This is a genomic window from Paenibacillus glacialis (assembly GCF_001637205.1).
GTDB lineage: Bacteria > Bacillota > Bacilli > Paenibacillales > Paenibacillaceae > Paenibacillus_AQ > Paenibacillus_AQ glacialis.
The window spans coordinates 1-57,671 of sequence record NZ_LVJH01000002.1; the positions used below are offsets into that span (position 1 = coordinate 1).

Below are 57,671 nucleotides of genomic sequence, written 5' to 3' on the forward strand. Positions count from 1 at the left end.
CTTCAAGATATCACTGTCTACTACACCGCTTTGAAAGTGGGAGGCAGCTAGTGAAGCGGCTTGCAATTTATTCCCATCTATACTGCCTTCAGGAAGCCATTGTCCAGATTTCAACTCATCGCTCAGATGCGAAAGGGTGACCGAATTATCTTCAATATGTTCAGAGGATACAGAATCAGGCTGAAGGTGATTCGCATGAATCGTATGGGACTTAATATGCTTAGCTGTAACTACTCCGCTACCGATGTGCCCACTCTGCACAATCTCTTTCGATAAATGTTCTGATTGAATCGCTCCCGGCTGAATTTTATCCGAGCTTACGGCCTGTTCCTTCAAGATATCACTGTCTACTACACCACTTTGAAAGTGGGAGGTAGCTAGTGAAGCGGCTTGCAATTTATTCCCATCAATACTGCCTTCAGGAAGCCATTGTCCAGATTTCAACTCAGCGCTCAGATGCGAAAGGGTGACCGAATTATCTTCAATATGTCCTGAGGACACAGAACCAGGCTGAAGATGCCGCCCACTAATGAGTTGCTCTTGAATATGATGAGGTAGAATTACACCTTCCTGAAGATGTTTAGAATGGATTGACCCTGCTTGTAAATGAGATTCAGATATCAAGTCTAGCTGAAGGTGATGCGTATGAATCGTATGGGACTTAATATGCTCAGCTGTAACTACTTCGCTACCGATGTGCTCACTCTGTACAATGTCTTTCGATAGATGCTCTGATTGAATCGCTCCCGGCTGAATTTTATCCGAGCTTACGGCCTGTTCCTTCAAGATATCACTGTCTACTACTCCGCTTTGAAAGTGGGAGGTAGCTAGTGAAGCGGCTTGCAATTTATTCCCATCAATACTGCCTTCAGGAAGCCATTGTCCAGATTTCAACTCATCGCTCAGATGCGAAAGGGTGACCGAATTATCTTCAATATGTTCAGAGGACACAGAACCAGGCTGAAGATGCCGCCCACTAATGAGTTGCTCATGAATATGATGAGGTAGAATTACACCTTCCTGAAGATGTTTAGAATGGATTGACCCTGCTTGTAGATGAGATTCAGATATCAAGTCTGGCTGAAGGTGATTCGTATGAATCGTATGGGACTTAATATGCTTAGCTGTAACTACTCCGTTACCGATGTGCTCACTCTGTACAATCTCTTTCGATAGATGCTCTGATTGAATCGCTCCCGGCTGAATTTTATCCGAGCTTACGGCCTGTTCCTTCAAGATATCACTGTCTACGACACCGCTTTGAAAGTGGGAGGTAGCTAGTGAAGCAGATTGCAATTTATCCCCATCAATACTACCTTTAGGAAGCCATCGTCCAGATTTCAACTCATCGCTCAGATGTGAAAGGGTGACCGAACTATCTTCAATATGTCCTGAGGACACAGAACCAGGCTGAAGATGCCGCCCACTAATGAGTTGCTCATGAATATGATGAGGTAGAATGACACCTTCCTGAAGATGTTTAGAATGGATCAATCCCACTCGCAGATGAGATTCCGTTATCAGCTCTGGTTGAAGATGATGCGCATGAATCGTATGGGACTTAATATGCTTAGCTGTAACTACTCCGCTACCGATGTGCCCACTCTGCACAATCTCTTTCGATAAATGTTCTGATTGAATCGCTCCCGGCTGAATTTTATCCGAGCTTACGGCCTGTTCCTTCAAGATATCACTGTCTACTACACCACTTTGAAAATGGGAGGTAGCTAATGAAGCAGATTGCAATTTACTCCCATCAATACTATTCTCAGGAATCCATTGTCCGGATTTAATCTCATCTGTCAGATGAGAAAGCGTGACAGAATTATTCTCAATATGTCCTGAGGAAACAGAACCAGGCTGAAGATGCCGCCCGCTAATGAGTTGTTCTTGAATATGATGAGGTAGAATTACACCTTCCTGAAGATGTTTAGAATGGATCAATCCTGCTTGCAGATGAGATTCCGTTATCAGCTTGGGTTGAAGATGATGCGCATGAATCGCTTGAGTCTGAAGATGATCTGCTGTAACTGATCCATTACTGAGATGCTCACTTTGTACAATGTCTTTCGATAAATGCTCTGATTGAATCGCTCCCGGCTGAATTTTATCCGAGCTTACGGCCTGTTCCTTCAAGATATCACTGTCTACGATACCTCTTTGAAAGTGGGAGGTAGCTAATGAAGCAGATTGCAATTTACTCCCATCAATACTGCTTTCAGGAATCCACTGTCCAGATTTAAGCTCATCTGCAAGATGCGAATATGTGACAATTCCTTTTCTCACATGATAGCCATGAATTGATTCCTGTTCGAGATGTTTTCCAGTAATACTCTCAAGTCCAATTTGTCGTCCACTAACCGTACCAGAGGCTATCTTTTCACCTGTCACCGAACCATTTTGAATACTATCTGTACCCACCGATGATGTTCCTAAATGTTCAGCCAGAATAGCTGCGGTCTGAATGTGATCCGATTCTACAGCCTTTAGACTAATATGCTGAGACGATACCGAGCGTTCTGATAGAATATCAGATCGTACCGCGTTGGGACTCAACTGTTCGTATCCCACAGATTGTTGTTCCAGCTTTTCTGTTGTCACACTTCCATCGGCCAACTTAGAAGTTGTTATAGCCATTTCACTTAGTTTATCCGTAGATACACTTTCTGGAGATAACTTAAGTGAAGTTACAATATGATCCCCTAAATGGTGGGAAAGAACTGAGTTTGGTGAAATATGCTCATCTTTAACCGCTCCTGGAGCGATCTTTATGGATGTGATGGCTTGATTCTGCAGTAACGTTTGCCCAATACTCTTCTCTTGAATATGACGTGAGGATACAACGCCATCTGTCAGATGAAAGGCCTGAATAGAGTCTTCTTGTAAAGCACGCCCACTGACACTGTCATCAGCTAGGTGTAATGTTTGTATTGCTCCTTGTGCAATGTTGTGGGAACGAACACCCTCGCCCGCTATTTTCTCAGAAGTGACCGCAGCGTCTGCTAACTTGTCACTAGTGACACTACCTCGATCTAACTTCCCTGCTGTTACACTCTTAGAACCCAAGGCTCGCTCTGACACGGCTTCATGCCCTAAATGAAATTCCTGAATCGAATCTGCCCTGATTTTGTCTGACGTCACTGCCGCAGCCTGGATATGTTGCTCCGTAATGGAGTGTTGTGCTATGTGCTCAGATAGTACCACATCAGAATTGAGATGATTGGGAGTGATCGCATGGGGAGCAATCTGAGAACCCATTATAGAGGATTTAGCAATATGACGCGTATGAATCGCTTCATCGATGATTTTAGTTGAGATAATACTCTGATCAGCAATTTTCGAAGTTGTCACAGCCTGCTCGATGAGTTGCGTAGTCCCTATAGATTGATCCACTATTTTCTTCGAGCTTATACTATGATCCGCGATATGATAAGCATCCACAACACCTTCAGCAATGTGCTTACCGACTACAGCCTCACTCTGTATATGCTTGCTTCGGATACAATTTTGAGACAACTGAAGTGATTCTACAGCTCCTTCAGCAATGTGTCCAGATTGAACAACCCCATGAGCCAATTGCTCGGAACCTATACTACGACGTAGAAGTTGATCCCCACCGATAGACTCTAGTGCCAAATGACTTGCTGTAATCACGTTATCCTGTAAGTGCTTTCCTTCAATACTGGCATCCGCAATCTTGCTTCCTGTAACCGCACTGTCACGAATTTTGGATGCAGTGACAGATAAATCAGCAATTTTAGAGTTATCAACGACATCATTTGCTAAATGTACAGTTTGAATTGCACTGTTCTGAACCTTATCTGCGGTTATAGAATGATCCTCTAACAATGCATTTGAAATAATCATATTGCTCAAATGTCTACTTAAGATAGAAGCGTCTGCAATTTTGCGAGCATCTATGGTACGATCACTTAGCTTATCGGAGCTGATGCTCCCATCCTTCAATTTCTCACCACCAATGGATTTATCCCCAATTTTATCAAATCCAATGGAGCCATCAATTACGTGTTCTGAATGGATCGAGCCTAATGCAATTTTGGAAGAAATAACGGCTCCATCTGCGATATGGATACTCCCAACCACATAATCGTCCAATTGCTCACTCTGTATGCTACCTTTTTTCATTTTGGATGCATCAATAGCTCTAGGAGCTATTTTGTCTGCTGTAACAGCACCTTCTGTTAGATCATCTTCATAAATAAAAGCCGCTTTTCGGTTGGGATGTTGTTTGTCTGTGAGTAACTCTTCTACCTCATTAAGTGTAAGTCCCTCTTCTTCTGGAGAGGAAGTTTCAGCATCCACAGAATGATGAACATCTAGAGAATGTTCTTCTTCCGTCTGATCAACTGAACTAACTTCAATTTCAATCTTTGGAAGTTCCTCAATACTTTTAACAATATTGGTTTCTAGCTCTTCAATGCTCTGATCTAGAGGCGGAGCAGCTACAGAAAGAATGATTACCTCCGATTTGTTATGGGGCTGACTTAATTTGGGCTTGTCGAGAAAACTCAGTTCCTGCTTATTCGGATCATCTACATAATAAAGTGGTGGTGACTTTTTACTTTTACTCAATTTATTCTTCGTGTGTTTATTCAAAGCAGTTCTCTCCTTCCTGCTGTCTTTCGTCATAGGCATCATATGCAAGATCATTGCCCATTGTCACAGTAACCTAAACTTTATTATTAATAGATGTAAAATAGGCTCTCTCGTTAAGCATATTCGTCCATACCATTTCCTCTAGTAGAAAGTACACTGGTGAGAACACATAATGACCTGTACTGAACATCAGACAAGGAGGAACGGTCATGCAGCAATTGGTTGGTATACTGCTTAATGCAAGCATGCACCGAGGCATACCTCGCTGCGAAACAGGTCAGGAATCACTAGAAAATTATGAAGAAAGTGCTCAGAGCTATGGCTTGATCCCTTGTTTCTTGAAGCTTGAAGATATCAATTTGGAGACAGGTAGGTGTATTGCCTATATTAAGAATGAACACGATTATTCGCTAATCGATATCCCCATTCCGAAGGTCATTCATAATCGTGCGATTTATTTCAACAATAGTTCCCATCTACGAATGAATAGGTTACTCAATAAAGGAATTATTGTCTTCAATTTCTGTAATCGTTATGGTAAGGATGAAATTCACCGTCGATTAGCATCCAACCCTTCATTGAAGAAATTTCTCCCTGATACGTTTACAGCTACACCTACCGTCATTCGTCGTATGATGAAGCAACATAACGACCTTATTCTAAAGCCATGCCGTGGCAGCATAGGCCAAGGAATTATGCGGCTTCGCAATGTCAGTTCTAAGTGGGCGCTCACCTACTCTAACTCTCCTACTATTGGAGGGTGGGAAACGATAACATTAAACAAAGTACAATTACCTCCTATTGTGCTGCGTCGAATATCTCGTCATCCTTTCCTCGTACAAGAGCGTATTCAACTCGCTGAATATCAAGGTAACCCATATGATATGCGCGTAACTGTACAACGAGGCTTACAAGGACTATGGCAGATGACAGGTATGTATGCGAAGATAGCCCCATCTAGTACATTTGTATCCAACATTGCACAAGGAGCGACCGCACTCCCAGTTGAATCCCTCCTTGCAACCAGCGTTCCTACCCAATCTCCCGAATCCATAATCCATTGTATTGAACAGATCGCACTAGAGATTGCCTGGAGTTTGAGCACACAACTGCCATGGATAGCTGACTTCGGTATGGATATTGGGATCACCTACGACGGCAAACCCTATTTCATTGAATGTAATGGTCGAGATCAACGTTATGGCTTCCGTAAAGCCAACATGATGTCCATATGGAAAAAGACATATGAGCAGCCTATGGCTTACGCTCTTCACTTGTTAGAACGTAATGTCTACAGTAGAAACCTTCCATCTTATCATCACCATTAGAAAATAAAGAATGGATAGAGACATCAGACCTACCTACATCTGATTCTCTATCCATTTTTTATTATTTTTAGTGATAACTGAATTTACTTAGTACAAGCTGCTTTATCCAAAATGCAGTATAATGACAAGAATGAATTGATTTAAAATCTAATCTATGTCAATATATTTCAGAGCGCTTACGTAACCTCTGAAGGGAGAAAAACCATGGCAAAAAAAATAATGCGATTGATGACCGAGCTCTCCTCAAGAAAATCGATATCCAAAATAATGGGTCGTTTTTCTCACAGTAGTGTAAGCCGCTACGTCATCCCAACATTTATTCGCAACTATCAAATACCCGTGTCTGAAGCGGAGAAAGACATACGCGAGTATCGTTCGCTTAACGCGTTCTTTACACGAAAGCTCAAACCTGGAATGAGACCTATCGATGCCAATGAGCATTCTTTAACAAGTCCAGTTGACGCTGTGATTACAGCAATGGGTAAGATCTCATCAGGAACGATTCTGAATGTAAAGGGTCAAGATTACTCAGTGCAGGATATCCTTCATCATTCTCCGCATCTGGAGCTTTACAAGAATGGTTATGTATTCGTACTTTACTTGAGTCCAACCGACTATCATCGTATCCATTCCCCAGTAACGGGAGTTCAGACAGAAAGTGAACATATTAAGGGTCGGGTATATCCTGTAAATGATTTTGCAATGACTCATATGCGTTCTGTACTGTGTCGTAACGAAAGACTCATCACATATATTGCTCATTCATTTGGAGAAGTAGCTGTTGTAAAAGTTGGTGCAATGAATGTCAGTAGCATTCAATACACAGACGCATCTGTGAACAAATGGAACAAAGGTGATGATCTTGCCTATTTCGAATTTGGATCGACCGTCGTTCTACTTATGGAGAACGATACTTTTACACCACGGGAAGATATCAAACTCGGGGATGCTGTGCGTATGGGGCAACGTTTAGGTGATCTTCATGCTTCAGCACAACGTCCGAACCATTAGGACTTCCGATTTAACAGATTAAGAATGATGCGTTGAAACCAACGATCTGGTAACCATTGTTTAGCAATCATCGTTAATGATGTTCCACGAGGGAGAGCATAACGAAATGCCGGAGAATGAACGGTGGCTATCTTTGCTATTAATTTAGCTACATCCAGTGGATCACCACTTCCTGCCGCACTTCGTTGTGAATACTGTAGAATCCGATCAAGTAAACCTTTATACGGAGAATGGGATACCGTACTCATCTGAGAGATGCTTTTTTCCCAGATAGGTGTCCCATAAGCTCCTGGCTCAACAAGCACAACATCAATCCCGAATGACTTCACTTCCATGGCAAGACACTCACTAAATCCTTCTAACGCGAATTTAGAAGAAGCATAAGGTCCATACCCCGGAAAGCCAACATTGCCACTAATGCTACTCATCTGAATAATACGTCCCCCTCTACCCTCTCTCATTAAAGGAAGAACAGCTTGCGTAACACAGACCATCCCTATGAAATTGATCTCCATTTGCTCTTTCCACATCGATAACGGAATTTCTTCAATCACCCCCCCAACAGCAATACCCGCATTATTGACCAGAATATCTAGACGACCGTAGCCATTTCGAATCTGCTCCACTACATACCGTACTTGATCTTCATTGCGAACATCCAATTCTACCACTTGAATAGACGACTCCACACCCGCTATCCGTGAAGCTTCCATTAACGCTTCTTTGTCCTCTGGTTTACGCATGCCTGACACGACGGTGAATCCTTGTTTTGCCAACTCCACACTGGTAAGTAGACCGAATCCACTAGAACAGCCTGTTACGAGTGCAATTTTACCTTTATTGTTCTGGATCATAATGTTGAATCACTCCCTTACGTATACCTACCTTCATCATACAAGTAGAAACGACTAACAAAAAACAACTTCAGATCAATCACATCCCCAAAGTTGTTTTTATTCGTATTCACGTATGCCTTATCCCAGCTCGATTTAACGAATTTCTGACGGATTCTGACCTGTATATTGTTTAAATTGCCTACTGAAAAAAAAGATATCCCGGTACCCTAAAGTGTCTGCCACTTCTGTCACATTCATGCCTGCATACAGTAGCAAGTGTTGAGCTCTTTCGATACGCATTTTGATAATATAAGACTGAACAGGTGAACCTATTAAATCTTTGAATTTAATAGAGAAATAGCGCGGTGATAGGCCAGCACGTGCTGCCAAATCCTCCACGCGATGCGGAATCCCTGGATGTTGGCGTATATAGTTGGCTATTTCATGGATGACCTCTGTCAATTGATTGCTAACTATTTTGAGAACAGGCTGATTATTGTCATTATTGTCCTCACGCAACAAATGAATCATCAGCTGCTTAAGAATGAGCTGACCTTCTTCCTTAGCCGCATAGGTATTCACAAGAAATAAACGAACGTAACGAGCTAACATATATTCAAAATCAACCGTCTCTCGTATCATTCGATAAGGATGAGGAATCTCCGTTACGGGCTCCAGCACATCAAAGTGAATATAACTCAGCACTAAGGGTTTCTGAGGATTGTGAATAGCACTTGTGTGATCTCCAGGTCTAAATAGAAAGCAGCTTCCTTTACCTATTTCATAAGATTCATCATTCCTAATGAGTGTGCCCTCACCACTCCAGACATAGAATAGATCATAATTGGGCAATGCCTTGTCTCTCTTTTGCCATTTCCAACTAGGTTCACATACAATTTTGGCTAATGAAGGTTTGATCTCAAAAGAGGACGGCGAAGCATGTAGCATAACGTAATCCCCCCCTTTGTTAAGTAATCGACTACACTGTATCAAGTGAAACTTATATTTTCTTATATTTTAAAATGATTGTTGCACATCCTGCCATGCTAGCGCAAGCCGGTTCACGCCTTCAACCAACTGATCATCATGAAGATGAGCAAATCCAAAGCAAGCAGCTATTGGACCGGGTAAGATTCTATATCCTTTGGCATCCCTAAACTCCACACCTCTTCGCTTCGCAGCCGATTTAAAAGCTTCATATTCCTCTGCTGAGCGCTGCCATAGGGCATACAAGTGAAGTCCTGCATCCCCAGGTATAAACCTGAAAATTTCATTGATCTGATCAGAGATTAAACCACAGAATCGATCGTGTCGCGCACTATATATTCGAGTCATTCGTCGTAGATGGCGTTTATAATGTCCATGGACCATGAAATGTGCCAGTGCCCTCTGTTCTAATAACCCCGGCGAAATTGGATCATAGAATGCTTTAGATCGCACCACAGGCTCAAGAAGCGCGTTCGGAATTAATGCGTAACCTAATCGTAATCCAGCGAACATCGTCTTTGAGAAAGAACCTAAGTAGATGACTCTGCCTTCACGATCCAATGCCTTTAGTGGCTCAATGGGTCGACCTCCAAATCTAAATTCACTATCATAGTCATCTTCTATTATTATTCCCTCTTGCTCCTGTGCCCACACCAGGATCCTCCTACGTCTTTCCAAAGAAAGTACAGCACCCGTAGGATAATGACGACTAGGCGTTACAAAGAGTACCCTTGCATTCCAATCCTCGGGTATTAACCCTTCCTCATCGACAGCTCCTCGTACAATCGTGCCACCACATGCTAGGACAGCTTTATGAATACCGAAATAACCGGGATCTTCCACTACAACACGTTCACCTTCGTTTACTAGGAGCTGTGAAAGAATTGCAATTCCCTGCATCGATCCGCTAAATAGAACAACGTTCGCGGCGTCTACTGCAATACCTCGAGTTATCCGGAGATAGCCTGCAATAGCCTCGCGTAACTGCATGTCTCCCTCAGGGAGAGTAGGAACCTCTAAATCTCCTCCTCCTTTGCCACCCGCATAAGCCAAGGCACTTCGCCATTCATCATAAGGGAAATATTCCATAGGTATCGATTCAGGTAAAAAGCTGATGACTCCCTCACCTTTCTGATGATCGTAGGAAACTGGCTGTTGACTCATCAATCGCATTCCCCATGAAGAGAGCGTAATTTGAGCACTGGGTGTCTGCTCATTAGATACTGGAGAAGGACCTGCATGAGTCACAAACGTTCCCCTCCCCACTTCCATTCGAACGTATCCTTCAGCAAGTAGCATATCGTAACTCTGGGCAACTGAACCACGAGAGATATCATAAAGATTCGCTAAATAACGCGTAGACGGAAGTTTAGAACCTCCCGCAAGTCTCCCCTCTAGAATAGCGTCACGTAATGCATAATAAATCGCTAAATACTTATACCGATATTCCTCTAAATAGGAGTCCAGTCGTAGAGCGAGTTCCATTACTTCACCTTCTTCTATGTAAAATGATCAAGTGGACTATAAAATATAATCTAAATTGGATCTTTTTACTTGTCAATCAATATCATACGATAATTCTATAAAGTTAAATGATTTTACTATACAGCGTATAGATTAGGAGATTGAATAACTATGAGAAGACAAGAATTTAGTGTACAAGAAGAGAACGAACTGATCCAATTTTTATCAGAGATAACCTTTGGCTTTCTTGGTACAGTCGATGATCAAGGTTGCCCACGAGTGACTCCGATTAATTTCGTGTATGATCAGGGTTCCTTCTATTTCCATGGAAGTCGTGTTGGCGAAAAAATGAATCATATGCGTATTCATGAACAGGTCAGTTTTACAGTCGCCGATGAATATGCATTAATTCCTTCCTACTTCAGCGACCCTGCATTAGCTTGTCCTGCTACATCTTACTTCAAAAGTGTCATGGTTAGCGGTACTGTTGAGGTCATAAACGACCTATCCGAAAAAGGGAGAATATTCACTTTGTTTATGAGAAAGCTACAACCTGAGGGCGGTTACGATCCCATTGATCCAACTGATCCTCGATATGCTTCACGACTCAAGGGCGTTGCAGTCATGAAAATACGGTCCAAACACTTGTCTGCAAAATTCAAGTTCGGACAAAATTTATCTGAAGCTGCAAGAGACCAAGTTGTCAGCGGACTAGAACGTCGGGGACATGAACGTGATCAAGAGACCATTGAACAAATGAAGAAATACTGTCCGCATATGCAATAATATAGTATTTGTCAGTGACTGTTCCAAGGCTAGGTGGTATAATATGATCCAGTTAAAGCGGTAGTATCAACCATTAAACAGACTCGGAAGGATGGAAAGCATGAACCCACTTGCTGGACAATTGAATGAGAGCATTAAAGCTGGAAATACACACGTATATGACATGTTATCAACGCTTGGAAAAGAGATTTTTTTCCCTAAAGAGGGGATTCTAAGCCAGTCAGCAGAAGCTACGGCCCATGCTAAGAAATACAATGCTACGATTGGAATTGCCACAGAGAATGGAATTCCTATGCATTTAAGTGTGATTCAAGACAAGTTGTCAGCATTCCAACCCAAAGATCTATACAGTTATGCTCCCCCTGCTGGTAAACCAGAACTTCGGACCGTGTGGAGAAGCAAAATGTTGCAAGAGAATCCATCTCTACAAGATAAGTCCTTTGGTAATCCGGTTGTAACAAATGCACTAACACATGGCCTCAGTATCATTGCAGATTTATTTGTAGATGAGGGCGATGCTGTTATTTATCCTGATAAGAACTGGGAGAATTATGAGCTTACATTTGGCATACGTCGCCATGGTGAGACCGTTAACTATCCACTCTTCACGCAAGAGATGACATTCAATAGCGCTGGACTTCGCGAAGCCTTATTAGCACAGCAAGGTAAAGGTAAAGCCATCGTTGTTCTTAATTTCCCTAACAATCCTACAGGATACACTCCGGGTCTTAAGGAAGGCGAAGAGATTGTCGCAGTCATTAAAGAAGCGGCGGAAGCAGGAATTAATGTAGTTGTCGTAACGGACGATGCCTACTTTGGTCTATTCTTTGAAGATTCACTTAAGGAATCTTTATTTGGTAAGCTAGCGGGACTTCATCCTCGTGTACTTGCAGTTAAAGTAGATGGTGCTACCAAAGAAGAATTTGTATGGGGATTCCGCGTCGGATTCATTACCTTTGCTTCTGAAAATTCAGATGTACTTGCTGCTCTGGAAAATAAGGCAATCGGTATTATCCGTGCAACGATTTCTAGCGGGTCACATCCTTCACAAACATTTGTACTCGATGCACTCAAAGCACCTGAATTCACTGCCCAAAAAGAAGAGAAGTTCCAAATTATGAAAGGTCGCGCCAATCGTGTAAAGGCGCTACTTAACGACGACAAATACAATGAAGTATGGGATTACTATCCATTCAACTCTGGATATTTCATGTGTTTGAAATTGAAGACGGTATCTGCGGAAGCGCTTCGTACCCATTTGATTCATGAATATGGTGTAGGAACCATTGCTTTAGGAGAACATGATTTGAGAATCGCCTTCTCATGTATTGAAGAAGAATATCTTGAAGATTTGTTCCGTTTGATCTATCAAGGAATTCAGGATTTACAATCCGTCTAATTACCATGAGTGGAGTAGAAGAAGTTAGGGGCGGTTGTGGCGTCGGTGGCAGAATGTTTACTAACACTGGAGCTATCTTAGTCCTTTTCATCTTATTGGTTATTATCACACGCGCTTTGTAGGTATAATGAATTGAGATCTCTTATAATTAGCATAAGAGGCCTGGGGAACATCCCCCGGCCTCTTATTTAATATATATATCATCTACTCATCATCGTTGTCTTTATTGCCATTACGTGCCAGAATGACACGAATGATACACGACATCACAATTCCTAGCGCAAGTGTACTGAATGTCAGACTTATATGTGCCCATCCATTGCGCAGTAAAGGCAACCATAGAATCACCGTTACTAACATATGCACCTGAAATACAAATGTCGTAACGTTATGCTGTCTACTATTCGCTGGAATAGGATAAATACTGAGCCAGAATGACTCCTTATGGTATCGTTGAAGAGCAGACAATTGTACACCTATTAGGAACAAAAAGAACAAATAAATGCCACTTCCCAATATACTCCCACGTGTCCACCATACAAGTAAGAATCCCAACACCCCCGCACGTAGCATAATCCCTAATATATCGCTACGCACAAAACTTTTCGTAAGGAGATACTTATATGCAGCGACTGGTTTCCATACCACTCGATTTCCTGCTTTGGAGAGTATACGACGTGGATATACCTGTTGCTGTTGCTCTGGGACATTAACAAACCATCCCAATACCAACATGACTCGACCTATCTGAGATTCTTCTTTAGCAATCAATCGTTCCCACGCTACTAAATGCTTCACGGGATAGGATAAAGCAAAAATGTAGGTTGCAAGCACAAGAAGTACATAAATAAGACTTTTCCCAACAGGCTCCCACAACCATGCACTCATTGCCAGCGCCATAACTGCCCAACGAAGCAAGTGATACCCCTTAGAAGCTCGCAATGACACCATAGACAGCTCTTTCCATCCACCGTAGCTAGAGATGATTTTCAAAATACAAAGTAGGATGAGAAAGGTCCAAAATGACTTGGGTGCAGCATCACTGCGAACATATAACGGCCATGCCGTCAAGAATACCAGTGCTAGCCCTACTAGTTTATACAAGACACCATTAACCCAACTACCTGACAAATAATCCTTCATCTTCGATTCCTGCGGCAGCAAGAATACAATATCAGGCGATCGAAGATAAGTTCGAATACTGCTACGAACAATCAACGGGAGCAGTAACACCAACATAATCCACCGAATCGGCAATCCTTCAGGAACGTGTTGAATAAGGGATGTATACCACGCAGAAAAGGCGATAAACATGAACAGCATTAATACGGCCACGCCACTTTGCATGACATATCCTAGATACGGGACAATTTCTCCCCAAAATTGACGGCGGCGTTGAATACGAAGACCCTTCAAGTCCATATTCAAACCCTACCCTGTACAAGTGTGTAGAAAAGTTCCTCCAGCGGAGCACCTGGTTTACCTGCTTGTTCAGCAATTTGTTGAAGCGTACCATGAGCAATAATGATTCCCTGATGCATAACGATAAACCGATCACAATAATTCTCGATGGTAGATAAAATATGAGAACTCAACAAAATTGAGGCTCCTCCAGCCTTTAACTCCACCATGAAATCGAGCAGTGATCGAATCCCGAGAGGATCTAACCCAAGAAAAGGTTCATCAATAATATAAAGAGACGGACGAGCCACAAAGGCACACATAATCATGACCTTTTGTTTCATCCCTTTAGACAAATGTATCGATAAACTATCCATCTTATCTTCCATTCGGAATAATGCAGATAATTTCCCGGAACGTTCATCGAAATCTTCTTTGGATACACCATACGCTCTTGCTGTAAATTCTAAATGCTCTCTGACGGTCATTTCCTCATAAAGTAACGGAGACTCCGGTACGAAAGCAAGTGCGCTGTGGTACGTTTCTGAATCTTCTTCCCGCTTCTTGCCTTTGACGCGAATATCTCCTTTCTGAGGTGTCATCAATCCCAAAATATGCTTCATCGTTGTACTTTTCCCTGCACCATTCAGTCCAATTAAACCGATCATTTCCCCAGTACCTACTTGAAAGTTAACATCGTGAAGAACAGGACGATTGAGACTGTAACCCCCAGTAAGTCCTTGAATTTCTAATACAGGCGTATCACTCATTATTCTCACCTCGATTGGCTCATTTTAAGAACGGGGTGGTTTATTCTTCAACCACTTCGGTGCACCTTTATTTTTACGTATGCGTTCTCTCTCGCTCTTGCTCGCTCCAGTAGAAGGTCTATTTGATTTACGAGAAACTTCAACTGATTGACTTGGTGTAGCAGAGGACGGTTGCGTTACTTCCGTTGTTTGCGTTGGTTCAGCGCGTTTAGCAATTACTGGGCTATCAACAGACCGACGATTCCGTTCACTTGTTACTTCTTTACGCTGTGTTCCCTTGTCCACATCAAGCCGTTTACGACTTTCGTCACCTTTACGGTACGAGGTGGCTTCTTCCCTAGGTGAAACATAAGGTGCTCTTGAGGTTAATATCTCGTCTCCTGGTTCAATGACCTTTCCTCCAAACATTGTACGAAGCCCAATTGGAGTTCTCAACTCTTGCGTAAATTTCTTCATGATGAACGTTTGTCGATCTGTCACAATGGAGAGTACGATCCCCGTACGTCCCATTCTTCCTGTTCGACCTGCACGATGCACATAATGCTCAGAATCTATCGGTGGATCGTAGTTTACGACCATCGTTAAACCTTCAATATCCAACCCGCGCGCAGCCAGGTCACTAGCCACTAGCACTTTAAATTTACCATTACGGAAACGTTCGAGAACACCACTACGTGCCATCTTGTCTGCATCTCCATAAAGAGCCTGAGTGCTAAGGCCTAGATGGTTCATCTTAGCTTCCACTTCTGCAATATCTTTTGTAGCGTTCACAAATACGATCACTTTTTGCGGATTGTAATGTCGAATGAGACGGCGGAGTGTATCCGGCTTATCACGTTCTTGAGATACGAAATAGAGATGTTCTAACCCTTTTGCAGTCATTTGCTCTGGTTCAATCCCTACCTCAATCGGCTGCTTCATCTCTTTCTTCACAAGCGCTGCCGTTTGTTTGCTAACGGTAGCAGAGAGAAAGACAAGTTGGCGATCGCGTGCCGCACTCCGAATAATACGTTCCACGTCGCCTCCAGAACCAAGATCAAACACTTGATCTACCTCATCGACTACAATTGTCGTGACCGTATGCATCTTGATCTTGCGCATTTCAACGAGTTCTTTTATTCTCCCGGGAGTTCCAACAACTAATTGAGGATGAAGTTTTAGCTTCTCAACTTGACGTTTCATAGCTGCTCCACCAATGAGACCTAACACACGAATGCCTTTATGTAGTCCATAACGTTCACTTTCACGTACAATTTGCATGGCCAGCTCTTGTGTAGGAGCTAGAATCATCTTTTGTATAGTCTTAAGTTCAGGGTTAATCCCCTGCAAAATTGGAAGCAAATAAGCAAGCGTCTTTCCTGTTCCCGTCTGAGAATGTGCAAGGACATCACTACCTTGTAACACAGCAGGAATCACCTCTGCCTGTACAGGCGAAGGTTCGTTTATTTCAAATTCAGATAGCTTATTTACCATATCGATTGGTAAACCTAGTTGTTCAAAAGAAGTTATATTCATGTAAGTCCATCCTTTATGTTCGAATCATTCTTATTCATTATATGCTAAAACAGATTTCCCACCAAATTCTTGTCCAATTTAATGTAGGATCTTCTAGTAACGCATGGATGTCCACCAAAAAACCGGCTCAAGTGAGCCGGTCCACCATTATTTCTTATTCATCATTTTGTACGTTAACTTGTCCGCCAATCGTGGAAATAGTTGATAGAACCGCATACCAATCGCTGCCAATCGCGGAAGATTAATTTCTTCTTGTTTACGCTCAATGAGTCTGACCATCTTACGTGCAACAAGTTCAGGTTTCATGATAAACCAGCTTATATTGGAGACATATTTCCCAGAAGGGTCAGCTAATTCAAAGAATGGCGTGTCTATGGGACCTGGGTTGACCGTAGATACCGTTATTCCGCTCCCTCGTAATTCTTGACGCAGACTATTACTAAATCCATAGACAGCATGTTTAGTCGCCGTGTACGAGGTGGATTGAGCTGTTCCGATTTTAGCCGCCATGGAGGCGACGTTTACAATATGTCCTTCTCCCCGTTCTAGCATATAAGGAAGTACTACCTTCGTACATCGTACTGTTCCCATATAATTGACATTCATCATTTCGCTGAATTCATCCACAGGCATATCGAGGATAGATTCAAATTTCCCATATCCCGCATTATTCAAAAGAACATCTATTCTTCCGTATTGTTCAATCACTTGATCCATCGCTTGTTCCACTTGTTGCGTTTGCGTCACATCCATCACAATCAGCTTATGCGGACCAGAAATTTGCGTGCTAATCGAATGTAGACGTTCCTCAGAACGTGCCATTAATACAGGAATAGCACCCTGCTCAGATAGGAACCTTGCAGCTAATGCGCCAATTCCACTTGAAGCCCCTGTTATGACAACCACTTTGTCTTTCAGCATGATTTCTTACACCTCCTAACTCAAACTTCGCGTACATCCAGATTTCAAGATGCGAAGTTTGAACTCCTAAGAATGAGCATACCCTCTTTATTCTAAGAAATCATCACTTGAATATCCAGTTCACCAATTCCATCCATTAATAACGGAATGCTGAGTGCTTTTTCAGAGAAAAACTGAGGATCATCTTGTGGACTTACAATTTTAGGCGGTGTAATATCAACGTTAACTCCTTGATTATAAAGAATCGTACTGGCATTTCCACTGATCATGTTACTCAGCTCAGATATCGCACTTTTACCCATTTCATCCATTTCGGTTAAAACAAATCCGCCCATCATCGCGGATACAATTTTTAATGCAACCGTCTCTTTCAGCCCGAACACAACATTTCCTGATAACTGCCCTGTCATACCCACTTGAATCCATATATCATCTTTAACAACTTCGATATTTTTAATCCCTAAATCACCTGTAGAAGGTGATACGCTAATAACTTGTTCAATAACGATCCTTGCGGACTCTAGAAAAGGATTAATTATTTCCGCTTTCATATCAAAATGCCCCTTTGCACTAGTCTGTTGGTAATGCACCAAAAGTCCCGATTATCGTTAGAATAATTATACTTAAAACCTAGCAATAATACATCAAATATTATATATAAATCTCACTTCATGGTCCTAACAACCTATTTCATATAAGATAATGGTATCTCCATGTATTCATTTATACGCTTTAACTTATTGAAATCAGAAATCCACTTCTTATTTATCGGTCTCTAAGCCCATTTTTTGAAGGTTAGTAGACATATTATATAAAGAATATGTATTGACTTTCATTGCTCTAGCCTAACGTATCATCTATAATTTTAATTAATAAGTATTTGAACGAAGTCATAGAAATATAAGAACTATCATGAGGAGGGATGGCGTGAACATCAGTCAGTTAGAAACACTTGTAACCATTTCAAAGACTATGAGTTTTCGAAAAGCAGGAGAATTACTCAATCTTACGCAGCCTGCTGTATCAGCTCAGATCAAAAGCCTAGAGGACGAGTTTAATACTGTGCTTGTGGACCGCAACCAGCCTGTGACATTAACGGATCGTGGTGAAGTGTTCCTCGAACATTCGAAGCGTATGCTATCTATCGTAGAAGAACTAAAGCAACGCCTCTCGGATTTAAGTCAAATTCCTCAAGGACATATCGTCCTTGGAACAACTACTTCTATAGCCATACAAATCTTACCTCGTATATTATTTTATTTTCAAGATCAATTCCCACTTATCAAAACGACAATTCAGTCTATGGCATCCTCTCAAATCTACAATAGCGTAGAAAATGGACAGATCGATGTGGGGATCGGATATCTCATTGAACGTAACCCGAACTTAATGAATTCCGTGCTTTACTATGACACTTTTGAACTCGTTGTTTCTCCCAGACACCCTCTTTGCACCCAGAATCCAGTCCCATCAATCGAAGCATTACGAGATCTACCACTTATTTTGCTTACTCAGGATACAGTTGGACGAAAATTTGTTGATGAAATCTTTAAAAAGCACAAAATCACACCTAACGTAGTTATGGAACTCTCAAGTAGTGAAGAAATAAAACGAATGGTGGAAATGAACCTCGGTGCTGCTATTATCTCCAAATTATCTGTTGGAAGAGAGCTCCGTCTGGGTACACTAAAAATAATTCCACTTTTCGAGCTTGAGGTCACGCATCCCGTGGGTGTCATTTATAAATCAGGGAGATATCTAAACTCTGCCATGCAGCAATTCCTGAGTGATCTCAAAGGAATGCCTGAAACCCAATTTATAAGTTCTGAATAATTGAAATAAGGAGTGTACTAACCATTGAAATTTGACATTCACACGCACCATTATCGTTGCGGACATGCCGATGGAAATATCCGTGATTACATCGAATCCGCAATCTCTGCTGGACTTCAGGTTATAGGCATCTCCGATCACACCCCTTACTTTGGTAGAGAAGAAAATCAGGCATTTCCGCTTATTTCAATGGGGAAGTCTGAACTAGGAAATTATGTGCAAGAGGTGCTGCAACTCAAAGCAGAATATGCGGGAACCATCGATGTATTGCTAGGTATAGAATCTGATTTTTTTCCACAACATGCTGAAATTTACAGAGATACGTTATCTAAGTATCCCTTCGATTACATTATTGGGTCTATACATCAAGTGTACGACGTCAGCATATTTAACAAGAATCGTTGGAAAAAATTAACCCCTGAACAGCATATTGCCGTCAAAAAAGAATACTACCGTCTAATTCAAGATTCTGCGAGAAGTGGAGGTTTCCAAATACTTGGACACCTCGATGCCATGAAAGGAAATTATCCTGCCTTTTCAGACATTCCTGCGGTTGAAGTCATTGATGAGACGCTGCAGGTCATATCTGAGTGTGGGGTTGCTATTGAGATCAACACGTCAGGTAAGACGAAGCTAAGCGGTGGATGGTATCCATCGGATAGTATATTGGAGAGAGCACTCCATTATGGCGTGGATGTCACTTTTGGGTCTGATGCCCATACTCCTAGTCGTGTAGGAGACGAATTGTCAGAAGTCAGCTCAAGGCTCAGAGAAATCGGCTTTAAAGAATGGGTATATTATAAACAGCAACGCAAAGTAATTGTTCCCCTTTGAACAATAGAAGACAAAAAAATGGACCCGTTATCAACGGGTCCTAATTTATTATTCAAAAGGGGGGTTATGTAATAAGTATAACCTCGATCTGTTAGAGTTTCGTAACAGCTATATTTCATTTGTGTAACAATACTAGATCACCTTGCTTTAGCTTTGTCTATAAGATGCTTCGCTCAGACCATATACATGGATTTCATTAGAAAGGTTTCGTGCGCCATACCTTGCAGGTAATGTTCGTATCCATAATAAACCGTTTTTGGTCATTACTTTTTCTGAAGCGATATTATTCTTATAACATCTTCCCTCAACTTGAAGAAGTCCAAGCTCAGTGAAACCGAATTCCAATAGAAGCCTCAATGCCTCCGTCGCTAATCCCTGATTCCAGTATGTTCGATCAAGCATGTATCCTATTGTTGCCTTCGCTTGAACTCTACTCCAGTGCTGAAAAGATATTAATCCTATGAGTTCATTGGCTTTCCTTAACCATATCCCGAAATGAATAAAGTTCTCTAATTCACGACTTAAGATTTGATTGAGCATCCTCTTAGAACCAAAATAAGAATGATCCATATCAAAAGTTGCACAATCTATCGTTTGTAGAGTAGAGAGAATATGCTCCAACCGTTTCCCATCTACCTTCTCAATTTGTTTAAGTTGCACTCGTTCTCCTACTAGTATAGAAGAGTTCATAAACTCACGATTATCGAACATCCTTTTCCCTCATCATATACCCGACTTCTTAAACGTAAATACCGTAAGTTCTGGTCTACATAGGAATCTTATAGGTAGTTGTGTTACTCCAACGCCTCGGTTTACATATAATTGCATTCCATTGGGTTCAAGACTATAGAGGCCCTGAATATAACGTTTGGAGCCAATAGGAGTAGTAACCGCACCCAAGAAAGGGAGACGGACCTGCCCTCCATGGCTATGTCCTGATAATTGAATATCAAATGGATACAACGCCGTAGTATCTGCATAATCGGGTTCATGTACCAGTAGTAGGGAGAATGTTCCTTCAGGAACACCCATCAGTGCCTTATTTGGATCAGGTATTCCCCTTAAAAGATCCTCCAATCCCACGATTGCAATCATACTTTCTTGTCTTCTCAAGATCACATTGGAATTCTGAAGCACAACGAAACCTGAAGCTTTCAGCATCCGAATCACTTCATCTGGGTCTCCCCAATGATCATGATTCCCTAAAATCGCAAACTTCCCCATTGGCGCTTTAAGAGAAGCTAAATAAGGGACAGCTTGGGCCAATGGCTCCGCACTATTGTCTACGATATCTCCAGTAAGACAGATAACATCTGGAGATTGATTCATGATAGATTCCATCAAATTCTTAAAATCCGACTCATAAGAATGAAATCCCAAATGAACATCACTGAACTGGACAACCTTCAACCCATCAAAAGCTGATGGTAACCTCGCGAATTCAAGCTCAAGTGATTCAATCGAGAGATGTCTAGGCTCCCACAACCAGGCATAACCACCTGAAAGCAATCCTGCACCTATCACTGTTGATACACTTGAACGGAGAAATTGTCTTCTCGTCATCTTCAAATTTCCCCAAGCCCTCCAATATTATAAGGTTTGACTACTTAGCCTGAATGTGAAAAGAATAATGGGTTTCTTTCGTAGTATAATAAGCTTCCGTGATCCCCATCTTATCAATATCCTTCTTCGATACGATTCGACATGTCAGTTCAACAGTTAATTCTCTATCAAAAGGAAACGGCGATAGTTCTACTGTGTTTGAATTCCTCCAATATGCCTGAATGATCTCACCTTCTGTACAATCGAAATTCTCAGACACAGGAAAACCATCACGCCACCATGGAAATTCATGTTCTTTATCTACTCCTGGCTCATTTAAACATAAATATAACGATAAATCATCACAAAACTTCAATACGTGAAGATCATAAATAAGTTCATTGTTGTCTGTTAAATCTGTTATTCCTAACTCTATTTGTATACGCTTTCTACGTTCTTGCTCCTGCTCCATATATTTCGTAAGTATTGGGTGTTCGAAATTCGCTTGTACCAACAACCTCTCGAAATGCATGCTACATAATAGCGCTGCATATGGGCTATTCAACTGAATCTCGTCCAATCCTTTACTGTAGAAAGTCAACTTCACAGCTACAGGGAAGTCCATAAATGTATATGGTGTATCTTGAGTATCATTCCAAAATGGATTGTCATCCAAATATATCCAACCTCTATCATGGTCTTTCACTGCATACAAGGCTTCTTCCCAGCGCTTACCATTTCGAAATCTGGTCGAATTAATTACTTCAGCAAATTCTCCTGCTAGTAACCCATGCTTGTGCTGATCAAACATGACCCAGTCCTCTTCACGTTCTCTGCAAATCATATGTATTCCTCCTAAAGATTAAGATTAACCACGTGCTTCCTCTATTATAACCGCCCTTATCAACGAACAACACCTCTATGAATCTCACACGTGTGATATTCGTAGAGGTGCTCGTATTAATCGAACTATAATTATAGCTACAATTAGACGCCTAACCAACGCTTAAACATATGCTTGGTTGTGTCCTTATTCATTTCAGCGATAGAGGTCGTGAGTGGAATTCCCTTTGGACAAGAACGGACACAGTTTTGTGAGTTACCACATCCATCAATACCACCGTCCTCCATTAACATCTCTAGACGTTCATCCGCATTCATATCGCCTGTAGGATGGGCATTAAAGAGCCTAACTTGAGAAATAGCTGCAGGACCAATGAAATCTGTCTTCTCATTTACGTTAGGACAAGCTTCGAGGCATACACCACAAGTCATACACTTAGACAATTCATACGCCCATTGCCGTTTCTTCTCAGGCATACGTGGTCCAGGTCCCAAATCATACGTACCATCGATCGGAATCCATGCTTTCACACGTTTGAGTGCCTTAAACATCCGAGAACGATCGATCACAAGATCACGTACCACAGGGAATGTACTCATCGGTTGTAATCGTATGGGTTGCTCCAAATTCTCAATGAGTGCTGCACAAGCCTGACGAGGTTTACCGTTAATAACCATCGAGCAGGCACCACACACTTCTTCCAAGCAATTGGAATCCCAACACACGGGAGCAATACCCTTTCCTTCACTTGTTACCGGATTACGTTGAATTTCCATTAGTGAACTAATGACGTTCATATTAGGACGATATGGAATTTCAAATTCCTCTGTATAAGGCTTGGAATCCGGCGCATCCTGACGGGTAATAATAAACTTAACATTTTTCTTTAGTGCAGATGTTTCCGCCATATTAATTCCTCCCATAAGTTTTTGAGCGCCACTATTCTGATATACTCCGCAATACATACATCAGAAACATCAACGATTGGATTGGATTACTTTTCTTTCGAATAGTCACGAATACGTGGTGGGATCAAACTTACATCAATCTCATCATATGAGATTTGTGGACCCTCAGGCGTCCACTTCGCTTTCGTTGTCTTCAGGAACTGTTCGTCATTACGCTCAGGATAATCTGGCTTATAGTGTGCTCCACGGCTCTCATTACGTAACAAGGCCCCTAAAGTCATCGCGTGAGCTAACTCCAACATATTCCATAGTTGTCGGGTAAACGCAACACTTGGATTGTTCCATTCCGATTTATCGATCATATTAATGTTCTGGTAACGTTGTTTCAATTCTTTAATTTTCTCTATTGTCGCTTCAAGCTTGTCATTATAACGTACAACAGTCATGTTATTCGTCATCCACTCGCCTAGCTCTTTATGCAGAACATACGCATTCTCAGTTCCGTTCATGGCTAAAAGATTCTCGTATTTGTCTGTCTGCTCTTTCTTATAGCGATCAAAAACAGTTGAAGGTACGTCTTCGGCTTTCTTCTTAAGACCTTTAACATATTCGACTGCTTTAGGTCCAGAAACCATACCACCATATATTGCAGATACGAGAGAGTTAGCTCCCAATCGGTTCGCACCATGATATTGATATTCGCACTCCCCGGCTGCAAATAGCCCAGGAATGTTCGTCATTTGATTGTAGTCAACCCATATACCACCCATCGAATAGTGGACAGCCGGGAATATTTTCATTGGGATTTTCCGAGGATCATCACCCATGAACTTCTCATAAATCTCAATAATACCGCCTAATTTAACATCTAGTTCTTTCGGATCCTTATGGGAAAGGTCAAGATACACCATGTTCTCTCCATTTACCCCAAGACCCATGTTCACACATACATCGAATATTTCCCGAGTTGCAATATCACGCGGTACTAAATTCCCATAGGCAGGATATTTCTCTTCGAGGAAATACCACGGTTTGCCATCCTTATACGTCCAGATGCGTCCGCCTTCCCCACGTGCAGATTCTGACATCAAGCGAAGCTTGTCATCTCCAGGGATAGCCGTTGGATGAATTTGAATGAACTCACCATTCGCATAATGTGCCCCTTGCTGATAAACAGCACTTGCTGCAGTACCCGTATTAATCACAGAGTTCGTTGTCTTACCGAAGATAATACCTGGGCCCCCACTAGCTAATATAACCGCATCAGCTACAAAGGTCTCAATTACCATACTTTTCAGATCTTGTGCACAAATTCCCCGACACACGCCTTCATCGTCAATAATAGCGGATAGAAATTCCCAATTCTCCCGTTTCGTTACTAACCCCTCTGCTTCATACCGCCGAACTTGCTCATCTAGTGCATATAATAATTGTTGTCCTGTTGTCGCACCAGCAAAGGCTGTTCTATGATATTTCGTTCCCCCAAAGCGGCGAAAATCAAGCAATCCTTCCGGTGTACGATTGAACATAACGCCCATTCGGTCCATCAGATGAATAATACCAGGAGCTGCATCACACATCGCTTTAACAGGAGGTTGATTCGCTAGAAAATCCCCACCGTAGACAGTATCATCGAAATGTTCCCAAGGAGAATCTCCTTCACCTTTCGTATTAACGGCTCCGTTAATACCACCTTGTGCACATACGGAGTGAGATCTCTTTACTGGAACTAATGAGAATAAGTTAACATGAGTACCCGATTCCGCTGCTTTGATGGTCGCCATCAATCCAGCCAAACCGCCACCCACAATAATAATATTGGTTGTCATTTAGGTCACCCCTTAACTTAAGACTGTCTTTAATGAATCTATAACGTTCAATGCTGTAGCGAACTCAACATTTCGGAAAGCAATAAGTGATAGTACAAACAGTACCGATACGACTGCGAATAATCCCATACACATGATTGAAGATACGCGTTGCGCACGAGGACCTACGGTAATTCCCCAGCTTACAAGGAAAGACCAAATACCATTGGAGAAATGAAATGCTGTTGAAATAATACCTACTAAATATAATGTGAACGTTAGTGGATTCATTACGACCGCATGAATGATACCACCTAATTCTTCATGTGTAACATTTCCAAGAGCTACTTGAACGCGAGTCTCGAATACATGCCAAATAATGAACATGAATGTAATGACACCTGAAATACGTTGAAACAAGAACCGCCAGTTGCGTTCATAGTTATACGACCCCGTATTCGGTTTTGATTGATAGGCAATATACAGTCCAAATACACCATGGTAAAGCAGCGGCAGCCAAATGAGTAGCAACTCCATAAAGAATACGAGTGGCAGGTTATTTAGAAATGCTACCCCTTCATTAAATTTGGCAAGTCCTCCTTCAAATGCACCAAAGTTCGTCACCAAATGCTCCAATATAAAGAAGCTTAGCGGGATCACTCCGAGTAGCGAATGAATCTTTCTAGCATAATAACCCTTCATAAAATGACTATTCCCCTTTCCCAATAACAGCGTTTTCAATTTTTGTTGTAAAAAAATCCTATTAGGGCGTGATAAATGCCGCAGAATTCGACTGATTTATCCACATATCTTGAAATTATGTGAACAACTTGTGGCACTTTTCATGTTACTCCTTTTTATCTTATAATGGAATTGCAATATAATTATTATCTGTTATAACTTAAACACATATGTAGAATATATAAAGAGATTAGTGGAGGTGTAACATGTTTGAATCCTTAGATGTATTCGCAATCGTTGTTGAGCAATCAAGTCTCAATAAAGCTTCTAAGCTACTGAACCTTTCTCAACCTGCTCTATCACGAAAAATTGCCAAACTTGAGAACGACTTAGGTGTAAGTCTTTTCCATCGTCGTGGAAAGCGATTAGAGTTAACCTCCATCGGGCATTTAACATATACCTTTGCCCTAGAACAGAACAAGCATCAACAACAATTTCTAAGGACGTTATCGCAGCATAAGGACGGGAGTCAAATCTCAGTCACTCTGGGCGCTAGCCTGACTACACTACAAACAACTCTTCCTCCACTCATTAATACTTTCATGGAAAGACATCCTACTGCAGAAATCAAACTTGTAACGGGTAGAACCCATGAAATCGTATCTGCACTCCGTGAGAAGAAAATTGATGTTGGAATCGTTGCTTCTTCCATCTACGAACGAGGCTTAAACTGTATCCCTTTATTTGAGGATCATTTAGAACTCGTGTTGCCTATACATCATCCTCTTGCCGAATCCAAGAACGTCAATATGAAGCATTTACACGGATTACCAATGATTATTTTCTCAAGTGGGACATGGTACCGCAAGCTGACAGATGAATTGTTTCAAAGCTCAGGAATACTGCCTGATATTCGGATGGAGATTGACTCTTTCGAAGCCATTGTTCGTTTATTGCCCACTTGTAATGCCGTAACATTATTACCCAAATCTTACTTACACAAACAACTCCTTGATGACAACGAGCTAACGGTTAAACATATCCCTGATCTCAAAGAGACGAGACGTACGACATCCTTAATCTATGGTGAATATACGGAGTTAAGTAAGGCTGCTCGACAATGGATTGAAGAGACAGAATCCTTATTCAAAAGCTTAGACCTACAATTATAAGGCCCGACAAAACCGATATAGCCCGGAAAACCTGTACTGAAGGTTTCCGAGCTATATCGGTTTGCATCTAAGTATGTTCTATATCATTTAATTGTCATGCATCACTTCATTCTCAAACTGTTCAATATTAGCATTAGATCCAATAAGGACCATGATATCACCCATTCGAACCTGATCCATTCCTGTAGGGGCTATTATGATTCCCGCTGTTCTGTGTAAAGCTACGATACTACATCCAAATCTCGAACGCGTATTAATCTCTGTTAGTGTCTTGCCATCAAGACACATAGGTACTTTCATCTCTACTATGCTGTAGTCTTCAGAAAGCTCAATATAATCCAGCAAATTCGGAGTTACCAGTTGATGTGCAACTCGAATGCCCATATCTCGCTCAGGGTACACCACACGGTCTACTCCTAGCTTCTCAAGAGCTCTACCATGTAGAACAGAGATCGCTTTGGCGATGACTGTAGATACGCCTAAATCCTTTAACAGTATGGTTGCAAGAATACTTGTCTGTATATCCTCTCCGATAGCTACAATACCACAATCGAAATTACGAACACCAAGCGATTTCAACACTTCTTCATCTGAAGCATCTGCTACAACTGCATAAGTGAGCAAATCGCTCATATCACTTACAATCTCTTCATTTCGATCGATGCCTAATACTTCATAATTCAATGCCATAAGTTCTAGTGCTATCGACGATCCAAAACGCCCCAAGCCAATAACAACAAATTGCTGTTTCTTCATTCCTCTTCCAGTACTCCTTCATCCATCTCAATTTCTTTACTATCCAATAATAATTTTACCTTCCGGATGACGATATAACTCTTTGCCCTTTTTCGGTCCAAGAGCGTAAGCCATGGTAAGCGGTCCTAGACGACCCGCAAACATCATAAGGCTAATGAGTATTTTTCCTATAAGACTGAGTTTCGTTGTTAATCCCATGGTTAACCCTACCGTAGCGAATGCAGACGTTGTCTCATATAAGATCATTAGAAAGCTACTATCTTCTGTCGTCGACAGAATCATTGCTACACTCATGACAAGCAAGAGAGCAATCAACGTAATGGTAAGTGCTTTAAATATACGTTCTTGAGCAAGCCGGTATCGGAACAATACGATGTCATCACGCCCACGTAACATCGAGATAACAGCTCCAATAATGATCGTAAAGGTCGTCGTCTTAATACCGCCTCCCGTGGATCCTGGAGATGCACCAATGAACATAAGTATAATGATGAAAAATTGAGATGCTTGCCTCATACCTCCCAAATCAAGCGTGTTAGCTCCAGCAGTCCTAGGCGTAACGGATTGGAAGAAGGCTCCTAGAATCTTCCCTCCCCAATTCAGCGACCCTAATGTTCTTGGATTGGAATACTCGAATACAAATATAACGACCGCTCCGAACACGATCAGGAATGCTGTCATAGACAGTACGACTTTCGAGTGTAAGGAGATTCTGCGTGTCTTTTTGAAATCGACTAAGTCAGACAGAACAATGAATCCAATCCCTCCAGATACAATAAGGAACATAACTACAAAATTCACAATCGGGTCATATACATAACCTGTAAGGCTGCGGAAATCACCAAAAAGATCGAATCCAGCATTGTTGAACATTGAAATCGCATGAAAAATACCAAAGTATAAAGCTTGCCCAAATGGCATATCCATAGACCATCGTATGGTCAACAGAACGGCTGCTGCACCTTCAATTATTAATGAGAAAAGGAGTACCTTTCGAATCAAGCGTACGATGCCTTCCACTGTGTTCTGGTTCATCGCTTCTTGAAGGAGTAAGCGGTCACGAAGTGAAATTCTACGTTTCAGTATTAAAGCAAATAACGTAGCCATCGTCATAAATCCAAGTCCACCCACTTGAATGAGCATAATTATGACCACTTGTCCGAACGTACTAAAGAATGTTCCCGTATCCTGTACGACCAAGCCAGTAACACATGTTGCTGATGTCGCAGTAAACAAGGCATCAATAAAGGCTAAAGGCTTACCCGTCGTATTAGAGATAGGTAACGTAAGTAATAAAGTTCCTAGCAGTATTATGCTAGCAAATCCCATAACTAGAATTTGTGGAGGAGATAATCTGAACCAGCTAAACTTCCATTTCAACAAGATCACCCCTTTTTAAAAAGTATACGAACGTATGTTACTAACGCTTATATTTCAACGCTAAACGTCACTATTCCGCCAAAAGACGGTACATCCGTTTATACTTGGTCAACGAAAAAAGACACTGGAAATCCAATGCCTCTCGGGTTGGTTCCTGCTAGCATATCGCCTACGAGGTTAGCTGACGGATTCGGGTATGCACAGGTTACCCTATTCGTTACATAAACAACGAAATTCACCCCATAAAAAATGGTTCCCCCATATTTCGTATGAAAATTCGGCGCATTATTGAATTGCATTCCGATTATAATCTTTATACAGAAACAGTACAAAGTCTCATTTGGAACAAATGTGTCGATATTTATTGAAAAGTAGCTAAATAATACGTGTCAACCGTGATTCTCTCTCATTATATATAATTATCTTGATATTCATCTTATTTTCGCGTTTTTTATTTACAATTGCTGGATTTAGCATTGAAACCTATGCTATGTTAACGTTACTCATAAAGACCATCAAAATTTAGGAGGAGATTCAATGAATTCTATGGGACATCCTTTGAAGCTCAAAACCAACTATAAGGTTTTAGGTTTACTCGGGACTATCGGTCTGATTCTGTTTATCATTATTCAGGTTTTTCCTATTACAGCATCAGATACATTGGAACAGCAAACCAGAGATATGATCAGTAAGGAACAAGCGCTAGAAGCTGCAACAACATATGCTGAGTCACAACTTCATGTTCATATACTTAGTAATCCTGACACCCTCGTTACATACCAATCTCATTCTGATCTATATGGTTATTTATCTAAAGAGAAACTAATAAAGGAATATAATGCAACCTTTGAGAACAAATATCCTTACGATGTATATCGTGTCCAATTGCAGGAGTCTAATACAGGACCATTTCTAAATATAGATGTACATATGAATACAGGCGAAATCGTAGCCTTTGCACAAGAGAAAGATAAACAATTCGACTTGGTTAAACCTACGAAAGAAACGACAAGTACCACAAATAAGGAAAAACTTGCTGAATTATGGCTCACGAAGTTAGGCTATGATCTAAGTAAACTGGAAATTATGAATAGTGACAACAACACACTTATATATACCGATTCAAATACTACCATCGGTAACTCGGAATTACAGTTTAAGTTCGCGTTTGGCTCAGAACGGATTATATCCTTTCAGCCTTCATTCTCAGTTCCTGCAGAACATACTGCTTATGTTGAAAATGAACGCACCAAAGCCGTCTGGATGACTATGCTAGGATATGGACTTCTAACTTTAGCGCTTGGTGTTCTCGCCATCGTGTATAGTGCGTTGACGAGAAGACATACCTCTTTCGCAAGAGGCATATTCCTAAGCTCCTTTTATTTCATTGTTTCCATGCTGAGCACATTTAACATGTTACCTGCATTGGAAGCCGAAGGGCTAACAGGAATATCCCTAACCTTCGGGCTCATCTTTCAAGGGTTATTCACATTGGTCATGGCAGCGTTATTGTACTTCTCCCTGATCGGTGGAGATGGCTTGTGGAGGAAGGAAGCTGGGCTCAATCCGTGGCCACGTGGCAAAGAAACCGGGTATGGCTCGTATGTTCTTCATAGTATGTTTGTTGGATATTTATGGGCACTTATATTGTTGGGAGCTCAATCGGTCATCTATTTCATACTCGACCTGACGCTCCATAGCTGGTCTACGACAGACGCAAGTCAATCTCCTATTAACATGATTTACCCTTGGATGCTACCGCTATTGGCATGGGTTGCTGGAATATCAGAGGAAGCTGTCTATCGATTATTTGGAATTAAAATGATGAAAAAGATCGTCAAGAACACCTTTGTGGCTTGCCTGATCCCATCGATTATCTGGGCATTCGGTCATACGCTGTATCCTATTTATCCCGTTATTTCACGACCAATAGAGCTTGTAGTGATCGGTCTACTGTTCAGCTTTATATTCCTACGTTATGGCTACATCGCTGTCATGTTCAGCCACGTCGTATTCAATAGCATACTTATGGGTTTCAGCTTATTCACACTGAATGATCCTACTAATATTACAGCCGGCATCCTATCCATGATCATGCCATTCATCGTAGCCTCCGTGATATACCTGTTTTACTCTAGAAAAAAAGAGCAGCCGTATGTTACGACTCCTCCTGAAGTGCTGCAATAATTTGTGAGGCAAGTTTCTCACCAATAGAGAGAGGCCGGAAGTCTTCGACACTGGCCTCTCTTATTTTTTTGAGTGAACCAAAATGCTTCAGCATAAGCTTACGGCGTTTCTCTCCGACCCCTGGTATAGCATCGAGCTGAGAAGTGACCATCGATTTCCCGCGTTGTTCACGGTGGAAGGTGATTGCGAAGCGATGAACTTCCTCTTGAATACGCTGTAATAAATAGAACTCTTGACTATCTCTAGGTAGTGTTATGACCTCTGCTGGATCACCGATCATAAGCTGTGAGGTTCTATGTTTCACATCCTTTACGAGTCCACATACAGGAATAAACAACCCTAACTCATTCTCTAGTACGTCCATCGCCGCAGAAATCTGTCCTTTCCCTCCATCGACAACGATCAGGTCCGGCATATCCAAGTTTTCTTTCAATACACGTTCATAACGTCTGCGAATCACTTCTCGCATCGTATTATAATCATCCGCCCCTACTACGGTACGAATCTTGTACTTTCTATACTCTTTCTTCGCAGGCTTACCATTTATAAATACAATCATTGCTGATACTGGGTTTGTTCCTTGAATATTAGAATTATCAAAAGCCTCAATACGATGTAATGAATGAATACCAATAGCCTCACCTAAATTTGCAGCTGCTATGGATGTACGCTCTTCATCACGTTCTATTAGCCTAAATTTCTCATCAAGTGAAACTCTAGCATTCTCAGCAGCCATACCTACCATCTGTTTCTTCAATCCTCGCTGTGGTACATATACTTTAATACCCAGCCATTGCTCAAGCGCAGAAACAACGTTAGCCGCATCAACACTTCCCGCTAATAGGGAAGAACGCGGATCCTCTTCATCAACAGAAGTTGAATCACTTACAGATGCTTCATTTACATCGACTTCGTCAGCGTTAACTTCTTCAACGGAAACCCCAAATTCATTCTGTTCATTGATGACTTTATCACCTTCTGCGACCTCAATTTCAGGCTCTACCGCATTCAGCTCTGGTAGTAAAATCTCTTGAGGTAGAGCTGGGTTATCACTGTAATACTGTGTAACGAATGTCATAAAGTCACTATAAGCTTCCCCGTAAAATGGAAATACCGAGGCATGCCGCTGAACCATCTTACCCTTACGCATATAGAGTATCTGAACACACATCCAGCCTTTATCGACTGCAAAACCCAGAACATCCCGATCTCTTGTATCCGAAGTCGTAATTTTCTGCTTCTCCATGATGGCATCAATGTTCATGATCTGATCACGAAGTTCTTTAGCCCGTTCGAAATAAAGTTCTTCTGAAGCCTCCAGCATCTTACGTTGAAGCTCCTTCTTAATGACTTCATGCCCTCCACTGAGAAAAGAGCTAATCTCCTGTATAATCTGATCGTAAGATTGTGGTAATACTTCTTTCTCACACGGTGCTAGACACTGCCCCATATGGTAATAAAGGCATACTTCCTTTGGCAACACGCCACATTTACGTAATGGATACATTCGATCCAATAACTTCTTAGTCTGCTGAGCAGCATAAGCGTTTGGGTATGGACCGAAGTACTTTGCCTTATCCTTCAATACGCGTCGTGTCACCTCTAGTCTTGGATGAAGCTCATTCGTAATTTTGATATATGGGAATGTCTTGTCGTCTTTCAACAAAACATTGTATCGTGGTTGATGGCCTTTAATAAGATTACACTCTAAAATAAGTGCCTCCATATTACTCCCAGTTACGATATATTCGAAATCTCGGATATCCGATACGAGCATCTGAGTTTTACCATTATGACTCCCTGTAAAATAAGATCGAACCCGATTCTTAAGTACTTTTGCCTTGCCAACATAAATAATGGTGCCTTCACCATTCTTCATCAAGTAGCATCCAGGGAGGTCTGGCAGTAGGGCTAGCTTATTGCGAATATGATCCTGCGCTTTCTCTTTCTCTAGGATATCTTTAGTCAGATCATCCATTTGATGTCATTACCTCCCCCAGTAAAATGACTATTTTCTATATTATGACGAATGATCAAATCAAGTTCTGTCCGCACTTAACTTGATTTGATCATTCGGCATTTTAATAAAGCGCCCCCGAAAAACCGGAGGCGCTAAAAGTTAACTCACATCTTATTGGTGCTTAGAAAGCATGTTCTTCAGTGCGTCTTTTGAGTTCAATCCAACCACTTTATCAACCGGTTGACCATCTTTAAAGACAATCAATGTTGGAATACTCATTACACCAAAGCGAGATGCTGTTTCTGGATTCTCATCCACATTCACTTTAGCAATCTTTACACTGTCACCTAGTTCGGAAGATAGTTCATCCAAGATAGGAGCAATCATCTTACAAGGACCACACCAAGGCGCCCAAAAATCAACCAAAACCGTTCCTTGGCCTTCCACATCCGTGGTAAAGGACTGATCGGATACATTAACAATTGCCATGATATTTCTCCTCCTTATTTAGGAAAGTTCCATGAATTTAAACTGATACGTCTTTGTGGACAGTTATAAGTATAACACATTCTTATAAGCAATGGAAAATACAAAATCCAATATTATTCAGTTATTCTTTACAAGTTCTTTTAGAATTGAGTATACTTGGGTTAACTCAGGTCTATTTGTCTATGATTATTATCATGCGCAAACCTAAGATCTTTATGAGGAGGAATTAAGGATGGAAGCAAAAGTATATTTAAATGATCCAAGGGAACATGTAAATGAAGAACCCCGCGATGATTTTGGAGATTTAATGCTTGGATTTGGTGGAATGTTCTTATTCTTGGCCGTTCTATTCTTTGGAATGGTTATCATCAAGTTCATTGTCTCCGGTTAATCTTGGATTGTTGATGAAACACCGAAAAGTCTGATCTCCTATCATAGGGGATCAGACTTTTCAAATCTTGATCATGATTAGATCAGGATTAGTGCTTACCACGTTGATTCTCTCCGTGAAGGTTAACCACATCCACGAATGGGGAGATTCGATCCATTAATCGTTGACCCTTATTTCCCTCTTCCCCATCCTTATTCGTGAAGCTGAGGTGCTTCTCAAGCCCTTCAAGTGTGTAATTCGATGTATAGAATGTAGGCTTACGATTCATGCGATAATTCAGGATCGACCCCATAATATGATCGCGTGCCCACGGATTTAAATTCTCTGCACCAATATCGTCAAAAATGAGTAAATCACAATTCTTCATCATTTCCGTACTTTCCTTTAACTTCACATTATCCATCATTAGCGACTTCAAGTCCTCAACGAAATCAGGCATATAGACAATGACCCCAGTAAGTCCTGCGATCGCAAGCTCATGTAACATGTAACTCATAAGAAACGTCTTTCCAGTTCCGAAAGAACCATAAAGATACAATCCACGCGTGGACAGTCCATTTTCCTTCGTCTCACGAATATAGTGAAATACTTGCTGCACTGCTGGGGCACGAAGACGATCCTTGCCCATAATTTCTACTTCTTTATACCCTTCATTCAAAGCGCGCTCATCCACATAGAAGCTACGAATTCGCTTTTTCACCTGATCATCATGTTGTTTAGTCAAATGGAGGGAGCAGGGTGCCTTCCGTTCGTAAATCTCAGCACTCCCATTTACCATCTGTACATCTAACTTGCTGAAGTGACCTTGAAAGTCATTAGGACAATTGGCAAGGCCCGGACAGTTATCACAATTACGCTTGTCTCCAACATACTGATATAGTCGGCTTAGGTTGAGACGTAGCTTAGAATCATCCAATTCAGGATAAAGTGTACGTAACTCCTTGATCAGCGGATGGCTGAACAGTTCATCCTCTATGGCTTGTGACTGTCGCCGGAAAGATGGATTCTTCATCTGCTGAAGTAGTTCTCCTAACGATTCCACGTCTCATTCCCCCCTTTTAAAATGATTATATAATGCCTATTCATACTTAGCCTTGTTTCTTACTAGCTTGAATTTCAGCAGCCATCTTCATCATTTCTTCAAATTCTTCTTCGGATACCACATCACCTTGACTGTTATCCTGAGCAATTGGAATTTCTGGCTTTGATTTAGCTTGCTTACTGTACGTTCGAGTACGCGTTCCGCCAGATGCTGCCGCTTGTTTTCCTTTTACCTTAGACTGATCTTTGATGTATTGTACTGCCTTCTCGTAAGTATTAATCTGCTTCAATAGCATATTAGAAGCAATAGCTTCCACAAAATTTCGGTTGATGCGTTGATCTCCACCTGAAGCCAAGAGTGACATCAAATAATGAATAAGTACATTGATAACTTCACCAGGCAATTTGTAACTGAGGTCAATCTTTTCAAATATATCAATTAAGTTATCTGGTACAGCTCCTGGAAAAAAAGTCTTAAGTAATTTCGTATAAGGTTCGTTCCGGAGCATCATATTATACTGATGAACATCACATTTCGATTTAAACTGTAGCGGAACCTCCACATAGTATTCCATTTGTACTGCATGTTCCAATTGAAGGGATCCTTCTGGATTTTCTTCCCCATGTCGAATGGATATTATTTTACCAGCCAATACTTCACGTTGTTCTTGTCTTTTCTTACCTTGACGGAAGTGTAGGTTGGCTTGATGCTGCAATTCATCTAAGATGATATCCCCTTGGGGCGTAAATATACCATCTTCATCAAGCAGACGACATAAATCTTGTACATTCAGCTCATATTTATTGACAACATAATTCACAATACCCATTTGTTCAAAGTTAAACCTAAGTTTCTCAACGTATTCTCGATTGGCAGATTCTCTAGGAAAACGAAGAATAATATCAGCGTAATTCAGACCATTACTTTCTTCCCCTGATTGCAAACCAGACTGTCTTGTTGTAGATACTTCTGAAAGGGCTTGCTCCAACTCATAATCAATCACATGGGTGTTTAGTTCGAAAATTTCATAAAAGGGAGCTGAAATATTCTCTTTGTTCTGCTTCGCCCCTGACCACTCGTCGGGCTCCTTAATCCATAGTTCCTCTCGCAACGAGAGTACAGCAAATTTACCAATCTTATCACGTAACAAAAGGGTTAAGTGCTGCGTGTTAAAGAATTCCGTCGGAGATAAGGGTGCCGTTAACTCGTACTCATACATGTAATCGTCATTCTCAGGTACATAGATACGACTCGTTTGTAAAAGACCTACCGCTTCAAGCTTTGAAGCTTGCTCGATTAGAAATTTCCGTCCAGTCTCACTTGGTTCCATACCAAGCGTTAAGAAAAGACGGCGTTGTTGTTCTATTCTAGAATAACCAATTTTCTCTATAGGAAGTTGTTGAAACAACAGATGATAGAAGCTTATAGCGAATGCACCGACCATGGGTTGATAGATACTATGGAGCATTCTGTTATCAAGACTGCTTAAGCAGAATTCGCGATAAACGCAGTATTGATGGTTCTCTGTATAATGTAGAAGACTCTTTATGCGCATCATTTACCTCCCATCGTTTACAATGACTCCTTCTATTCTATCATAATTCTCATAGTCCGTTCGACGTATTTCGTGTTTATATCGCATGTATTTATAACCAGCTGGTCATGATATGGGCTGCTGTGTAGACAGCAAAGCAGCCCTCCCTAAGGAAGAGCTGCTCACAAAAGGCACTTAATCAGAACATAGTGTATCCGCCTTGACGCAATTTTTTAATCGCCCAGCCACTAATAAAGGCACCAATTAAACCAGCGAAACCCGTAAGATAGTCAACGATATGAAACGAGCTTAGATGCGTCCCAAATGGTGTGCTATGATCCCACAAGGAATAAACGACGATCGGTAATATGACAATAATAAATAAATAACACGGAAACCACGTCGTTTTCATTAACATATTAAGAATAAAGCCAATGCCGAACATCATCACAAAAAATAGTACCATCAGTACGAGCACAGGGATAAATTGCATATGCGCTATTTCACCTCTTCTTCATATCGCCTATTCTATAAAAAAACGCACATTAACATAGGCTAGTAGATAGTTTACTAGAAAAATTGTCACGAAGCAACGAACATTATGTAAATAGATTGTGACATCGTTTGCTCTTACGCTTCTTCTTGAGATACAATGTTAGCAGTAACAAGTAAGTTACCTATACTTAGGAGTGATTAATCACATGAGTGAAGTCGCAACAACACTTGAAGGATGGTACTCTCTTCACGATTTCCGTTCTATTAATTGGAGTGCTTGGAAATCAGCTGATGATGAAGACCGTGCAATGGCACTGGATGAACTTCAGGCATTTGTCCAAGAATGGACTACTGTAGAATCCACTAATAAAGGAAGTAGTACGGCGTATTCTATTGTCGGACAGAAAGCTGACTTTATGTTTATGCACCTGCGGGAAACGTTAGAAGACTTAAATGCGGTTGAAACCGCTTTTAACAAAACGATTTTTGCTCAGTATACGACCAAAGCATATTCATATGTCAGCATTGTTGAACTCAGCAATTATATGAGTAGTGCAAATGGTGGTGATCCGATGGACAACCCAGAGATTGTGGCACGTCTTAAGCCAATTCTTCCGAAGAATAGGTATATCTGCTTCTATCCTATGAATAAGAAACGTGAACTTGCGGATAATTGGTATATGCTTAGCATGGACGAACGTCGTGCTTTAATGCGCACCCACAGCTTGATAGGTCGCAGTTATGCGGGTAAAGTGAAACAAATTATCACGGGTTCTGTAGGCCTCGATGATTGGGAATGGGGAGTAACCTTATTCTCTGAAGACGCACTTCAATTCAAAAAACTAGTATATGAGATGCGTTTTGATGAAGTTAGTGCCCGTTACGGTGAATTCGGTACATTTTATGTCGGCAGTCTGCTAAGTGAACAATCTTTCGAAGACATGCTTAAATTGTAATTATCCGAATATAACAGATGTGTAAAAATCATAAAGCCTTCTCCTTATCATTTGGAGAAGGCACTTATTATTACTAAACCTAAAAAGGAGTTGTCACATACAATCTGTGACAACTCTTTCTGCATTTCATACTAATCTTGCTCCGCTTGTTTCCTAGAATCAAGATACTCCGCCGTTGCTACATCCCGGGCGCGTCCCTTTTCCTTCAGCCTTTCAATCGCCGGAAGAATAAGAATGTCCACTTCTTTCTGAATCGTATAAGCCAAATCGTAAGCATTCTGAGATTCTAAGTAAGACCCAACTTCCATTAGGGCATTATAACGGTCTAATTCTTCCCTCGTAAGTAAACCACGAACTTGAACGCTGCAATGTCTCATATTATAGAAATCTTCCTTTTTTCAGCACGAGTGTGATGCCGCCAATAGTATAGAGATATCTCATATCTACAACCTTTTTTAATTGTGCTGCACTCCAACCCTTCATGAGCTTCTTCCCCACAACAGCAACACCTTCACCTTTACCTAACGAAGCAACAGTACCCTTATTGCTGAATTCGAAATTTCTAAGTTGTTGGTTACGGATACTAGCAACCACGTTCTGTGCACAACATACGCCTTGTTGCATAGCAATCTGCGCAGTTGGTGGATACGGGCGACCTTCTGAATTAAACATCAGGGCATTGTCACCTATAATGAATACATTGTCATGACCTGGCACGTGTAATTGATCATCTACTTTAACTCGGCCTCGCATCGTTTCAAAACCAGCAGCTTCGATCATACGATTCCCACGAATTCCGCCAGTCCACACAACTGTAGCAGCTTTGATCTCTTCGCCAGTTGCTAGAATAACACCCTCTGTCGTACATTCTTTGATTGCAACACCCATTTTGAAGGTTACGCCTTTTCTTCTAAGAACATCCATAGCGTATTCAACCAGTTCTGGTGCAAATCCTGGCAATGCTGTTGACGCTGCTTCAATATTATAAATGTTAACAAAGTTTGGATCCACATCATATTCTTTGCAGAGTTTAGGAATACGATCAGCTAGTTCAGCTACAAATTCAATTCCACTAAATCCAGCTCCACCAACCACGAAATTAATACGCTCTTGAGCATTTCTTTCATTCTTATATTGAGCGAATTGATATTCGATATGTTTGCGTATTAGACGTACTGAGTTAATACTACGAATGGACATCGCATGTTCAGCAAGTCCAGGAATACCAAAGCTCTCAGGCTCTCCACCCAAAGCAATGATAAGATAGTCGTAAGAAAGTGTACCATCTTCTAATATTATTTTTCTCTCTTGAGGGCGAATCTCTTGTACTGAGGATTTCACCAAATCGATCTTGAATTCATCAATCAGATTTGAGATAGAAATACGTGTATTTTCTATAGTATCTGTACCTGCAGCAGGCATGTGTAGATGAGTTGTAAGGTAATGATATTCATGTCGATTAACTAATGTAACGTCTGCTTCATTATACTTTAATTCTTTTTGAAGACGTTGTGCGGTTAGAATCCCTCCGTAACCAGCACCCAGTATTACTATTTTCGGAATATTACTCATAATCATTCCTACTCCTTCCAAATTCCTCTTTATATAGTTTATAGTTCACAACCATTTATCCCGTTTATTTGTGAAAATAAACACATTAATAAAAGGGATACTAAAACCATATCCCACTCCTGAGACACATTTCACTCTATTTTAGACCTTTTAATATTCATAATCAAAAAACTCTCATCAGACTTGTCAAAAAGTCCGTCTATTTTTTATACACATCTGAAATACTAGCTATAATAGGAGTAAATATCAAGGGTAATTTAGAAGCAAAAAGTGGCTAATCCTCTTATTTATAAGATAAAAGTTCACATTCATCCCTGTTCCACAAAAAATCGTCGCATTCAAACTTTTCATATCATAATGATCAGACTATAATGATCATTATGAACTAAAATCAATTCACTTATTATACGGAGGTGCTTTAACTAATGACATCCCCACAACTTGGTGATGAAATAACTGACTTAATCATAATCGGGGGCGGGCCCGCTGGTATGTTCGCTGCATTTTATTGTGGAATGCGTCAAGCATCTGTGACTCTTATTGAGAGTATGCCGCAACTCGGTGGTCAACTTGCTGCTCTTTATCCTGAGAAATACATCTATGATGTTGCAGGGTTCCCTAAAGTGACAGCACAAGAACTTGTAGATAACCTACTTGAACAATTGAAGATGTTTGAGCCCAATGTACGTCTTGAAGAAAAGGTAGTCTCTGTCGTAAAAGAAGATGAACGCCATTTCATCGTTAAGACGGATCAAGGTGAATATCATTCCAAAGCAGTAATTATTACAGCAGGTGTCGGTGCATTCGAACCCCGCAGACTTGAAATTCCAGGAGCAGAACGTTTCGAGAAAGCAAACCTACACTATTTCGTGAATGATCTAAATGCATTCAAAGGAAAAAAAGTATTGATCAATGGTGGAGGGGATTCAGCAGTAGACTGGGCACTTATGCTAGAACCTATTGCTGAACAAGTCACGTTAATCCATCGCCGTGATAAGTTCCGTGCACATGAGCACAGTGTTGAGAACTTGATGAACTCCAAAGTAAATGTGGTAACTCCAACAGAAATCACTGAACTCCATGGGGATAATACCATTACTAAAGTAACGCTTACACATGTTAAGACAAAAGAAACTCAGGAGATCGAAGTCGATGATGTTATCATTAACTTTGGATTCATATCTTCCCTAGGACCCATTGCAGAATGGGGTATCGACATCGATGGTAATTCAATTATAGTTGACTCTCGTATGGAGACTAATATTCCAGGTCTTTTTGCTGCGGGGGATATCACCACTTATCCTGGTAAGTTAAAACTCATTGCTGTAGGATTTGGTGAAGCTCCAACTGCTGTTAATAATGCAAAAGTATATATTGACCCGGAAGCTCGTCTTTCCCCAGGTCACAGCAGTAACATGAAACTATAATTTTTAAAATTAAAAGGGTATCCATAATTGACGATTACTACTTCAACGTCAAATGGATACCCTTTTTAGTCTGTTATTCTCATGTATGTAAATGATGTACTCACACCTCCGGTAAACTGTGGACCACTACAATCCAACACCCAGTCGATTTCATCATGATTTCTAACCTAATACGCCAAGTTCATTTGTTGAGTTCCCAATTTACGCTTCTTTATTTCGGCTAATAGTAGCTTAATGAAATCACGTTCTAACTTTAACTCTACTGCCAGATGATAAGAATCTACCAACATCTCATCTGATAATATAGCCATAAATCTCACATCCTTTCCTCTTTTTCCTAAAACCATCATATCAAACTATCAATAGTAGAACAAGCGTTCCTGATATCCACAGGTATCTGTGGAGAACCTGTGCATATTTTGTTAGTAACTGTCACAAAGCTTATCAAACTACGGTGAGTTATGTGGATAAATGTTATGCACAGGTTAAATTTTCGTCGATCTCGAAAAAAAAATTATATTTAATAACGATTTCAGTGTTGATTTTCTAGTAATCTATTAATTCATACCCGCTCGCTTAATATATTTAACAAGAATGTGTTCTCCATACTACTGCGGGCGAGTGTTCACTTCAAAAATCCATATCTGCCCCTTCACATCCACTCCGTAATCAAATCCAAGTTGAGTAATGCCAGGGAATTTCCTTTCCATAATCGTTGTACATATTCTTGTGAGTTTACTCATTTCTTTACGTTTAGCATCGATTGAGCCGCTGTATGATAACGACCGACGTAATCCTTCCTTACAGGTAAGCTGTGTACCTCCTTTACACAGATTTGTGACGAATAACCCAGGCTTAGCAAGGCGCCCAACCATAGCACGAAATATCCAACCCTTTCCTTCCTTAACCACCTTAACTCGGTAATCGATGGGGCGATTATTTATCGTTGCAAGACGAATTCCCTGTTGAATTAGATAGGATCTAGGTATCTTTATTTTAAGAAGCGCACTGTACATTTCTGCAAATCTCGAGTAACTAAAGGTACGCGAACCATGTGTTAGCTTATACCCTTGCGCATGATGTTTCATTTGTATTACCCCATTTCCCCCTGCCCCTACATCGGGCTTCACAACGACGATACCATATTGACGGAGCATCATTTGTAGGTTTGCTATCGTTAGTGGCTTAGTCATAGGAATGTATTTTGCAACTCGTGGATCCCTTAACAATACTTCTGTCTTTAGCCACTTACTTGCCAACTGCCGTCCAGACATGTGACCCTCTCCTATCTTGTTGGTATAGCTATAACATACTCCCCACCGATCATTCTTTCTTGTATGATTGTCACTGCTGAACACCTTATTATTAAGACTATTAAATTTATCCAATAACCGTAATAGAATATTGGCTTACCCTGGAATATCGGATATACTCAAATGTAGTGATTTGTAAAAGGAGGTCTACGCGAGCGTGGCACAGGTATTTGAAATATTGTATTGGATTGCAATCGTCGGTATGTCGGCTGCTCTTGCTTTGACGACGTTAATGATCTTTGCGATTGGGTTTAAATTTATTAAGAGCAAACGTACTGCGTTAGGATTCAGTTGCATTGGCTTTTCCATTCTTATGGCTTCATTGATCGTCTTCATGGTGAATCATACGTTTATATTACCTGCTTCGTAGATTAGAATCGCCACTAAAAAGCCACTTGATTTAAGGTGATGATAGCTTCCTTAAATCAAGTGGCTTTTATTTTACAAACGTTGTGTTAATGTCCACACAGAAATGATTACCTAACACTCGCCCTCAGGTGCTGGCTTCCCTGCATCCTTCGCAGTACGGAAGCTCGCTCCACAACCACATGATGCCGAAGCATTCGGATTATTGATCGTAAATCCTCCAGACATACCGGATTCTTCGAAGTCAATTTCCAATCCATCGAGGTAATTCATGCTTTCTTTATCAATCACAACTTTCATATCATTCACATTCATATATATGTCATTCTCTGTTTCATCATCATCAAAACCCATTGCGTATGAAAATCCGGTACAACCGCCGGGTTGCACACCAAGACGTAGGAACATATTCGGTGTCTCTTGTTCTGAAAGCATCTCTTTCAGCCTAACTGAAGCAGTATCGCTTATATTAATCATCGTTCAACCTCCTTATTGTGTCGTAGCTCAATTATACTCCAGAACCCTAGTACCCTCAAGTCAGTCAACCTATAACATATAACCGCTAAGTAACTTTTCCCTCAACATCATATTGCGACCCTGTAATTGGCGGTCTATAATAGAAAATGAATGCAAGATCGTTAAATGTCTAGAAATATTCATATATATGATGAGATTCTGCGCCAAATGCGCGTTTTTGCACTGGACAATCTGGAAGCTACGCTACAAAAAACTATGCTTATGCTTCCGATGCAAGTTTTTTACGATGAACAATCTGGAAGCTTCGCTACAAAAAACTTTTAGGAGGAACTACATGTCTACACTCATTACCCCTAATACAGATAGTCGAATGGCTACTATTATAGAAAAGGTGCAACAAGGAGAACGTTTAACTCTTGAAGATGGAGTCTACCTCTACGAGACTGATGATATATTAACGTTGGGGCAATTGGCTAATCAAGTTAACCTACGTAAAAACGGAAAAAAAGTGTACTTTATTGAGAATATGAGTCTTTATTTCACCAATGTATGTGAATCTTATTGTGCCTTCTGTAACTTCCGCAAAGACCAGGGAGAAGAAGGATCCTATACTCTTTCGGGTGAAGAAATGGTCGAATATGTTAACCAACATATCCATCCAGGTATCAGAGAATTTCACATCGTAGGAGGGCATAATGCTCATGTACCCTTCCAATATTACGTAGACTCTTTACAGACCTTAACAGATCATTATCCTGATGTGACATTAAAGGCTTATACTGCGGCTGAAATTGAATTCTTCACACGTATTAGCGGCCTTAGTACAACGGAAGTACTTCAGCAGCTACAACAAGCTGGATTGAAATCACTTACAGGTGGTGGTGCTGAAATCTTATCCGATCAATATCGCGAAAAGATGAAGGTAGATAAAGCCAATGTTGAGCAATATTTAGACGTCCATCGTTCTGCTCATAAATTAGGAATGAAGACTCATACAACGATGTTATACGGGTCCATTGAAAGTCACGAAGATCGCATTCGCCATATGGTCCAGATACGCGAACTTCAAGACGAAACGCAAGGATTCATGGTATTCATACCTTTATCCATGCAGCCGAAGAACAGAAACGCTGGTATTATGAGACGTAATTCTGCTTATGAAGATCTGAAGACCATTGCGATTAGTCGTTTAATGTTAGATAATATCGATCACATCAAAGCCTATTTCATTAATATCGGCGCTCAACTTACGCAAATGGCGCTAAGCTTCGGAGCTTCTGACGTGCATGGCACCATTATCAAAGAGCGCATCAGTCATGCAGCAGGGGCACTTACTCCTGAAGGCTTAACACGTAAAGAATTAATATGGCTCATCAAAGGTGCTGGACGCATTCCAGTTGAACGGGATACTTTCTATAACGAGATCCAAATCTACGAGTAACATCATTCCCTGATGTAAGAGAGGATAGGAACCCACCCATGAGAAAACTAGTTATTCTCGGCGGAGGATACGGAGGGCTCGCTATTATTCAAGGCCTTCTAGATGACCACCTACCGGAAGATATTCAAATGGTATTAGTCGATCGCATGCCCTTTCAAGGTCTAAAAACAGAATACTATGCCTTAGCTGCAGGTACTGCAACAGACTTAGAACTTCGTGTCTCTTTTCCCAAACACCCTCAACTTACAATCAAGTATGGTGAGATTGCCTCGATTGATTTAGAAGGTAAACAGGTTCTTATGGAGCAGTCTGATGATATCATTTACGATTATCTTATTATTGCTCTAGGTTGTACAGATCGTTACCATGGGATTGAAGGTGCCGAACAATTCACAAGCAGTATTCAATCCTTTTCAAATACTCGTAAGACGTATCAACAACTGAATGATGTAAAGCCTTATGGTCAAGTCAATATTATAGGGGGAGGCCTTAGTGGCGTTGAGATGGCTGCGGAACTCCGAGAAAGTAGACCCGATCTGAATATCGCTATTCTCGACCGTCACAGTCGTGTTCTTTCTTCCTTCCCATCTAAATTATCTCTTTATGTGGAGCATTGGTTTCAATCCCACGACGTAGATACGCGTTCCCATGTTTCCGTTGATAGGATAGAAGCTGGAGGGATCTACAACGGTTCTGAGATCATACTCAGTGACGTTACCGTATGGACAGCAGGCATTCAACCCGTCCGCGTCGTACAGGATCTTCAAGTCGCCAAAGACCCGGGTGGACGAATCATTCTAAATTCCTATTCCCAAATCGCTGAGCATCCTGAAGTATACGTCATAGGTGACTGTGCCAGCCTTCCGTTAGCACCAAGCGCACAAGCTGCTGGAGCCCAAGCTGAACAAGTTGCAGAAGTTATACATTCCTTATGGCGTGGAGATACTCCTAAGTTACACCCACTCCGTCTAAAAGGAACACTTGGTGCGCTCGGTAAAAAAGCAGGGTTCGGACTTATGGGCAAAAAAGCCGTATTAGGTCGCGTTCCCCGCTTACTAAAAAGTGGTGTTCTTTGGATGTCTAAACGACACTTAGGTTAATCTAGATCCAGATCGTCCCAAGCTTCTGCTTCCTTTATCTTGGCAACAATAACATCATATAATTCATCTGCACTCTGTGCAGTTACAATTTCGCCATCTACCATGGCGTATGGCATGAGGTAACATTGGCCACAATTCGTTAGACATCCATATTCGACGACGTCATAATCTGGGTTGGATTCTAACTTTTCCATCACGATATCTGTGTCAAAATGCATATTGTTTGTACAAAATTCAATGATTGGTCTCAATTCTAATGCACCTGCTTTACTTATCTATTTTATTTTTGTGTTCATTTGTAATATAATGATGATTAGGAAGGAGTTGAACACTATGAGTGAAAACGTACAGAGCACCATGTATGATGAAGTATTAGACGTATTAGATAAACTTCGCCCATTCCTTCAACGCGATGGCGGTGACGTAGAATTGGTCGATGTCGAAGACGGTATCATAAAGCTAAGATTAATGGGTGCATGCGGCAGTTGCCCAAGCTCCACGATTACTTTGAAAGCCGGTATTGAACGTGCTCTCCTAGAAGAAGTTGAGGGCGTAGTAGAGGTTGTTCAAGTATTTTAATCTAAAATCTTAGAGAAATCTTCTTAATATTTTGAGAAAGTCTTGGACTTCGTGATCAACGAGGCCAAGACTTTTTTTTAATATAAGAAAGTATAAGTTTCACTTGAATCAATTTCATAATCGCCGATGCATCTAAATCGATTTGCGTAATTATGAAATTGATTCTTGATAATCTATTCCTTATATTTCCGCTGAAACGGGTGCCTTAAAGTGATACGAAGTATCACTAGCATCGGAAGCATAAGCTTATTGAACAAGGTCGACATTGCCGTTTCTACTTGTATAAGACTTATATCCATGGTCGAATGGGATCTAGACCTCCCGTAATATCCATGATATTACCCGTAATAAAATCCGAGTCTTCATGACACAAGTATTGAATGACCCGTGCGATGTCTTCTCCACTTCCTGGTCTTCCATTTGGCGTCTCTGGGTCATCTATCCCTTCGACTTCAGCGATAGACTTCTCCTTGTTCATTCCCCTAATATCACCAGGACACACCATATTAACCGTAATTCCATAAGGCGCTTCTTCCACGGCTAACGTCTTCGTGAAAGAGACAAGTCCTGTTTTGGCCGCTGCATATACTGCGCGATGTGGCCAAGCTCTCGCTTCTCCTGCATGTCCGAATCCGAAATGAATGATTCTTCCCCATTTCTTCTTCCTCATCGAAGGAATAACCAAGTGATCAAGTAGTATAGCGCCGATCAAATTCCCTTGCATAAGTGAGATAATCTCCGCGTGTGTATATTCCGTAAATAAACGTCGTTCCCGTATAAAAGGCCCCGCATTATTCACGATAATATCTGTACCTCCTAATTGATCATTCACTTGATGTACTAACCCTTCAAGTTGTTGTGGATCAGAGATGTCAGCTTGAACAGCGATACATTGCACACCCTTACGTTCAATCAAGACCCTTAACTCTTCTGCCTCATTCGAACTATGGACATAATTCAGAGCGATGTTACAACCCTGATCTGCCAATGTTAGTGCAGTTCTTTTGCCTAACCCCTTCGCACTTCCCGTAATCAGGGCTACTCTCCCATTCAAATCTTTTTCCTCCTCCAATGAGTGGTCATACTTAATTATAGAAGATTTAACAGTCCTCTACAAATATAATCCCGCAAAACCATAAAGGCTTTCGCGGGATTATAGAAGAGTTCATTCATGGAAGTGAATGTTACGATTTAAAATGCTGGGATTATAGCGCCTTTATATTCATCCTCAATAAATTTCTTAACGTCATCCGAAGTCAGTGCCTTCGCCAACTTTTGGATCGCTTCAGAATCTTTATTGTCTGGACGAGCAACTATAATATTTGCATAAGGGTTATCTTTACCTTCGATTAACAAAGCATCCTTAACCGGATCCAAACCAGAATCAAGAACAAAGTTGGTATTAATAATGGCCAAGTCAACCTCATTCAATTGGCGAGGGAGAATCGCCGCATCATGTTCAGTAATCACAAGATTCTTAGGATTCTCTGTAATGTCGCTCAGTTTAGATTCCACTGCTTTCGGATCTTTAAGCTTGATTAAACCATTATTCGCTAGCAGACTAAGCGCACGTCCGCCATTGGTAGCGTCATTTGGAATAGCGATATGAGCACCATCTTGAAGATCATTTATCGATTTCAACTTACTGGAATACGCGCCGAGTGGTTCAATATGAACTGCTAAGACGGAGACCAGATCCATTTTGCGTTTACTATTTTCACTGTCAAGATACGGCTGATGTTGGAAGAAATTCGCATCCAATTGCTTCTCGAATAACTGTGTATTAGGTTGTACGTAATCAGTGAACTCAATGATTTGGATCTTGACGCCTTCCTTTTCTAGTGCTGGTTGAATATGTTTCAGAATCTCAGCGTGAGGGACAGATGTTGCCCCAATTTTCAAGGTGTCTGATGACGATTTACCACATGCGGATAGAACGACTACGAGTGAAAGACTTAGAAATGCGAGTGCCCATTTTTTCATTTTCCATTCCCCTTTTCTTCGATAAGAATAATGTGATATATATGCGACCGAATGTACTATTCGGGTACTACCATAATGGAAACATCTTTATTTTCTTGTAAAATGACGAACCAGTCGATCTCCTGCCATCTGAAGGAATTGTACCAATATAACTATTAACACAACCGCTATGATCATGACTTCCTTTTCATAACGGAAGTAACCATATCGAATCGCTAAGTCTCCAAGCCCCCCGCCACCTACTTGACCCGACATTGCGGTGTAGGATACGAGCGTAATGATCGTAATCGTCATCGCTGCAAATAGACCTGGTCTCGCTTCAGGAAGTAGAACGCGTAGAATGATTTGTTGTGTAGATGCGCCCATCCCCTCAGCTGCTTCGATAACACCCCGATCCACCTCACTAAGTGATGTCTCTACCAACCTTGCAAAGAAAGGAGCTGCTCCTACAACAAGCGGAGGAATCGTCCCCAGAACTCCAAATGATACGCCTACAATCTCTCTTGTTATTGGGATCATCGCCACAATAAGAATAATAAAAGGTACCGATCTTAATATGTTAACCACAAAAGAAAGGACAACGTATACAGAATTTACTCTACGAGAAGATGATCGTGATGCAAGATAAAGAATAATACCGAGTGGAAGGCCTAGGATAAAGGTGAATATTGCCGATGCGCCCAACATTTTTAGTGTATCTAATATAGCAGTCGCTATCTCTTTCCAATCAATTAACGAGAAATCTAATCCACCCATTAGCCCATTACCTCCACTTCAAGTCCTTGTTGTATAAGTCTATCCTTTGTTATTACGATATCATCTGGATTACCTTCAAAACGGACGATCAGTTGTCCATAAGGCGTATCCTTTATTGTAGAAATCGTCCCTTGTAAGATGGCGAAATCAACGCCGGTCTCTCGCACAATCTTTGAAAGAATCGATTCGTAGGTTTTGCTTCCCAAGAAAGTAACCTTCATAACTCGTGAGGATATTGGAGAGCTTACATTCATAGCCTCCCTAATGATCTCACTATTGTCCAATTCTCCACGAATAAAGTCCCGTGTAACAGGATGCTTCGGTTTGAGAAATACGTCTGTTACTGCTCCATGCTCAACAATACCACCCGCGTGAATGACTGCAACCCGATCACAAATTCTCTGGATGACATGCATTTCATGTGTAATGAGAACGATGGTTAACTCGAATCGCTTATTAATGTCCAGCAACAATTTCAAAATAGAGTCCGTTGTTTGTGGATCTAAAGCAGATGTAGCTTCATCGCACAATAATACTTCTGGTTCACTTGCCAATGCACGGGCAATACCTACACGTTGTTTCTGTCCACCCGATAATTGAGCTGGATACTTATCACTATGTTCCTCTAGTCCCACAAGAGCCAATAGCTCATTCACCTTTTGCTCAATATCACTCTTAGATGTGTGAATAAGGCGCAATGGGAAAGCAATATTATCATAGACTGTCGCTGAAGAGAGAAGATTAAAATGTTGAAAAATCATACCAATTTTACGTCGCTCCGCCTGCAATGACTTCGTACTCAACGAAGTTAAATCAACACCACCCACCCACACCTCGCCTGATGTAGGGCGTTCCAATAAATTAATACATCGTATAAGTGTACTTTTCCCTGCCCCAGAATGACCGATTACTCCGAATATTTCACCCTTCTCAACTGACAAATTCAGTCCGGACAATGCTGTGGTCATATGTGTACCCTTACCGTAGTTCTTTGTCAATTGCTTTAATTCAATCAAGCCAAGAACCTCCTCTATTAAAATTACCCAAACAATATAAAAAGCCCATTTTTCAGAATGAAAAAGGGCTCTCTTTGTGTAAAAGACAATGCCTTCTCATCTGCCAGAGTCGCTATTATACGCATCTGAAGGATTTAGCACCTTACATTGGAAGAAGAGACTTTAAGTCTCGTTTCTTCAAATATCGGTTGCCGGGCTTCATCGGGCCTATCCCTCCGCCTCTCTTGATAAGAAAAATACGATATGAAATTAAGTATTGTAAGTATAGAATTATTTATTAAATTTGTCAAAGAGAAATAATACCAGACTTTAAACAATCACGTTTGGATATCTTTTCGTATCCATCGTTCACTCGTATAACGATACACAGTGGACAGCGTTCTACTCACCATATCGATACCCTGCTTCAGTTCCAGCAAATGCTTGTCGACATCCTCTAATATTATTTTATCATGTAATCCTTGATGTCGTTGCCAAAGATCATCTTCCATCTCCACGTTCATATAGTGAATTTCTGCATTTCTACGTTTACGAAGATCATTTATCGGCTGCCGATATTCATCCCTGATGGCTACCAGTAAGTGCCCAAGGGATTCATACGTGTGGTTATATGAGAATTGGCGTAACACGGTAAAATAGGAATATTGAGATTTAACCTTCGATGTTTGTAAATCATAAACCTCATTCAAGAAAGTTCCTAGTTTGTCTAAAACCGCAAACACACGGATAAATCCATTCTTATAAAAGTAAACATATCGAGCGTAATCTAACTGCTCTTTTGCAGACATATCATCCATGAATCCAGCTATAATAATCGACTTTCTAAAAAATTCTGCCGCAGCATAACTTTCATCCAGCTCAATAAGTGAAGATACGAGACCACGTGTCCAAATCTCCAGTTTACGCAGGTCATGGGTCGGATCCTCATAACGATCCATTTCCTTTTGAAGTAACTGAATCGCCTGTCCCATCTCTTTAAAAGCATTCTCCACTAAGGGATTATTATTCTTATGTGACAAGTCTCCAAATAACTCACTTAACATGGCGTGGTCTCCCTGATCAATTTTTGAAAAGAAAAACTTGTAGGCAACAGATAAGCAATAATATTCTTAGTGTTCCTAGAAGTTACTTACTTAGTAATTTAAAACAAAAGCCCACAAATAAGTTCGTAAACTTTTCGAGGACTTTATACAAGTTTATTTATTTAACTGCCATACCCTAACACTTAGATAACACAGAACTCCAAACAACGAGGATACGAGTAGGTTATGAAGTAATGCTGCGAATATATATAGTTCTGGATTACCCAAAGTAGCAATGAGTGCTGCACCACTCAGTACCTGCATCAGACATAAGGTTACAGCGGCAATAGCCAACATTTGCATTTCACGATTCCCACGGTTGCCACGATAAGCAAAATGCGCTAGCGTTGCAATCATAATAAACAGTAAAAATGCAGCAACTCGATGCATAAAGGCAATTCCGACACCACCAGACAATTCCGGAATCCATTCCCCATTACACAGTGGCCATCCTGAACATCCACCCGCAGAATCTGAATGACTGACATAAGCGCCAATATATACAACCACATAACAATAAATGGTTGTTATCCAAGTCAAATTTCGAACAGACCGACTTACTCGTGGCAAGTTACCTAGTGTAAAATCACTCTTTGCCTTATCTATCCTACGTATTCCTAACGAGAGCATTAATGCACTTGCAAATGCGATCAGCGAAAATCCAAAATGTAAGGCTCTCACGTATGAAGACTGATCATAAATGACTGCGAGCGCACCCATCACCGCTTGAACTAAGACAAACACTAGTGTCATTGCGGCATACGTTCTTAAATCCCGACGTTTGCTATACATCCAAAAAGCAATAACAACAGCAAGCGCGAGCAATCCAGCTAGTCCACTTACTAATCGATGGGAATACTCTATCAAAGATTCCACCGTATGGGCCGGAATAAATTTACCGTTACACAGCGGAAACTCCTGTCCACACCCTAGACCTGAATCTGTCTTAGATACAACGGTACCACCGAATGTAGCAAAAAACATGACAAAAAATGTTAAATAACTGAGCCATTTCAATTGCTTGGTATTCATAAATATCTCACCTGCTGATCAAATTATATTTCTTCAATGATTACTATTCCAATTATACCTGAAAAGTATAGCTCTTCCATAGTCCGAATGTGACAAAATGCACAGAAAAAAGAACAATCACCCCTTTAGGAGTGATTTGACTTTTACTTTTGTATCGATTTGTATACATCTAACGCCGTTTTCAAAAAACCTTCAATTTCTTCACGTGACTTGCGAAGTTTATTTACAAACCGAACGAGTTCTTTTCCTTCCGTATAAGCAACGAAGCTCGGTATCCCCATAATGTTTTGTTCTTGACTCACGGTTCCAACTTGTTCGACATCGACTTCTACAAGTGTTAGTTGTTGCGAGAATTGCTCTTCAACTTCCGGCATAAACGGATCAATATATTTGCAATCAGAACACCAATCCGCTTTGAATACAGCTACGGTTAATTGGGATGATTGTATGGTCACATCAAATTGCTCTTTTGAAGTTATCTTTTCCATCTAGTTCAGTCCTCTCGGCTATTTTTATATAAGTGAACCAAAATAGGGAGTGGAAGTCAAATTTTTGAGACATACTGAGAACAAGAACTTATCGTTAGAAAGGAAGTTATATATGTCTTACAAGCATTCTGATTCCCACTTATTTGGTGATATGTTAAGTCTTGTTAAGACTCTTCCACAGCAAACTACGCAAGCGCTAAAAGGTAAATATGCCTGTTGGAAATTGTCCCGCCCATTTCATAAACATCGCAGGAACTTGAACTGGAATGAAGCCGCAGCCCAAATCATTAGGGATCAAGTAGAACGGACCGTGGATGAAATGAGTCGATCCAGAAACATCAACATCTACAAAGAAGAAGTCAATCAACCTCCCTTCACGGAAGCTGATGATGCCATTCTGAGACAAATACAAATCGATACCACAACGGCAAACAAAAGCAATATTACGCGTACCCAAGCCTACCTGCAATGCTATGAATCCAATCCCGAGCTCCACTGGGCGTTGTTAGCCCATATGGTTTCACGTAACGGAGGATGGAACATGAGTGACTTGAAGGGTGGTTTGGTAGCCGATCTCACGAACACCTCCCTTAGAGATGACATTTATCGAATGTTAGAACGCTGCAATGCGCTTATTTTCCAAGATGCCTATCCTCAACTTCAACTTTACTTACATAGTAAGAAACAAGGTCGCAGCTACTTTCATCTATTACCTAAGTTTCACGTATCCTCATTCATGAATTCCTTCTGGAATAACTTTTGGATTGATCGAAACAGTGCCTTATTAACTGTTGGATTGATCATTAATGAGCAGACCTATATTGAGGGACGAGTCGTTCAACATAGCTATTTCCAGAAAAATGTCTTTCAAAAACCCGAATATAAGCTCCATCATCTCGCGCATGTGAATCAAATCCTATTTCCTTTAGATAAAATATGCTCTAACGCTATCGATGACAAAAAAACTACCCCCTCCCCAGGATTAGTAGGCTTAGTATTAGAAAACTTCGGAAATATAGAAGAAAGAATTAATCTTGGGAAGTCTCTATATGGGCTACTCTTTGGATACAGAGAGGTCCTAGATCATGTGACTTCATATGCAAAGAATACGACGTTCCAAGGCTCAAGAAGTGAATACTGGCCCCATTTATTCACACCGGACAGAGAAACAGCTCTGAACTCCCCATTAGAGAGTTCAGAGCTGTTAGAACACGAATGGTTACCACCCGGACAGAAGATTTATAGTCCTGTTCTTAATCATGTGTGGTTCGATATGCCTTATGACCCTATTCCCCACTACGATTGGCTGAAGAATAAGAATGTTACTCAGTATATCTCTAAGCCTTCACGCCCTATTTTAATCGAGATGAGTCATGACCACCGATCTGCTATTCAGAAGACCGCGTTAGCTCATGATATCGTCCGGGGATTCACATAGCACCTATGATATAAAACTACCCTTTTTCATAGTTACGAATACGCTTTGGTTGCAGTCGCATAAGTGGCTTAAATACTTTTTGTAGCATTCTTGGATAACTGGCAAGTTCATGTTCCCGCAGAACGCCTAGCACAATTAACATCACCAAGTAAATAATGACGACGACAGCTCCTACGATGAGACACGTGATTAGATAAGCCAATCTTGCTGGCATAACATGTACAAGTTGAATACCTGCTTGGTTCAGACCATATCCCACGCCGCCAGACACGATTACCGTGATTAGGAAGCTAACCCAACGCGCTCCAAGTATAGAGAATGGTACGATAACTTTAAGCAATCTGACATTGAGCAGTGTAATGACAAGAAAACAAACGCCCGTAGCTGCAATAATACCGTATACGCCAAAAAACGGAGCTAAAATGTAACTCGCTGCAAGTTTCACTAGAATACCAGCCATCACATGAACCATTGATACCCTTGCCTTACTGAGTCCTAACAAAATCGAATTCGATGTCATCATCGTGATTTGAAAGATCGTTCCTAATGTAAGAAGCATGATTATTCCGCTACCATCTAAGCTGCTGAACAACAAACCATTTACAGAATAAGAAGCCGCACAAAGCGCTACAACCATTGGCATACCTGTTAGAATGGCAATCCTCATGGCCAATGTGATTTGCTGCTTCAGATATACCTGATCACGTCGTGCAAAAGCTGCAGATATAATGGGAATAAGTGATGTACTGAGAGCGATAGCTAGAATAGGAGGAATACCCGCCACAGGCTGTGCTCTGCTTCCCATAATACCTAGAACTTGTGTTGCATAGGCATCCCCCGATTGCCCAATTAACAACCCTTTTATAATGGTAGAATCAATGAAGTTCACTGCTGGGACAGCTAATGAAGTTAATACAATCGGGATAGACAATGTAAAGATATCTTTATAAATTCGAAGCATAGGAATTGGAGAATCTTGTCCTTCTTGAAGATGCAGTCCACGATCTTGCTTACGCATTTTAAGCGTGAAATACAACATAACCCCGAAGGCACCAATACTTCCTAGTACTCCGCCGAACGATGCTCCTGCTGCAACTGTACTATCATCAGAGCCCGTACGGAGCAATACGTAGGCCAGAACGATTGCTGTACCAACTCTCGCAACTTGTTCAACAATTTGCGAGATGCCACCAGCCATCATATTGTTACGTCCTTGGAAATATCCACGCATCATTGCAATGGTAGGAAACAACAATAGTGCAGGTGCCAAAGTACGGATAGCAAACGCCGCTTCTGGCGTCTTCGTACTTCTAGCATAATACGGTGCCCACACGTACAGTAACACTGTCATAATGACCCCAATGACTGCTGAGAAAATTAAGGCAGCATGATAGATTCTCTGCGCCTCATGAGGTTTCTCCAACGCATAACGTTCGGAGACCATCTTGCTCAGTGTACTTGGAATACCCGCGGTTGCTACCGTTAATAACATCAGATAAATATTATTGGAAATGGTAAACGATGCATTCCCCACATCACCAAGCATATGCTCCAAAGGCACTCGTTGAGCCAAACCCAGCACACGTGCCACCAAAGCTGCTGCTGCTAGAATAAGCGTGCCTTTAACAAAAGATTCTTTCTTCACCAAAACCTTTTCCCTTCTTTCTCACGAAAAGACAGCTCTCATTACCACCATTACATAACGTACATTTAATAGATGATGATCCATATAAAGAAGATCACAACCATAGCAATCTGTAGGATGATCTTCATGACCATACTGCTGAACAAGCCAACTAAAGAGCCCCATCCAACTTTTACTGATTTGTTTACAGATGAACCCGATAACAATTCACCGATGACAGCCCCGAGGAATGGGCCAATGATGAGCCCGAAGGCAGGAATGACGAATGGACCAATAATAACACCTATGGTACTAAGTATGACCGACAACCGAGAGCCACCGAACTTCTTAGTCCCCCAAGCACCTACGACGTAATCTGCTACAATTAGCACGACCACGATTAGCGTCTGAATGATCCAGAACATGACTCCAAAGGAGTCAAAACTAAAGAACCAACCATATACAAAGAAGGCCAAATAAATCGCAAGTGCACCTGGAAGTATGGGATATACAGCTCCAGCAAGTCCCACTGCAAATAAAGCGATGATGAGAATCCATCCAAGTAGGACCATTTAGTCAACTCCTTAAAAGTTTTTTGAGCGACTCTCCTTGATTTAGCATCGAAAAAACTTACTTCGGAAGCATACGCTTTGTTTTTATTTTTTTGAGCTACTTTTCTGGAACTAGCTTCGGAAGCATCCTATAACTCAAAAATATACTTCTTAATCACTTCTACAATTCCATCATCATTGTTGCTCGCTACGACAACATCGGCGACGTCTTGTACTTGCGCTTGCGCATTTCCCATTGCAACGCCAAGTCCACACTGCTGAATAGCGGCCACATCATTCAAGCTATCTCCTACTGCAATAACTTCTGACATCTCAATATCTAGTAACTTACATACCTCGGCAATACCTGAAGCCTTATTACAGCCCTCCGGATTAATCTCAAGGTTGAATGGTGAGGAGTTCGTAATCTCAAGTCCATCCATGTCCTGTAGCTTCATCAATATTTGATGCCGGATATCGTCATCCTCCGTATGATAACCAAATTTTAACCACTCACTATCTTCAAGATGCTGATTACTCCAGTTGTCTTTATTATAGACATCCTGTACGGAATAAGCCCAGAACCAAGTATCAAAAGATAACGCAATTTCATGTAACTCTTTAATCCGCTGTACATCAAATAAAGAACGACGATGAAGTTGATGGGGTGCCTTCCAAACTTCACTCCCATTCACCGTGACCATAGGCGTTGAGAGCCCTAATTGTTCGCCAAATGGTAATGCACTTTCGAAAGATCGACCTGTAGAAAGACATACATGCACACCTCTATCGGTTGCGTTCTTAATCCATTTCATCGTTTCTGGTGAAATCTGATGCTCATCATTTAGAAGCGTGCCATCCATATCTAGTGCCAAACACTTATATTTCATATTCATCGTAGTTTCCTTTCCAGTACATTCTTAACAACACATTTCGTACATTGAGCTAAGATTTACTCCACACTTCCATCACCTGTGGTATCCTTCTTGCCCTTAGGTATTCCGTCCAATCCATAAACTTCATCATAAGCATCAAAAATTTTACGTGCAACTGGAGCGGCACTTTGGGATCCAAAGCCACCTTCAGGAATCATAACAGCTACAGCCAACACTGGATTTTCCCGTGGAGCATAGGCAATAAACACACCGTTATCTACTAATTCCCTACCTACTTGTTGGGTAGAGGTTCCTGTTTTCCGAGCAAAGTCATAAGGAAAGTCGCCAAATGCAGACACTTTACTATTCATACCTCTTTTAACCACATTCCAATAGGACTTCTCGAAATCCACGACATTCAACACTTCAGGTTGGAATTGTTGGACCACATTTCCAGCATTGTCAGTAATTTTACTCACAATCTGAGGCTTCATTCGTTTCCCTTCATTTGCAAGTGTAGCTGTATATTGTGCAAGTTGAAGTGTTGTATATTTCCCCTGCTGTCCGAATGATGCATACGCCATCCTAGACTGCGTACTTTCATTTTTGTTCATATACTCACGTAATCCGTTCTGCTCTCCAGGGAGACCACTTCCCGTAACAACACCGAGACCGAAATCCGTCATATACTTATCCCATTTATC

At 41.1% G+C, this 57,671-nt stretch carries 56 protein-coding genes and 2 riboswitches (1 of these 58 running past the window's edge); of the genes, 17 read left to right on the forward strand and 39 right to left on the reverse strand.

Annotation, left to right across the window (positions count from 1 at the left end):
- Positions 1 to 4,617: hypothetical protein (locus PGLA_RS00405; RefSeq protein WP_068527202.1), on the reverse strand; the 4,617-nt coding region annotated here is incomplete at its 3' end.
- 209 nt (positions 4,618 to 4,826) lie between these two features.
- On the opposite strand from PGLA_RS00405, the gene PGLA_RS00410 reads away from it, so the two are divergent.
- Positions 4,827 to 5,945, forward strand: coding sequence for a YheC/YheD family endospore coat-associated protein (locus PGLA_RS00410; protein ID WP_068527204.1), 1,119 nt, complete (start codon positions 4,827 to 4,829; stop codon positions 5,943 to 5,945).
- A gap of 204 nt (positions 5,946 to 6,149) precedes the next feature.
- Positions 6,150 to 6,956, forward strand: a complete 807-nt coding sequence (gene asd / locus PGLA_RS00415) for an archaetidylserine decarboxylase (RefSeq protein ID WP_068527206.1) — start codon at positions 6,150 to 6,152, stop codon at positions 6,954 to 6,956.
- Here asd and PGLA_RS00420 read toward each other — a convergent pair.
- The 3 genes from PGLA_RS00420 to pdxR all read right to left on the reverse strand — a co-directional run bounded on the left by PGLA_RS00420 (position 6,953) and on the right by pdxR (position 10,264).
- Positions 6,953 to 7,810 (reverse strand): SDR family oxidoreductase, encoded by an 858-nt coding sequence (locus PGLA_RS00420; RefSeq protein WP_068527208.1) that lies wholly within the window; start codon positions 7,808 to 7,810, stop codon positions 6,953 to 6,955. The two genes, asd and PGLA_RS00420, sit on opposite strands and share 4 nt — an antisense overlap.
- 135 nt (positions 7,811 to 7,945) lie before the next feature.
- Positions 7,946 to 8,740: a helix-turn-helix domain-containing protein gene (locus tag PGLA_RS00425; protein WP_068527210.1), complete on the reverse strand. Its 795-nt coding sequence runs from the start codon at positions 8,738 to 8,740 to the stop codon at positions 7,946 to 7,948.
- 69 nt (positions 8,741 to 8,809) lie between these two features.
- A complete protein-coding gene (gene pdxR / locus PGLA_RS00430) occupies positions 8,810 to 10,264 on the reverse strand; it encodes a MocR-like pyridoxine biosynthesis transcription factor PdxR (protein WP_068527212.1) in 1,455 nt (484 codons plus the stop codon).
- Between the two features lie 150 nt (positions 10,265 to 10,414).
- Between pdxR and PGLA_RS00435 the strand changes: the two genes are divergently transcribed.
- The 3 genes from PGLA_RS00435 (at position 10,415) to PGLA_RS28700 (ending at position 12,550) form a co-directional block, all read left to right on the forward strand.
- A complete protein-coding gene (locus PGLA_RS00435; protein ID WP_068527214.1) occupies positions 10,415 to 11,029 on the forward strand; it encodes a pyridoxamine 5'-phosphate oxidase family protein in 615 nt (204 codons plus the stop codon).
- Between the two features lie 100 nt (positions 11,030 to 11,129).
- Entirely contained in the window at positions 11,130 to 12,428 is a 1,299-nt protein-coding gene (locus PGLA_RS00440) for an aminotransferase class I/II-fold pyridoxal phosphate-dependent enzyme (protein WP_068527215.1), read from the forward strand.
- Between the two features lie 5 nt (positions 12,429 to 12,433).
- Positions 12,434 to 12,550 carry a YjcZ family sporulation protein gene (locus PGLA_RS28700; RefSeq protein WP_245699643.1) on the forward strand — a complete coding sequence of 39 codons (117 nt, stop codon included), beginning with the start codon at positions 12,434 to 12,436 and terminating at the stop codon, positions 12,548 to 12,550.
- Positions 12,551 to 12,632: 82 nt separating this feature from the next.
- On the opposite strand, the gene PGLA_RS00445 is transcribed toward PGLA_RS28700, so the two are convergent.
- The 5 genes from PGLA_RS00445 to PGLA_RS00465 all read right to left on the reverse strand — a co-directional run bounded on the left by PGLA_RS00445 (position 12,633) and on the right by PGLA_RS00465 (position 17,586).
- Positions 12,633 to 13,850 (reverse strand): ABC transporter permease, encoded by a 1,218-nt coding sequence (locus PGLA_RS00445; RefSeq protein WP_068528308.1) that lies wholly within the window; start codon positions 13,848 to 13,850, stop codon positions 12,633 to 12,635.
- A gap of 2 nt (positions 13,851 to 13,852) precedes the next feature.
- Entirely contained in the window at positions 13,853 to 14,599 is a 747-nt protein-coding gene (locus PGLA_RS00450; protein ID WP_068527217.1) for an ABC transporter ATP-binding protein, read from the reverse strand.
- A 24-nt stretch (positions 14,600 to 14,623) separates the two neighbouring features.
- Positions 14,624 to 16,114: a DEAD/DEAH box helicase gene (locus PGLA_RS00455; RefSeq protein ID WP_068527219.1), complete on the reverse strand. Its 1,491-nt coding sequence runs from the start codon at positions 16,112 to 16,114 to the stop codon at positions 14,624 to 14,626.
- A gap of 147 nt (positions 16,115 to 16,261) precedes the next feature.
- Positions 16,262 to 17,035 (reverse strand): SDR family NAD(P)-dependent oxidoreductase, encoded by a 774-nt coding sequence (locus PGLA_RS00460; RefSeq protein ID WP_068527221.1) that lies wholly within the window; start codon positions 17,033 to 17,035, stop codon positions 16,262 to 16,264.
- Between the two features lie 92 nt (positions 17,036 to 17,127).
- Complete coding sequence (locus tag PGLA_RS00465; protein ID WP_068527223.1) at positions 17,128 to 17,586, reverse strand: chemotaxis protein CheX; 459 nt, start codon at positions 17,584 to 17,586, stop codon at positions 17,128 to 17,130.
- Between the two features lie 376 nt (positions 17,587 to 17,962).
- Here PGLA_RS00465 and PGLA_RS00470 point away from each other — a divergent pair, with 376 nt between their 5' ends.
- Entirely contained in the window at positions 17,963 to 18,868 is a 906-nt protein-coding gene (locus tag PGLA_RS00470; RefSeq protein ID WP_068527225.1) for a LysR family transcriptional regulator, read from the forward strand.
- 24 nt (positions 18,869 to 18,892) lie between these two features.
- Entirely contained in the window at positions 18,893 to 19,702 is an 810-nt protein-coding gene (locus PGLA_RS00475; RefSeq protein ID WP_068527227.1) for a histidinol-phosphatase, read from the forward strand.
- Positions 19,703 to 19,849: 147 nt separating this feature from the next.
- Here PGLA_RS00475 and PGLA_RS00480 read toward each other — a convergent pair whose 3' ends face one another.
- From PGLA_RS00480 to PGLA_RS00505, 6 genes are all read right to left on the reverse strand, one after another.
- Positions 19,850 to 20,413: a GNAT family N-acetyltransferase gene (locus tag PGLA_RS00480; RefSeq protein ID WP_068527229.1), complete on the reverse strand. Its 564-nt coding sequence runs from the start codon at positions 20,411 to 20,413 to the stop codon at positions 19,850 to 19,852.
- 12 nt (positions 20,414 to 20,425) lie between these two features.
- The gene (locus PGLA_RS00485) at positions 20,426 to 21,265 is read right to left on the reverse strand and encodes a metallophosphoesterase (RefSeq protein WP_245699644.1); all 840 of its coding nucleotides are present in this window, start codon (positions 21,263 to 21,265) and stop codon (positions 20,426 to 20,428) included.
- Positions 21,266 to 21,305: 40 nt separating this feature from the next.
- Entirely contained in the window at positions 21,306 to 22,088 is a 783-nt protein-coding gene (locus PGLA_RS00490; protein WP_068527230.1) for a DUF3891 family protein, read from the reverse strand.
- A 143-nt stretch (positions 22,089 to 22,231) separates the two neighbouring features.
- Positions 22,232 to 22,996, reverse strand: a complete 765-nt coding sequence (gene sdhB, locus PGLA_RS00495) for a succinate dehydrogenase iron-sulfur subunit (RefSeq protein WP_068527233.1) — start codon at positions 22,994 to 22,996, stop codon at positions 22,232 to 22,234.
- Positions 22,997 to 23,082: 86 nt separating this feature from the next.
- Entirely contained in the window at positions 23,083 to 24,825 is a 1,743-nt protein-coding gene (sdhA, locus tag PGLA_RS00500) for a succinate dehydrogenase flavoprotein subunit (RefSeq protein WP_068527235.1), read from the reverse strand.
- Positions 24,826 to 24,837: 12 nt separating this feature from the next.
- On the reverse strand, positions 24,838 to 25,506 hold the full coding sequence (locus tag PGLA_RS00505) for a succinate dehydrogenase cytochrome b558 subunit (RefSeq protein WP_068527237.1): 669 nt from the start codon (positions 25,504 to 25,506) through the stop codon (positions 24,838 to 24,840).
- Positions 25,507 to 25,751: 245 nt separating this feature from the next.
- On the opposite strand from PGLA_RS00505, the gene PGLA_RS00510 reads away from it, so the two are divergent.
- Positions 25,752 to 26,657, forward strand: a complete 906-nt coding sequence (locus tag PGLA_RS00510; protein WP_068527238.1) for a LysR family transcriptional regulator — start codon at positions 25,752 to 25,754, stop codon at positions 26,655 to 26,657.
- 87 nt (positions 26,658 to 26,744) lie between these two features.
- Here the strand turns inward: PGLA_RS00510 and PGLA_RS00515 are convergent, their stop codons facing one another.
- Both PGLA_RS00515 and PGLA_RS00520 read right to left on the reverse strand, forming a co-directional pair.
- Positions 26,745 to 27,413: a potassium channel family protein gene (locus PGLA_RS00515; protein ID WP_068527240.1), complete on the reverse strand. Its 669-nt coding sequence runs from the start codon at positions 27,411 to 27,413 to the stop codon at positions 26,745 to 26,747.
- A gap of 39 nt (positions 27,414 to 27,452) precedes the next feature.
- Positions 27,453 to 28,742, reverse strand: coding sequence for a TrkH family potassium uptake protein (locus PGLA_RS00520; RefSeq protein WP_068528314.1), 1,290 nt, complete (start codon positions 28,740 to 28,742; stop codon positions 27,453 to 27,455).
- Between the two features lie 203 nt (positions 28,743 to 28,945).
- Positions 28,946 to 29,086: riboswitch (cyclic di-AMP (ydaO/yuaA leader) on the reverse strand.
- A gap of 244 nt (positions 29,087 to 29,330) precedes the next feature.
- Between PGLA_RS00520 and PGLA_RS00525 the strand changes: the two genes are divergently transcribed.
- On the forward strand, positions 29,331 to 30,980 hold the full coding sequence (locus tag PGLA_RS00525) for a CPBP family intramembrane glutamic endopeptidase (RefSeq protein ID WP_068527243.1): 1,650 nt from the start codon (positions 29,331 to 29,333) through the stop codon (positions 30,978 to 30,980).
- Here PGLA_RS00525 and uvrC read toward each other — a convergent pair.
- Positions 30,952 to 32,958: an excinuclease ABC subunit UvrC gene (gene uvrC / locus PGLA_RS00530; RefSeq protein WP_068527245.1), complete on the reverse strand. Its 2,007-nt coding sequence runs from the start codon at positions 32,956 to 32,958 to the stop codon at positions 30,952 to 30,954. The genes PGLA_RS00525 and uvrC overlap by 29 nt on opposite strands.
- A gap of 153 nt (positions 32,959 to 33,111) precedes the next feature.
- Positions 33,112 to 33,429, reverse strand: coding sequence for a thioredoxin (trxA, locus tag PGLA_RS00535; protein ID WP_068527247.1), 318 nt, complete (start codon positions 33,427 to 33,429; stop codon positions 33,112 to 33,114).
- Between the two features lie 232 nt (positions 33,430 to 33,661).
- On the opposite strand from trxA, the gene PGLA_RS27245 reads away from it, so the two are divergent.
- Entirely contained in the window at positions 33,662 to 33,820 is a 159-nt protein-coding gene (locus tag PGLA_RS27245; protein ID WP_139331559.1) for a YqzM family protein, read from the forward strand.
- Positions 33,821 to 33,908: 88 nt separating this feature from the next.
- Here PGLA_RS27245 and dnaI read toward each other — a convergent pair whose 3' ends face one another.
- The 3 genes from dnaI to PGLA_RS00550 all read right to left on the reverse strand — a co-directional run bounded on the left by dnaI (position 33,909) and on the right by PGLA_RS00550 (position 36,889).
- Positions 33,909 to 34,862, reverse strand: a complete 954-nt coding sequence (gene dnaI / locus PGLA_RS00540) for a primosomal protein DnaI (RefSeq protein ID WP_068527249.1) — start codon at positions 34,860 to 34,862, stop codon at positions 33,909 to 33,911.
- Positions 34,863 to 34,908: 46 nt separating this feature from the next.
- Entirely contained in the window at positions 34,909 to 36,417 is a 1,509-nt protein-coding gene (locus PGLA_RS00545; protein WP_068527251.1) for a DnaD domain protein, read from the reverse strand.
- A 178-nt stretch (positions 36,418 to 36,595) separates the two neighbouring features.
- On the reverse strand, positions 36,596 to 36,889 hold the full coding sequence (locus PGLA_RS00550; RefSeq protein ID WP_068527252.1) for a YuiB family protein: 294 nt from the start codon (positions 36,887 to 36,889) through the stop codon (positions 36,596 to 36,598).
- 208 nt (positions 36,890 to 37,097) lie between these two features.
- Between PGLA_RS00550 and hemQ the strand changes: the two genes are divergently transcribed.
- The gene (gene hemQ / locus PGLA_RS00555; RefSeq protein WP_068527254.1) at positions 37,098 to 37,847 is read left to right on the forward strand and encodes a hydrogen peroxide-dependent heme synthase; all 750 of its coding nucleotides are present in this window, start codon (positions 37,098 to 37,100) and stop codon (positions 37,845 to 37,847) included.
- Positions 37,848 to 37,978: 131 nt separating this feature from the next.
- On the opposite strand, the gene PGLA_RS00560 is transcribed toward hemQ, so the two are convergent.
- Both PGLA_RS00560 and PGLA_RS00565 read right to left on the reverse strand, forming a co-directional pair.
- Entirely contained in the window at positions 37,979 to 38,224 is a 246-nt protein-coding gene (locus PGLA_RS00560; RefSeq protein ID WP_068527256.1) for a hypothetical protein, read from the reverse strand.
- Between the two features lies 1 nt (position 38,225).
- Positions 38,226 to 39,419, reverse strand: a complete 1,194-nt coding sequence (locus tag PGLA_RS00565) for an NAD(P)/FAD-dependent oxidoreductase (protein ID WP_068527259.1) — start codon at positions 39,417 to 39,419, stop codon at positions 38,226 to 38,228.
- Between the two features lie 425 nt (positions 39,420 to 39,844).
- Here PGLA_RS00565 and PGLA_RS00570 point away from each other — a divergent pair, with 425 nt between their 5' ends.
- Positions 39,845 to 40,846, forward strand: a complete 1,002-nt coding sequence (locus PGLA_RS00570) for an NAD(P)/FAD-dependent oxidoreductase (RefSeq protein ID WP_068527261.1) — start codon at positions 39,845 to 39,847, stop codon at positions 40,844 to 40,846.
- Between the two features lie 167 nt (positions 40,847 to 41,013).
- Here the strand turns inward: PGLA_RS00570 and sda are convergent, their stop codons facing one another.
- Positions 41,014 to 41,157 carry a sporulation histidine kinase inhibitor Sda gene (sda, locus tag PGLA_RS00575; RefSeq protein ID WP_084410627.1) on the reverse strand — a complete coding sequence of 48 codons (144 nt, stop codon included), beginning with the start codon at positions 41,155 to 41,157 and terminating at the stop codon, positions 41,014 to 41,016.
- Between the two features lie 297 nt (positions 41,158 to 41,454).
- On the reverse strand, positions 41,455 to 42,120 hold the full coding sequence (locus tag PGLA_RS00580) for a YheC/YheD family protein (protein WP_068527263.1): 666 nt from the start codon (positions 42,118 to 42,120) through the stop codon (positions 41,455 to 41,457).
- Between the two features lie 196 nt (positions 42,121 to 42,316).
- Here PGLA_RS00580 and PGLA_RS00585 point away from each other — a divergent pair, with 196 nt between their 5' ends.
- Positions 42,317 to 42,529, forward strand: coding sequence for a hypothetical protein (locus PGLA_RS00585; protein ID WP_068527264.1), 213 nt, complete (start codon positions 42,317 to 42,319; stop codon positions 42,527 to 42,529).
- Between the two features lie 110 nt (positions 42,530 to 42,639).
- Here the strand turns inward: PGLA_RS00585 and PGLA_RS00590 are convergent, their stop codons facing one another.
- The gene (locus PGLA_RS00590; protein ID WP_068527266.1) at positions 42,640 to 43,002 is read right to left on the reverse strand and encodes a HesB/IscA family protein; all 363 of its coding nucleotides are present in this window, start codon (positions 43,000 to 43,002) and stop codon (positions 42,640 to 42,642) included.
- A gap of 334 nt (positions 43,003 to 43,336) precedes the next feature.
- Between PGLA_RS00590 and mqnE the strand changes: the two genes are divergently transcribed.
- Both mqnE and PGLA_RS00600 read left to right on the forward strand, forming a co-directional pair.
- The gene (gene mqnE, locus PGLA_RS00595) at positions 43,337 to 44,443 is read left to right on the forward strand and encodes an aminofutalosine synthase MqnE (RefSeq protein ID WP_068527268.1); all 1,107 of its coding nucleotides are present in this window, start codon (positions 43,337 to 43,339) and stop codon (positions 44,441 to 44,443) included.
- A gap of 38 nt (positions 44,444 to 44,481) precedes the next feature.
- Entirely contained in the window at positions 44,482 to 45,543 is a 1,062-nt protein-coding gene (locus PGLA_RS00600; RefSeq protein ID WP_068527270.1) for an NAD(P)/FAD-dependent oxidoreductase, read from the forward strand.
- On the opposite strand, the gene PGLA_RS00605 is transcribed toward PGLA_RS00600, so the two are convergent.
- The gene (locus PGLA_RS00605) at positions 45,540 to 45,794 is read right to left on the reverse strand and encodes a YuzB family protein (RefSeq protein WP_068527271.1); all 255 of its coding nucleotides are present in this window, start codon (positions 45,792 to 45,794) and stop codon (positions 45,540 to 45,542) included. The genes PGLA_RS00600 and PGLA_RS00605 overlap by 4 nt on opposite strands.
- A gap of 82 nt (positions 45,795 to 45,876) precedes the next feature.
- Here PGLA_RS00605 and PGLA_RS00610 point away from each other — a divergent pair, with 82 nt between their 5' ends.
- The gene (locus PGLA_RS00610; protein WP_068527273.1) at positions 45,877 to 46,122 is read left to right on the forward strand and encodes a NifU family protein; all 246 of its coding nucleotides are present in this window, start codon (positions 45,877 to 45,879) and stop codon (positions 46,120 to 46,122) included.
- 289 nt (positions 46,123 to 46,411) lie between these two features.
- Here the strand turns inward: PGLA_RS00610 and PGLA_RS00615 are convergent, their stop codons facing one another.
- From PGLA_RS00615 to PGLA_RS00645, 7 genes are all read right to left on the reverse strand, one after another.
- The gene (locus PGLA_RS00615) at positions 46,412 to 47,176 is read right to left on the reverse strand and encodes an SDR family oxidoreductase (RefSeq protein ID WP_068527275.1); all 765 of its coding nucleotides are present in this window, start codon (positions 47,174 to 47,176) and stop codon (positions 46,412 to 46,414) included.
- A gap of 137 nt (positions 47,177 to 47,313) precedes the next feature.
- A complete protein-coding gene (locus PGLA_RS00620) occupies positions 47,314 to 48,105 on the reverse strand; it encodes a MetQ/NlpA family ABC transporter substrate-binding protein (RefSeq protein WP_068527276.1) in 792 nt (263 codons plus the stop codon).
- Between the two features lie 87 nt (positions 48,106 to 48,192).
- Positions 48,193 to 48,861 carry a methionine ABC transporter permease gene (locus PGLA_RS00625; protein WP_068527278.1) on the reverse strand — a complete coding sequence of 223 codons (669 nt, stop codon included), beginning with the start codon at positions 48,859 to 48,861 and terminating at the stop codon, positions 48,193 to 48,195.
- On the reverse strand, positions 48,861 to 49,877 hold the full coding sequence (locus PGLA_RS00630) for a methionine ABC transporter ATP-binding protein (protein ID WP_068527279.1): 1,017 nt from the start codon (positions 49,875 to 49,877) through the stop codon (positions 48,861 to 48,863). Before PGLA_RS00630 ends, PGLA_RS00625 begins: the two co-directional genes overlap by 1 nt.
- Positions 49,878 to 49,970: 93 nt before the next feature.
- Positions 49,971 to 50,111, reverse strand: a riboswitch (SAM riboswitch).
- Between the two features lie 83 nt (positions 50,112 to 50,194).
- On the reverse strand, positions 50,195 to 50,920 hold the full coding sequence (locus tag PGLA_RS00635) for a Cthe_2314 family HEPN domain-containing protein (RefSeq protein WP_068527281.1): 726 nt from the start codon (positions 50,918 to 50,920) through the stop codon (positions 50,195 to 50,197).
- Between the two features lie 153 nt (positions 50,921 to 51,073).
- Positions 51,074 to 51,991: a COX15/CtaA family protein gene (locus PGLA_RS00640; protein ID WP_068527283.1), complete on the reverse strand. Its 918-nt coding sequence runs from the start codon at positions 51,989 to 51,991 to the stop codon at positions 51,074 to 51,076.
- Between the two features lie 143 nt (positions 51,992 to 52,134).
- Entirely contained in the window at positions 52,135 to 52,479 is a 345-nt protein-coding gene (locus PGLA_RS00645; RefSeq protein WP_068527285.1) for a thioredoxin family protein, read from the reverse strand.
- A gap of 112 nt (positions 52,480 to 52,591) precedes the next feature.
- Here PGLA_RS00645 and PGLA_RS00650 point away from each other — a divergent pair, with 112 nt between their 5' ends.
- Positions 52,592 to 53,917 carry a DUF2515 family protein gene (locus PGLA_RS00650; protein ID WP_068527287.1) on the forward strand — a complete coding sequence of 442 codons (1,326 nt, stop codon included), beginning with the start codon at positions 52,592 to 52,594 and terminating at the stop codon, positions 53,915 to 53,917.
- Between the two features lie 16 nt (positions 53,918 to 53,933).
- On the opposite strand, the gene PGLA_RS00655 is transcribed toward PGLA_RS00650, so the two are convergent.
- From PGLA_RS00655 to PGLA_RS00670, 4 genes are all read right to left on the reverse strand, one after another.
- A complete protein-coding gene (locus PGLA_RS00655) occupies positions 53,934 to 55,565 on the reverse strand; it encodes a putative polysaccharide biosynthesis protein (RefSeq protein WP_068527289.1) in 1,632 nt (543 codons plus the stop codon).
- Between the two features lie 62 nt (positions 55,566 to 55,627).
- Positions 55,628 to 56,113: a DUF456 domain-containing protein gene (locus PGLA_RS00660; protein ID WP_068527291.1), complete on the reverse strand. Its 486-nt coding sequence runs from the start codon at positions 56,111 to 56,113 to the stop codon at positions 55,628 to 55,630.
- Positions 56,114 to 56,241: 128 nt separating this feature from the next.
- Complete coding sequence (locus tag PGLA_RS00665) at positions 56,242 to 56,988, reverse strand: Cof-type HAD-IIB family hydrolase (RefSeq protein ID WP_068527293.1); 747 nt, start codon at positions 56,986 to 56,988, stop codon at positions 56,242 to 56,244.
- Between the two features lie 56 nt (positions 56,989 to 57,044).
- On the reverse strand, positions 57,045 to 57,671 hold the final stretch of the coding sequence (locus tag PGLA_RS00670; RefSeq protein ID WP_068527295.1) for a peptidoglycan D,D-transpeptidase FtsI family protein. Its footprint extends 1,425 nt past the window's final position; only the last 627 of its 2,052 coding nucleotides appear in the window; its start codon lies off the right edge, out of view; the stop codon is at positions 57,045 to 57,047.

Coding starts and splice junctions, on each gene's coding strand:
- PGLA_RS00410 (WP_068527204.1), top strand. CDS start 4,827: ATGCAGCAATTGGTTGGTATACTGCTTAATGCAAGCATGCACCGAGGC.
- asd (WP_068527206.1), top strand. CDS start 6,150: ATGGCAAAAAAAATAATGCGATTGATGACCGAGCTCTCCTCAAGAAAA.
- PGLA_RS00420 (WP_068527208.1), bottom strand. CDS start 7,810: ATGATCCAGAACAATAAAGGTAAAATTGCACTCGTAACAGGCTGTTCT.
- PGLA_RS00425 (WP_068527210.1), bottom strand. CDS start 8,740: ATGCTACATGCTTCGCCGTCCTCTTTTGAGATCAAACCTTCATTAGCC.
- pdxR (WP_068527212.1), bottom strand. CDS start 10,264: ATGGAACTCGCTCTACGACTGGACTCCTATTTAGAGGAATATCGGTAT.
- PGLA_RS00435 (WP_068527214.1), top strand. CDS start 10,415: ATGAGAAGACAAGAATTTAGTGTACAAGAAGAGAACGAACTGATCCAA.
- PGLA_RS00440 (WP_068527215.1), top strand. CDS start 11,130: ATGAACCCACTTGCTGGACAATTGAATGAGAGCATTAAAGCTGGAAAT.
- PGLA_RS28700 (WP_245699643.1), top strand. CDS start 12,434: ATGAGTGGAGTAGAAGAAGTTAGGGGCGGTTGTGGCGTCGGTGGCAGA.
- PGLA_RS00445 (WP_068528308.1), bottom strand. CDS start 13,850: ATGGACTTGAAGGGTCTTCGTATTCAACGCCGCCGTCAATTTTGGGGA.
- PGLA_RS00450 (WP_068527217.1), bottom strand. CDS start 14,599: ATGAGTGATACGCCTGTATTAGAAATTCAAGGACTTACTGGGGGTTAC.
- PGLA_RS00455 (WP_068527219.1), bottom strand. CDS start 16,114: ATGAATATAACTTCTTTTGAACAACTAGGTTTACCAATCGATATGGTA.
- PGLA_RS00460 (WP_068527221.1), bottom strand. CDS start 17,035: ATGCTGAAAGACAAAGTGGTTGTCATAACAGGGGCTTCAAGTGGAATT.
- PGLA_RS00465 (WP_068527223.1), bottom strand. CDS start 17,586: ATGAAAGCGGAAATAATTAATCCTTTTCTAGAGTCCGCAAGGATCGTT.
- PGLA_RS00480 (WP_068527229.1), bottom strand. CDS start 20,413: ATGTTCGATAATCGTGAGTTTATGAACTCTTCTATACTAGTAGGAGAA.
- PGLA_RS00485 (WP_245699644.1), bottom strand. CDS start 21,265: ATGACGAGAAGACAATTTCTCCGTTCAAGTGTATCAACAGTGATAGGT.
- PGLA_RS00490 (WP_068527230.1), bottom strand. CDS start 22,088: ATGATTTGCAGAGAACGTGAAGAGGACTGGGTCATGTTTGATCAGCAC.
- sdhB (WP_068527233.1), bottom strand. CDS start 22,996: ATGGCGGAAACATCTGCACTAAAGAAAAATGTTAAGTTTATTATTACC.
- sdhA (WP_068527235.1), bottom strand. CDS start 24,825: ATGACAACCAATATTATTATTGTGGGTGGCGGTTTGGCTGGATTGATG.
- PGLA_RS00505 (WP_068527237.1), bottom strand. CDS start 25,506: ATGAAGGGTTATTATGCTAGAAAGATTCATTCGCTACTCGGAGTGATC.
- PGLA_RS00510 (WP_068527238.1), top strand. CDS start 25,752: ATGTTTGAATCCTTAGATGTATTCGCAATCGTTGTTGAGCAATCAAGT.
- PGLA_RS00515 (WP_068527240.1), bottom strand. CDS start 27,413: ATGAAGAAACAGCAATTTGTTGTTATTGGCTTGGGGCGTTTTGGATCG.
- PGLA_RS00520 (WP_068528314.1), bottom strand. CDS start 28,742: ATGGGATTTGCTAGCATAATACTGCTAGGAACTTTATTACTTACGTTA.
- PGLA_RS00525 (WP_068527243.1), top strand. CDS start 29,331: ATGAATTCTATGGGACATCCTTTGAAGCTCAAAACCAACTATAAGGTT.
- uvrC (WP_068527245.1), bottom strand. CDS start 32,958: ATGGATGATCTGACTAAAGATATCCTAGAGAAAGAGAAAGCGCAGGAT.
- trxA (WP_068527247.1), bottom strand. CDS start 33,429: ATGGCAATTGTTAATGTATCCGATCAGTCCTTTACCACGGATGTGGAA.
- PGLA_RS27245 (WP_139331559.1), top strand. CDS start 33,662: ATGGAAGCAAAAGTATATTTAAATGATCCAAGGGAACATGTAAATGAA.
- PGLA_RS00545 (WP_068527251.1), bottom strand. CDS start 36,417: ATGCGCATAAAGAGTCTTCTACATTATACAGAGAACCATCAATACTGC.
- PGLA_RS00550 (WP_068527252.1), bottom strand. CDS start 36,889: ATGCAATTTATCCCTGTGCTCGTACTGATGGTACTATTTTTTGTGATG.
- hemQ (WP_068527254.1), top strand. CDS start 37,098: ATGAGTGAAGTCGCAACAACACTTGAAGGATGGTACTCTCTTCACGAT.
- PGLA_RS00560 (WP_068527256.1), bottom strand. CDS start 38,224: ATGAGACATTGCAGCGTTCAAGTTCGTGGTTTACTTACGAGGGAAGAA.
- PGLA_RS00565 (WP_068527259.1), bottom strand. CDS start 39,419: ATGAGTAATATTCCGAAAATAGTAATACTGGGTGCTGGTTACGGAGGG.
- PGLA_RS00570 (WP_068527261.1), top strand. CDS start 39,845: ATGACATCCCCACAACTTGGTGATGAAATAACTGACTTAATCATAATC.
- sda (WP_084410627.1), bottom strand. CDS start 41,157: ATGGCTATATTATCAGATGAGATGTTGGTAGATTCTTATCATCTGGCA.
- PGLA_RS00580 (WP_068527263.1), bottom strand. CDS start 42,120: ATGTCTGGACGGCAGTTGGCAAGTAAGTGGCTAAAGACAGAAGTATTG.
- PGLA_RS00590 (WP_068527266.1), bottom strand. CDS start 43,002: ATGATTAATATAAGCGATACTGCTTCAGTTAGGCTGAAAGAGATGCTT.
- mqnE (WP_068527268.1), top strand. CDS start 43,337: ATGTCTACACTCATTACCCCTAATACAGATAGTCGAATGGCTACTATT.
- PGLA_RS00600 (WP_068527270.1), top strand. CDS start 44,482: ATGAGAAAACTAGTTATTCTCGGCGGAGGATACGGAGGGCTCGCTATT.
- PGLA_RS00610 (WP_068527273.1), top strand. CDS start 45,877: ATGAGTGAAAACGTACAGAGCACCATGTATGATGAAGTATTAGACGTA.
- PGLA_RS00620 (WP_068527276.1), bottom strand. CDS start 48,105: ATGAAAAAATGGGCACTCGCATTTCTAAGTCTTTCACTCGTAGTCGTT.
- PGLA_RS00625 (WP_068527278.1), bottom strand. CDS start 48,861: ATGGGTGGATTAGATTTCTCGTTAATTGATTGGAAAGAGATAGCGACT.
- PGLA_RS00635 (WP_068527281.1), bottom strand. CDS start 50,920: ATGTTAAGTGAGTTATTTGGAGACTTGTCACATAAGAATAATAATCCC.
- PGLA_RS00640 (WP_068527283.1), bottom strand. CDS start 51,991: ATGAATACCAAGCAATTGAAATGGCTCAGTTATTTAACATTTTTTGTC.
- PGLA_RS00645 (WP_068527285.1), bottom strand. CDS start 52,479: ATGGAAAAGATAACTTCAAAAGAGCAATTTGATGTGACCATACAATCA.
- PGLA_RS00650 (WP_068527287.1), top strand. CDS start 52,592: ATGTCTTACAAGCATTCTGATTCCCACTTATTTGGTGATATGTTAAGT.
- PGLA_RS00660 (WP_068527291.1), bottom strand. CDS start 56,113: ATGGTCCTACTTGGATGGATTCTCATCATCGCTTTATTTGCAGTGGGA.
- PGLA_RS00665 (WP_068527293.1), bottom strand. CDS start 56,988: ATGAATATGAAATATAAGTGTTTGGCACTAGATATGGATGGCACGCTT.